General features: G+C 69.4%; 49 protein-coding genes and 1 pseudogene (2 of these 50 running past the window's edge). 28 read left to right on the top strand and 22 right to left on the bottom strand.

Annotated elements, in window-relative coordinates; genetic code table 11:
* From ACFY1J_RS14770 to xseA, 3 genes are all read right to left on the bottom strand, one after another.
* Positions 1-385 carry the 5' portion of a malonic semialdehyde reductase gene (locus tag ACFY1J_RS14770; RefSeq protein WP_390731293.1) on the bottom strand. It extends 206 nt beyond the left edge of the window, so only the first 385 of its 591 coding nucleotides appear in the window; it begins with the start codon at positions 383-385; its stop codon lies beyond the left edge, outside the window.
* Positions 386-534: 149 nt separating this feature from the next.
* The gene (locus ACFY1J_RS14765) at positions 535-771 is read right to left on the bottom strand and encodes an exodeoxyribonuclease VII small subunit (protein ID WP_390708662.1); all 237 of its coding nucleotides are present in this window, start codon (positions 769-771) and stop codon (positions 535-537) included.
* Positions 772-780: 9 nt separating this feature from the next.
* Positions 781-1,989, bottom strand: a complete 1,209-nt coding sequence (xseA, locus tag ACFY1J_RS14760) for an exodeoxyribonuclease VII large subunit (RefSeq protein ID WP_390708663.1) — start codon at positions 1,987-1,989, stop codon at positions 781-783.
* Positions 1,990-2,056: 67 nt separating this feature from the next.
* Between xseA and ACFY1J_RS14755 the strand changes: the two genes are divergently transcribed.
* Positions 2,057-3,073 carry a 4-hydroxy-3-methylbut-2-enyl diphosphate reductase gene (locus ACFY1J_RS14755; protein WP_390708664.1) on the top strand — a complete coding sequence of 339 codons (1,017 nt, stop codon included), beginning with the start codon at positions 2,057-2,059 and terminating at the stop codon, positions 3,071-3,073.
* Between the two features lie 53 nt (positions 3,074-3,126).
* Positions 3,127-3,873 (top strand): polyphosphate--glucose phosphotransferase, encoded by a 747-nt coding sequence (gene ppgK, locus ACFY1J_RS14750; protein WP_390708665.1) that lies wholly within the window; start codon positions 3,127-3,129, stop codon positions 3,871-3,873.
* A gap of 11 nt (positions 3,874-3,884) precedes the next feature.
* Here ppgK and ACFY1J_RS14745 read toward each other — a convergent pair whose 3' ends face one another.
* On the bottom strand, positions 3,885-4,409 hold the full coding sequence (locus ACFY1J_RS14745; protein WP_390731292.1) for a DUF6542 domain-containing protein: 525 nt from the start codon (positions 4,407-4,409) through the stop codon (positions 3,885-3,887).
* Between the two features lie 171 nt (positions 4,410-4,580).
* Between ACFY1J_RS14745 and ychF the strand changes: the two genes are divergently transcribed.
* Positions 4,581-5,669 carry a redox-regulated ATPase YchF gene (ychF, locus tag ACFY1J_RS14740; protein ID WP_390731291.1) on the top strand — a complete coding sequence of 363 codons (1,089 nt, stop codon included), beginning with the start codon at positions 4,581-4,583 and terminating at the stop codon, positions 5,667-5,669.
* 122 nt (positions 5,670-5,791) lie between these two features.
* On the opposite strand, the gene ACFY1J_RS14735 is transcribed toward ychF, so the two are convergent.
* The gene (locus ACFY1J_RS14735) at positions 5,792-6,055 is read right to left on the bottom strand and encodes a type II toxin-antitoxin system RelE/ParE family toxin (RefSeq protein WP_390708668.1); all 264 of its coding nucleotides are present in this window, start codon (positions 6,053-6,055) and stop codon (positions 5,792-5,794) included.
* Positions 6,048-6,317: a type II toxin-antitoxin system Phd/YefM family antitoxin gene (locus ACFY1J_RS14730; protein ID WP_100828042.1), complete on the bottom strand. Its 270-nt coding sequence runs from the start codon at positions 6,315-6,317 to the stop codon at positions 6,048-6,050. The genes ACFY1J_RS14735 and ACFY1J_RS14730 overlap by 8 nt, the downstream gene beginning before the upstream one ends.
* Positions 6,318-6,828: 511 nt before the next feature.
* Here ACFY1J_RS14730 and ACFY1J_RS14725 point away from each other — a divergent pair.
* Positions 6,829-8,388: an arylsulfotransferase family protein gene (locus tag ACFY1J_RS14725; protein WP_390708669.1), complete on the top strand. Its 1,560-nt coding sequence runs from the start codon at positions 6,829-6,831 to the stop codon at positions 8,386-8,388.
* A gap of 97 nt (positions 8,389-8,485) precedes the next feature.
* On the opposite strand, the gene ACFY1J_RS14720 is transcribed toward ACFY1J_RS14725, so the two are convergent.
* A complete protein-coding gene (locus ACFY1J_RS14720; protein WP_390731290.1) occupies positions 8,486-9,463 on the bottom strand; it encodes an SMP-30/gluconolactonase/LRE family protein in 978 nt (325 codons plus the stop codon).
* A 147-nt stretch (positions 9,464-9,610) separates the two neighbouring features.
* On the opposite strand from ACFY1J_RS14720, the gene ACFY1J_RS14715 reads away from it, so the two are divergent.
* Positions 9,611-10,051 (top strand): MarR family winged helix-turn-helix transcriptional regulator, encoded by a 441-nt coding sequence (locus ACFY1J_RS14715; protein WP_390708671.1) that lies wholly within the window; start codon positions 9,611-9,613, stop codon positions 10,049-10,051.
* On the opposite strand, the gene ACFY1J_RS14710 is transcribed toward ACFY1J_RS14715, so the two are convergent.
* On the bottom strand, positions 10,023-11,240 hold the full coding sequence (locus ACFY1J_RS14710; RefSeq protein WP_390708672.1) for a serpin family protein: 1,218 nt from the start codon (positions 11,238-11,240) through the stop codon (positions 10,023-10,025). The two genes, ACFY1J_RS14715 and ACFY1J_RS14710, sit on opposite strands and share 29 nt — an antisense overlap.
* 87 nt (positions 11,241-11,327) lie before the next feature.
* On the opposite strand from ACFY1J_RS14710, the gene ACFY1J_RS14705 reads away from it, so the two are divergent.
* From ACFY1J_RS14705 to ACFY1J_RS14680, 6 genes and pseudogenes are all read left to right on the top strand, one after another.
* Positions 11,328-12,542: a DUF4190 domain-containing protein gene (locus ACFY1J_RS14705; protein ID WP_390708673.1), complete on the top strand. Its 1,215-nt coding sequence runs from the start codon at positions 11,328-11,330 to the stop codon at positions 12,540-12,542.
* Between the two features lie 147 nt (positions 12,543-12,689).
* Complete coding sequence (locus tag ACFY1J_RS14700; protein ID WP_390708674.1) at positions 12,690-13,442, top strand: GntR family transcriptional regulator; 753 nt, start codon at positions 12,690-12,692, stop codon at positions 13,440-13,442.
* 297 nt (positions 13,443-13,739) lie between these two features.
* Positions 13,740-13,934, top strand: coding sequence for an SPOR domain-containing protein (locus tag ACFY1J_RS14695; protein WP_390708675.1), 195 nt, complete (start codon positions 13,740-13,742; stop codon positions 13,932-13,934).
* A 30-nt stretch (positions 13,935-13,964) separates the two neighbouring features.
* Complete coding sequence (locus ACFY1J_RS14690) at positions 13,965-14,375, top strand: (deoxy)nucleoside triphosphate pyrophosphohydrolase (protein WP_390708676.1); 411 nt, start codon at positions 13,965-13,967, stop codon at positions 14,373-14,375.
* Between the two features lie 98 nt (positions 14,376-14,473).
* A pseudogene (locus tag ACFY1J_RS14685) lies at positions 14,474-14,903 on the top strand (ATP-binding protein).
* 271 nt (positions 14,904-15,174) lie between these two features.
* Entirely contained in the window at positions 15,175-17,763 is a 2,589-nt protein-coding gene (locus ACFY1J_RS14680; protein WP_390708677.1) for a SpoIIE family protein phosphatase, read from the top strand.
* A 281-nt stretch (positions 17,764-18,044) separates the two neighbouring features.
* Here ACFY1J_RS14680 and ACFY1J_RS14675 read toward each other — a convergent pair whose 3' ends face one another.
* Entirely contained in the window at positions 18,045-19,589 is a 1,545-nt protein-coding gene (locus ACFY1J_RS14675; RefSeq protein ID WP_390708678.1) for a hypothetical protein, read from the bottom strand.
* Between the two features lie 79 nt (positions 19,590-19,668).
* On the opposite strand from ACFY1J_RS14675, the gene ACFY1J_RS14670 reads away from it, so the two are divergent.
* Genes ACFY1J_RS14670 through ACFY1J_RS14660 form a run of 3 tightly spaced genes read left to right on the top strand, consistent with a single transcriptional unit; the run spans position 19,669 to position 22,081 of the window.
* On the top strand, positions 19,669-20,790 hold the full coding sequence (locus tag ACFY1J_RS14670; protein WP_390708679.1) for a hypothetical protein: 1,122 nt from the start codon (positions 19,669-19,671) through the stop codon (positions 20,788-20,790).
* Positions 20,787-21,761, top strand: a complete 975-nt coding sequence (locus ACFY1J_RS14665) for a phosphotransferase (RefSeq protein WP_390708680.1) — start codon at positions 20,787-20,789, stop codon at positions 21,759-21,761. The genes ACFY1J_RS14670 and ACFY1J_RS14665 overlap by 4 nt, the downstream gene beginning before the upstream one ends.
* A gap of 5 nt (positions 21,762-21,766) precedes the next feature.
* Positions 21,767-22,081 carry a hypothetical protein gene (locus ACFY1J_RS14660; protein ID WP_390708681.1) on the top strand — a complete coding sequence of 105 codons (315 nt, stop codon included), beginning with the start codon at positions 21,767-21,769 and terminating at the stop codon, positions 22,079-22,081.
* Here ACFY1J_RS14660 and ACFY1J_RS14655 read toward each other — a convergent pair.
* From ACFY1J_RS14655 to ACFY1J_RS14640, 4 genes are all read right to left on the bottom strand, one after another.
* The gene (locus ACFY1J_RS14655) at positions 22,062-22,832 is read right to left on the bottom strand and encodes a succinate dehydrogenase/fumarate reductase iron-sulfur subunit (RefSeq protein WP_390708682.1); all 771 of its coding nucleotides are present in this window, start codon (positions 22,830-22,832) and stop codon (positions 22,062-22,064) included. The genes ACFY1J_RS14660 and ACFY1J_RS14655 overlap by 20 nt on opposite strands.
* Positions 22,829-24,766 (bottom strand): fumarate reductase/succinate dehydrogenase flavoprotein subunit, encoded by a 1,938-nt coding sequence (locus ACFY1J_RS14650; RefSeq protein ID WP_390708683.1) that lies wholly within the window; start codon positions 24,764-24,766, stop codon positions 22,829-22,831. The genes ACFY1J_RS14655 and ACFY1J_RS14650 overlap by 4 nt, the downstream gene beginning before the upstream one ends.
* An 18-nt stretch (positions 24,767-24,784) precedes the next feature.
* Positions 24,785-25,606, bottom strand: coding sequence for a hypothetical protein (locus tag ACFY1J_RS14645; protein WP_390708684.1), 822 nt, complete (start codon positions 25,604-25,606; stop codon positions 24,785-24,787).
* Between the two features lie 73 nt (positions 25,607-25,679).
* A complete protein-coding gene (locus tag ACFY1J_RS14640) occupies positions 25,680-25,970 on the bottom strand; it encodes a hypothetical protein (protein WP_363294009.1) in 291 nt (96 codons plus the stop codon).
* A gap of 326 nt (positions 25,971-26,296) precedes the next feature.
* On the opposite strand from ACFY1J_RS14640, the gene ACFY1J_RS14635 reads away from it, so the two are divergent.
* The 7 genes from ACFY1J_RS14635 (at position 26,297) to ACFY1J_RS14605 (ending at position 37,228) form a co-directional block, all read left to right on the top strand.
* Entirely contained in the window at positions 26,297-28,387 is a 2,091-nt protein-coding gene (locus tag ACFY1J_RS14635) for an ABC transporter family substrate-binding protein (RefSeq protein WP_390708685.1), read from the top strand.
* A gap of 139 nt (positions 28,388-28,526) precedes the next feature.
* Entirely contained in the window at positions 28,527-30,443 is a 1,917-nt protein-coding gene (gene typA / locus ACFY1J_RS14630; protein WP_390708686.1) for a translational GTPase TypA, read from the top strand.
* 559 nt (positions 30,444-31,002) lie between these two features.
* A complete protein-coding gene (locus tag ACFY1J_RS14625) occupies positions 31,003-32,037 on the top strand; it encodes an ABC transporter permease (RefSeq protein ID WP_390731289.1) in 1,035 nt (344 codons plus the stop codon).
* Between the two features lie 91 nt (positions 32,038-32,128).
* A complete protein-coding gene (locus tag ACFY1J_RS14620) occupies positions 32,129-33,937 on the top strand; it encodes an ABC transporter substrate-binding protein (protein WP_390708688.1) in 1,809 nt (602 codons plus the stop codon).
* Between the two features lie 90 nt (positions 33,938-34,027).
* Positions 34,028-35,008 carry an ABC transporter permease gene (locus ACFY1J_RS14615; RefSeq protein ID WP_390708689.1) on the top strand — a complete coding sequence of 327 codons (981 nt, stop codon included), beginning with the start codon at positions 34,028-34,030 and terminating at the stop codon, positions 35,006-35,008.
* 19 nt (positions 35,009-35,027) lie between these two features.
* Complete coding sequence (locus tag ACFY1J_RS14610; RefSeq protein WP_390708690.1) at positions 35,028-36,092, top strand: ABC transporter ATP-binding protein; 1,065 nt, start codon at positions 35,028-35,030, stop codon at positions 36,090-36,092.
* Positions 36,093-36,109: 17 nt separating this feature from the next.
* The gene (locus ACFY1J_RS14605; RefSeq protein ID WP_390708691.1) at positions 36,110-37,228 is read left to right on the top strand and encodes an ABC transporter ATP-binding protein; all 1,119 of its coding nucleotides are present in this window, start codon (positions 36,110-36,112) and stop codon (positions 37,226-37,228) included.
* On the opposite strand, the gene ACFY1J_RS14600 is transcribed toward ACFY1J_RS14605, so the two are convergent.
* From ACFY1J_RS14600 to ACFY1J_RS14575, 6 genes are all read right to left on the bottom strand, one after another.
* Entirely contained in the window at positions 37,225-37,965 is a 741-nt protein-coding gene (locus ACFY1J_RS14600) for a class I SAM-dependent methyltransferase (protein WP_390708692.1), read from the bottom strand. The two genes, ACFY1J_RS14605 and ACFY1J_RS14600, sit on opposite strands and share 4 nt — an antisense overlap.
* A 230-nt stretch (positions 37,966-38,195) precedes the next feature.
* Positions 38,196-39,239, bottom strand: coding sequence for an ABC transporter ATP-binding protein (locus ACFY1J_RS14595; protein WP_390731288.1), 1,044 nt, complete (start codon positions 39,237-39,239; stop codon positions 38,196-38,198).
* Between the two features lie 26 nt (positions 39,240-39,265).
* The gene (locus ACFY1J_RS14590; RefSeq protein WP_390708694.1) at positions 39,266-40,303 is read right to left on the bottom strand and encodes an ABC transporter ATP-binding protein; all 1,038 of its coding nucleotides are present in this window, start codon (positions 40,301-40,303) and stop codon (positions 39,266-39,268) included.
* Positions 40,304-40,355: 52 nt separating this feature from the next.
* The gene (locus ACFY1J_RS14585; RefSeq protein WP_390708695.1) at positions 40,356-41,336 is read right to left on the bottom strand and encodes an ABC transporter permease; all 981 of its coding nucleotides are present in this window, start codon (positions 41,334-41,336) and stop codon (positions 40,356-40,358) included.
* A 119-nt stretch (positions 41,337-41,455) separates the two neighbouring features.
* A complete protein-coding gene (locus tag ACFY1J_RS14580) occupies positions 41,456-43,219 on the bottom strand; it encodes an ABC transporter substrate-binding protein (RefSeq protein ID WP_390708696.1) in 1,764 nt (587 codons plus the stop codon).
* 80 nt (positions 43,220-43,299) lie between these two features.
* Positions 43,300-44,289 carry an ABC transporter permease gene (locus ACFY1J_RS14575; protein WP_390708697.1) on the bottom strand — a complete coding sequence of 330 codons (990 nt, stop codon included), beginning with the start codon at positions 44,287-44,289 and terminating at the stop codon, positions 43,300-43,302.
* A gap of 530 nt (positions 44,290-44,819) precedes the next feature.
* Between ACFY1J_RS14575 and ACFY1J_RS14570 the strand changes: the two genes are divergently transcribed.
* The 5 genes from ACFY1J_RS14570 to ACFY1J_RS14550 are packed head-to-tail and all read left to right on the top strand — an operon-like array spanning position 44,820 to position 50,368.
* Positions 44,820-46,442, top strand: a complete 1,623-nt coding sequence (locus ACFY1J_RS14570; protein ID WP_390708698.1) for an ABC transporter substrate-binding protein — start codon at positions 44,820-44,822, stop codon at positions 46,440-46,442.
* A 6-nt stretch (positions 46,443-46,448) separates the two neighbouring features.
* A complete protein-coding gene (locus tag ACFY1J_RS14565; RefSeq protein WP_390731287.1) occupies positions 46,449-47,372 on the top strand; it encodes an ABC transporter permease in 924 nt (307 codons plus the stop codon).
* Positions 47,365-48,345 (top strand): ABC transporter permease, encoded by a 981-nt coding sequence (locus ACFY1J_RS14560; RefSeq protein WP_390708700.1) that lies wholly within the window; start codon positions 47,365-47,367, stop codon positions 48,343-48,345. The genes ACFY1J_RS14565 and ACFY1J_RS14560 overlap by 8 nt, the downstream gene beginning before the upstream one ends.
* A 6-nt stretch (positions 48,346-48,351) precedes the next feature.
* A complete protein-coding gene (locus ACFY1J_RS14555; protein WP_390708701.1) occupies positions 48,352-49,326 on the top strand; it encodes an ABC transporter ATP-binding protein in 975 nt (324 codons plus the stop codon).
* The gene (locus tag ACFY1J_RS14550) at positions 49,319-50,368 is read left to right on the top strand and encodes an ABC transporter ATP-binding protein (RefSeq protein ID WP_390708702.1); all 1,050 of its coding nucleotides are present in this window, start codon (positions 49,319-49,321) and stop codon (positions 50,366-50,368) included. The genes ACFY1J_RS14555 and ACFY1J_RS14550 overlap by 8 nt, the downstream gene beginning before the upstream one ends.
* 110 nt (positions 50,369-50,478) lie before the next feature.
* Here ACFY1J_RS14550 and ACFY1J_RS14545 read toward each other — a convergent pair whose 3' ends face one another.
* The gene (locus tag ACFY1J_RS14545; protein WP_390708703.1) at positions 50,479-52,608 is read right to left on the bottom strand and encodes a prolyl oligopeptidase family serine peptidase; all 2,130 of its coding nucleotides are present in this window, start codon (positions 52,606-52,608) and stop codon (positions 50,479-50,481) included.
* 189 nt (positions 52,609-52,797) lie between these two features.
* Between ACFY1J_RS14545 and ACFY1J_RS14540 the strand changes: the two genes are divergently transcribed.
* Positions 52,798-52,992: a hypothetical protein gene (locus ACFY1J_RS14540; protein WP_030346161.1), complete on the top strand. Its 195-nt coding sequence runs from the start codon at positions 52,798-52,800 to the stop codon at positions 52,990-52,992.
* Between the two features lie 125 nt (positions 52,993-53,117).
* Here the strand turns inward: ACFY1J_RS14540 and ACFY1J_RS14535 are convergent, their stop codons facing one another.
* Together ACFY1J_RS14535 and ACFY1J_RS14530 are read right to left on the bottom strand one after the other, a co-directional pair.
* Positions 53,118-53,327: a DUF397 domain-containing protein gene (locus tag ACFY1J_RS14535; protein WP_390731286.1), complete on the bottom strand. Its 210-nt coding sequence runs from the start codon at positions 53,325-53,327 to the stop codon at positions 53,118-53,120.
* Positions 53,324-54,199 (bottom strand): helix-turn-helix domain-containing protein, encoded by an 876-nt coding sequence (locus ACFY1J_RS14530; RefSeq protein WP_390731285.1) that lies wholly within the window; start codon positions 54,197-54,199, stop codon positions 53,324-53,326. The genes ACFY1J_RS14535 and ACFY1J_RS14530 overlap by 4 nt, the downstream gene beginning before the upstream one ends.
* Positions 54,200-56,407: 2,208 nt before the next feature.
* Between ACFY1J_RS14530 and mshB the strand changes: the two genes are divergently transcribed.
* Positions 56,408-57,231 carry the 5' portion of an N-acetyl-1-D-myo-inositol-2-amino-2-deoxy-alpha-D-glucopyranoside deacetylase gene (mshB, locus tag ACFY1J_RS14525; RefSeq protein ID WP_390731284.1) on the top strand. Its footprint extends 40 nt past the window's final position, so the window shows 824 of its 864 coding nt (coding positions 1-824); it begins with the start codon at positions 56,408-56,410; its stop codon lies off the right edge, out of view.

Genomic DNA, 57,231 nt, shown 5'->3' with positions numbered 1-57,231 from the left:
GCAGGGCGGCGTTCATCGTTGCGGAGCCCTCACGGACCGGGCGCTCGCCGAAGAACACGTCCTTGGCCTGCGGGAAGTGCGGGAAGAGGGCCGGCAGCTCCTCGTGGAACTCATTGTCCGCGGAGAGGATCGCGACCAGCGGGGCGGTGGCCGTCTTGGCCTGGTTGCCCTCGGCCATGTGCTGGACAAGGCGCTCGCGGGCCTCGGGGGAGCGGACCAGGGTGATGCGCAGCGGGGACTGGTTGAAGGCGGTCGGGCCGTACTTGACGAGGTCGTAGATCGCCTGGACCTGCTCCTCGGTCACCGGCTCGTCGGTGAAGGTGTTCGCGGTGCGGGCCTCGCGGAACAGCAGGTCCTGGGCGGCGGAGTCAAGAACGAGAGACATGCGTGAACTTCCTCGAATGCGTGTCCGGTCCGGGAAGGCCGGACCGGCTTACGCACCCGAACGTACGTCAATGAAGTTCAAGCTTCAACCAAAACCGGGGCGTGGTGATCCGCTTCACAGCTGACCAGCGCCAATGACTACGCCAACGGCTACTCGTCTGCCTCTTCCGCCGCCTCGGCCGCCTCCTCCTCGGCCAGCGCCGCGTCCAGCCGGGCCCGCGCCCCCTCCAGCCAGCGCCGGCACACCCTGGCCAGCTCCTCGCCGCGCTCCCACAGGGCCAGGGACTCCTCCAGGGTCGTCCCCCCGGCCTCCAGCCGCCGTACGACCTCGATCAGCTCGTCGCGCGCCTGCTCGTAGCCGAGCGCCTCATCCACCTTGCCGGTCATCCACTCACCCTAAGAATCGACTCGTACGGAGAACTCACCCTCGGCGACCCGCGCCCGCAGCGCCTCGCCCGCGGCCACCTCGTCCGGGTCCCGCACCACATGACCGTCGGACTTCTGCAGCACCGCGTAACCGCGCTTCAGCGTCGCCGCCGGCGAGAGGGCCACCACGCGTGCGTGCGTGTGCGTCAGCTCGGAGTCGGCGCGGTCGAGGAGGTGCCCGAGTGTGCGCCGGGAGCGCTCGACCAGCGATGCGACATGATCCGCCCGCTCGTCGACCATGCGGTGCGGATCCTCCATCGAGGGCCGGGCCAGCGCATGGGCCAGCCCGCGCTCCTCCCGCTCGATGAACGCCCCCACGCACCGCCTCGCCCGGTCCCGCAGCATGCGCACGCGCTCGAACTCCTCGCCCACGTCCGGTACGACCTTCTTGGCGGCGTCCGTCGGGGTCGAGGCGCGCAGGTCGGCGACGTGGTCGAGCAGCGGGTTGTCCGGCTCGTGCCCGATGGCGGACACCACCGGCGTACGGCAGGCGGCCACCGCGCGGACGAGCTGCTCGTCGGAGAAGGGCAGCAGGTCCTCGACGCTGCCGCCGCCGCGCGCGACGATGATCACGTCGACGTCCTCCAGCTCGTCGAGCTCCTTCACCGCCTGCACCACCTGCGGCACCGCGTGCACGCCCTGCACGGGCACGTTGCGCACCTCGAAGCGCACGGCGGGCCAGCGGTGCCGGGCGTTCTCCAGCACGTCACGCTCCGCGGCCGAGGCGCGGCCGCAGACCAGCCCGATGAGCTGGGGAAGGAAGGGCAACGGCTTCTTGCGCTCGGGCGCGAAGAGCCCCTCCGCCGCGAGCGTCTTCTTCAGCTGCTCCAGCCGGGCCAGCAGCTCCCCGACCCCGACCGGCTTTATCTCGGCGGCCCGCAGCGACAGCTGCCCGCGCGGCGCGTACCACTCGGGCTTCGCGTGGACGACGACCCGGGCGCCCTCGCCCACGACGTCGGCGACGGCGTCGAACACCTGCCGGTAGCAGGTGACGCTCACCGAGATGTCGTACGACGGATCGCGCAGCGTCAGGAACACCACCCCGGCACCCGGCCGCCGCGACAACTGCGTGATCTGCCCCTCGACCCACACCGCCCCGAGCCGGTCGATCCAGCTCCCGATGAGCCGCGACACCTCACCGACGGGCAGCGGTGCGTCCGCGGACGTGTTGACAGCCATGCGCCCGAGGTTAACGGCCGCCACCGACATCCCGGCCCGATCTTCGGCCTCCGCATGCGGCCTTACGATGGTTCCCATGACTGCTTCGCCTGGCCGCCGTGTCCTGCTCGCCGCCCCACGAGGCTACTGCGCGGGTGTGGACCGCGCCGTGATCGCCGTCGAAAAGGCCCTGGAGCAGTACGGGGCCCCGATCTATGTCCGGCACGAGATCGTCCACAACAAGTACGTCGTGCAGACCCTGGAGAAGAAGGGCGCGATCTTCGTCGAGCGGACGGAGGAGGTCCCGCCCGGGAACATCGTCATGTTCTCCGCGCACGGGGTCGCCCCCGTGGTGCACGAGGAGGCCGAGCGCGGCCGCCTCGCCACCATCGACGCCACCTGCCCCCTGGTCACCAAGGTCCACAAGGAAGCCGTCCGCTTCGCCAACGAGGACTACGACATCCTCCTGATCGGGCACGAGGGCCACGAGGAGGTCATCGGCACCTCCGGTGAGGCCCCCGACCACATCCAGCTCGTCGACGGCCCCGGGGACGTCGCCAAGGTCGAGGTCCGCGACGAGTCCAAGGTCGTCTGGCTCTCCCAGACCACCCTCTCCGTCGACGAGACCATGGAGACCGTCGACGCCCTGAAGGACAAGTTCCCGCAGCTCATCTCCCCGCCGAGCGACGACATCTGCTACGCCACGCAGAACCGTCAGCTCGCCGTGAAGCAGATGGGCGCCGAGGCGGAGCTGGTGATCGTGGTCGGCTCCCGCAACTCCTCCAACTCCAAGCGGCTCGTCGAGGTCGCCAAGCTCGCCGGCTCCCGCGAGGCATACCTGGTGGACTTCGCCGACGAGATCGACGAGGCCTGGTTGGACGGCGTGACCACGGTCGGCGTCACCTCCGGCGCCTCCGTCCCGGAGGTCCTGGTGGAGCAGGTCCTGGAGTGGCTCGCCGAGCGCGGCTACGGGGACGTCGAGATCGTCAAGGCGGCCGAGGAGTCCATCACCTTCTCGCTGCCCAAGGAACTCCGCCGCGACCTGCGCGACGAGGCGGCGGCCCTGGTCGCCGAGCGCGGTGGATCGGGTACGTCGGACGCGTGACCCGGCGCACCGCCCAGTACGTGACTGTCAGTCGTACCACGTAACGTAGAGCCATGCAGATCTTCGGCGTGGACATCGGCGGATCCGGGATCAAGGGCGCCCCTGTGGACCTGGAGCGGGGCGACCTCGCGGAGGAGCGCTTCAAGGTGCTCACTCCGCACCCGGCGACGCCCGACGGGGTGGCCGACGGAGTGAAGGAGGTCGTCGAGCACTTCGGCTGGACGGGCCCGGTCGGGCTCACCTTCCCGGGCGTGGTCACCGGCGGCGCCATGATCCGTACGGCCGCCAATGTGGACAAGAGCTGGATCGGCACGGACGCGCGCGCCCTGTTCAGCGACCGCCTGGGCGGCCATGACGTCACGGTCGTCAACGACGCGGACGCGGCGGGCGTCGCCGAGATGAACTTCGGCGCCGGCCAGGGCCGCCGGGGCACGGTCATCCTGCTGACCTTCGGCACGGGCATCGGAAGCGCCGTGTTCGTCGACGGCGCCCTCGTCCCGAACACCGAACTGGGCCACCTCGAACTGAACGGCCACGACGCGGAGAAGCGGGCCTCCAGCAAGGTCAAGGAGGACAACCAGATGACGTGGGAGCACTGGGCCCGCCGGGTCCAGAAGTACCTCGCCCACGTCGAGATGCTGTTCTCCCCCGAGCTGTTCATCATCGGCGGCGGGGTCAGCCGCAAGTCCGACAAGTTCCTGCACCTGATCGAGGGCATCAAGGCGGAGATGGTTCCGGCGCAGCTCCAGAACAACGCGGGGATCGTGGGGGCGGCGATGCGGGCGGCCAAGCACGGCTAGCGCGGTTGCGCTCACACCCGTCGCCGGCGCCTGACCAGCCGGATCCTCCGTACGATCACGATCACACCGGCGACGAGCGTCCCCCCGTACAGCCACCCGGCCTGGGTGGCCAGTGCGGTCACCACGCCCATCAGCTCCCCGGCTGTCCCCCCGCTGCCGTCCGCGACGGGCAGCAGCCCCACGGCGAAGGCGATCGGCACGACGACGGGCGCGATCATCAGATCGCTCCCGCGCACCCACAGCGCGGTCAGCACGCACACCGGCAGGAACAGCACGCCGTACACCGTCAGGGACGCCCCGAACAGCAGTTGGTCGAGGTAGCCCAGCAGGAACATCACGGCTCCGCAGAACAGCCCGCCGCCGAGTCCGGTGAGCCGGGGGTTCGGCAGCCGCCGCGAGGGCCGTACCGGGCGGGCCGGACCGGGGGAGGGCCGTCGTACGCCCCCCGGACGGCGTCTCGCCTGGGGCGGCAATGGCGCCGGCGGCGTGCCGCGTCGCGGTCCGTGCTGCGGGGGTCGCGTCCTGTGTTGCTCCACTGGACCAACTTAGGTCTGTTTATGTGCGGAATCGCCCCTCAGACACGCCGATGGGCAGAGCTTGGCCAACCGTTCGACGCGGCCGCCGGGGCTCCGCCGGGTACGCCGTAGACTGGTGGATCGGCCGGACTCCTGGCCCCCTGGCCCTCACCACATACGGGAAGTCGCAACGTGTCGCTCACGATCGGAATCGTCGGTCTGCCGAATGTCGGCAAGTCGACCCTGTTCAACGCCCTGACCAAGAACGACGTGCTCGCGGCCAACTACCCGTTCGCCACGATCGAGCCCAACGTGGGTGTGGTCGGCGTCCCCGACGCGCGCCTCACCAAGTTGGCCGAGATCTTCGGCTCGCAGCGGATCCTCCCGGCCACCGTCGACTTCGTCGACATCGCCGGCATCGTGCGCGGCGCCTCGGAGGGCGAGGGCCTGGGCAACAAGTTCCTCGCGAACATCCGTGAGTCCGACGCGATCTGCCAGGTCATCCGCGCCTTCAAGGACGAGAACGTCGTCCACGTCGACGGCAAGGTCTCGCCCCAGGGCGACATCGAGACGATCAACACCGAGCTGATCCTCGCCGACCTCCAGACGATCGAGAAGGTCCTGCCGCGCCTCCAGAAGGAGTCGCGCATCAAGAAGGACGTCGCGCCCAAGGTCAAGGCCGTCGAGGAGGCCAAGGAGATCCTGGAGAAGGGCGACACGCTCTTCGCCCACGGCATCGTCCAGGGCACCGAGCGCAACGAGCTCCTGCACGACCTGCACCTCCTCACCACCAAGCCGTTCCTCTACGTCTTCAACGTCGACGAGGAGGAGCTGGTCGACGACGACTTCAAGAACGAGCAGCGCGCCCTGGTCGCCCCCGCCGAGGCGATCTTCCTCAACGCCAAGCTGGAGGCGGACCTCGCCGAGCTCGACGAGGAGGACGCGCTGGAGCTCCTGGAGTCGGTCGGCGCCGAGGAGCCCGGCCTCGCCACCCTCGCCCGCGTCGGCTTCGTCACCCTCGGCCTGCAGACCTACCTCACGGCCGGCCCGAAGGAAGCCCGCGCCTGGACCATCAAGAAGGGCGCCACCGCCCCCGAGGCCGCCGGTGTCATCCACACCGACTTCCAGAAGGGCTTCATCAAGGCCGAGGTCATCTCCTTCGCCGACCTGGTGACAACGGGTTCGGTCGCCGAGGCCCGCGCCAAGGGCAAGGCGCGGATGGAGGGCAAGGAGTATGTGATGCAGGACGGGGATGTGGTGGAGTTCCGCTTCAACGTGTGAGCGGATGAAATATCACCACGTCGCTGACGTGGCAAATATGCTGGTCATAAGGGGTTGGGCGCCTGGGGCCCAACCCCTTCGTCGACCCTGTGCTGGATATTCTGACTTGACGTCAGGAGCCTTCAGGTGCCGTAGACGGTGGAGCGATGTCCGACGTGTACCACCCACACCACCAGCTCGCCGTTGTCGATCGTGTAGATCACGCGATAGTCGCCCACCCGTAGGCGGCGGCGGTCGGGCTGGGAGACGAGAGCTGTGGTGTTGAACCCCAGCGGGTCGGTCTCCAGCTCGGTCAGCTTGGCCAGAATGCGGAGGGCCATGTCTCGTGGGACCTTGCGTAGCTCGGCCTGAGCCTCGGGTCGGAAGACGGTGCGGTACTCACTCACTGCGCGCCAGCGTCTCCCTCATGATGTCCTCGATCGGGATGCCGGGCGCTGGGTTGGCCATGCGCTCGTCGATGATCCGGTTGATCTCGCGCTCTTCCCACTCCTGGTACTTGCGCAGCACCTCGATGGAGACGACGGCGGCGACCTGCTTGCCGCGTCGGGTGATCACGGTGGGTACGTCGTCCCGGTCGGCTCGCTCCACGACCTCGGCGAGGTGGGCCCGGACATCGCGAATGGACTCTATGGGCAGTGGCTGCGTCATGCGCCCAAGGGTACCGAGTGTCTCATGTGTACACAAAGGCTCATGGCTGCGCTGGGGTGCCGGGTACACCATCACCGTGCTGGATCTCTGCTGGATGCGACCTCGGGAAGGTATAGCCCCATCAGCAAGATGGTGCTGCCGTACGCACCCCAGTACAACGTCCGGCCGGTGGCCGATGACTGCCACGCAACCCGCCGCCACCGCCGTGGCCAGCACCGAGGGTAAGCGCAGTGTCGTGGTGCAGGGCCCGAAGCACCATCAGTCCCTGTCGCATGACCGGGTGAGCCCCCACCCGCCGATTGGCCCACCCCCGTGGCTTCGCGCAGGCGTAAGGCGTCCTTGGCACTTACCGTCACCCGGGGAGCAACTTCCGATCTTGTTGCCCGGTGCCAAGGAGGCGGCCATGGTGTCGCGAGAGTCGTGGGGTCGCCGGTCGGGGCGGAGAGGCCGGCGTGCCGTCGGGGTCTGTGCGCTTGCTTTGGGGTGCGTCGTGGGGAGCTGTGTGCCCGCCGTGGGTGTGGCGCGTCCGGAGGGGGACGCGGCCCGGCTGTGTGCCACGACTCCCTATCCGCCGTCGGAACCCACTCCGCCGCCGATCCTGTCGGGCAGCGACGTGTGGAGTTTCGTCTCCGAGCCCGGTCTGCACCCGATGCGGGTCAGCGTCACCGCGCACCGGCCGGGGACGGCTCCGGGTGGCATCTTCGTCGGGCCGTTCAGCGCGGACCAGATGATCGGCCAGACCGGGGCGCTCATCAACGACGACTCCGGTGATCCGGTCTGGTTCCGTCCGCTGCCCTCCACGAACCTGCAGAACGCCGACTTCAGGGTGCAGACCTACTACGAGGGCCGCGGGGGCCGGGGACGGCCGGTGCTGACCTGGTGGCAGGGCACCCTCGCGCTTCCTCCGGCGTACACGAACCTGCCGGCCGGCGCGCCGGAACCGGGCGGGTGCTACTACATCTACGACACCCACTACCGCCTGCTCAGGACGGTCTTCGCCCACCACGGCTACTACCCGGACGAGCACGAATTCACCCTGACCCGCAGGGGCACCGCACTGTTCATCGCGTCCCGGCCGGTGCCCATGGATCTCACGCCCTATGGGGGTCCGGAGAACGGAGCCATCGAGAACAGCGAGATCCAGGAGGTCGACCTCGCCACCGGCCGACTCCTCTACTCGTGGAACGCGCTGGACCACCTCGACCCCGCCGATTCCGAGGAGGCGGCCTCGACCGCGTCGTCGTCCGGCGGCGTGTGGGACGCCTTTCACATCAACTCGGTCGACGAGGGTCCCGACGGCCGGTTGCTGATCTCGGCCCGGAACATGTGGGCGATCTACGACGTCACCAAGAAGTCCGGGCGGATCCGCTATCAGATCGGCGGGAAGAAGAGCGACTTCACCTTCGGGCCCAACGCCGACTTCTACTGGCAGCACGATGCGCGGTTCCGGCCGGGAAACCGGATCAGCATGTTCGACGACGGCTGCTGCGACCTGCCCGACGGCTCCCCCGAGCAGCGCTCGCACGGTCTGATCCTCAACCTCGACTTCCGCGGGCGGAAGGCGACCGTGGATCGGGCCTACTACCACCAGCCGCCGCTGGAGTCACCGACCCAGGGCAACACCCAGGCCCTCGCCAACGGCAACGAGTTCATCGGGTGGGGCCAGAGCCCGTACTACTCGGAGTACGCGGGTGCGGGGAACACCGAGGCCGACGCCGCACGGAACCTGCTCTACGACGCGAAGCTGCCCGGCTCCGACATCTCCTACCGGGCGTTCCGGAACGAGTGGACCGGTACGCCGTACTACCCACCGAGCGCGGCGGCACGCACCGACGGCGGGCACAGCGTCGTCTACGCCTCCTGGAACGGCTCGACCGAGACCCGGGCATGGCAGGTGCTGGCCGGGCCTGCCCCCGACCGGTTGTCCATCGTCGCCCGTCATGTTCCTCGGGACGGGTTCGAGACCGACGTCAGCACGAACAGTGCCGGGCCGTACTTCCAGGTGAAGGCGCTCGATGCGCACGGCAAGGTCCTTCGTGCCTCCCGCGTCGTGACTCTCTCGGTCGGGTGAGACGAGTCGGGTGAGACGAGTCGGGTGAGACGAGTCGGGTGAGATGAGCGGGAGTCGGGTGAGATGCACCCGGGCCGCCGGCCTCGACGCCTGACCGTCAGATTCCCCGCACGGACGCCACGGTGAACGGCGACTCGGGCACTCCGGGGCCCATCGGCCCGCCCTTGTCGAACTGCGAGCGTACGACCAGCAGCCGTCCCCGGTCGCGGACCAGCGTGGTCGGGATCTGCAGCGCGGGGTCGGTGAACCGTCGCTCCAGACGGGCCGAGCGGCCGTCCGGCGACAGCCGCCACCTGGTGATCGTGTCGACGGCGTTGTGCGCGGCCCACAGCGTGCCGTGGGCCAGCTCCAGCCCGTCGCCGTGCGTCAAGTCGCCGCCGTACAGGGTGACTTGGCGTACGGCCCCGGTGGCGACGTCCACCCGGTAGAGGCCACCGCCGGTCATGTCGACGGCGAACAGCCGCTGCCCGGCCGGGTCGGCGACGATGCCGTTGAGGGTGAAGGCGTCGGGGGACCCCGGGTCCTTGACGTAGCTCAGGTCGTAGGCCGGGGTCAGCGTCCCGCGTGGGCCGCGGGCCAGGTCGGCGGGGGTGGCGCGGTAGATCACCGCGCGGGTGCTGTCGGTGAGGTAGGCCGTGCCGTCCGGGGCGACGGCCAGGTCGTTGACGAAGCGGGGCGCGTCGCCCGGCACCTCGAAGCGGGCGATCAGGGACCGGTCGCGCAGGTCGTAGACGTCGACGCCGGCGGTCGAGTCGATGACCCACAGCCGTCCGGCCCGGTCGGCCTTGAGTCCGTTGGCGGTGGCGCGGCCGTCGGCGCCCGCGGGCAGGAACACCTCCGCGGTGCGCGTCCCGCGAGCGGCGCGGTAGACGGCGCCGGTCGTGTACGAGCCGACGTATATGTCCCCGGTGCGCGGGTCGAGGGCGATCCCCTCGGGGTAGACGCGGTCGCCGGGGAGCGCGAAGGCGGTTGACACGCGGGGCGTGGTGGCCGCGCGCGCCGTGGGTGCGGTCGCGGTCGCGGTCACGGCCAGTGCGGCGGCGGCGGCGGTGGTGAGGAATGTGCGGCGGTGCATCGAGCGGGACACAGTGGTGCCTCTCGGTTCGGCTTCTCACGGGATGATGGGTATGAACTTAAGTTAGAGCTCTAATCATCGTCAATGTATTAATGCCTTGCAGTCCCGTGGAGGGTGCACCGACGCAGGGGCGATTAGCATGCGCAGATGACGTCCATGCCCGCCGCCGAGCGCCTCGGTTCCCACCTCAAGCGGGCCGAACAGGCCCTCTCCGCGACCAAGTCCGCGGTCCTGAAACCGGCCGGCCTGACCGTCGCGCAGTACTCGGCGCTGCTCCACCTCTCCGGCAACCCCGGCATCAGCGCGGCGGCCCTCGCCCGCCTGTGCGGGGTCACCCCGCCGACGATGAACACGGTCCTGAACAACCTCCAGGACCGTGCCCTGATCGAACGCACGCCGCACGAGTGGCACAAGAACGTGCTGGAGACGAGGCTCACGGACGAGGGCCGCGCCGTCATGGCCGACGCGGACGCGCGGGCCGTACGGGTGGAGCGGGCGCTGGCCGCGGAGTTCACGGACGAGGAGCGGACGGCGCTGACCGCGCTCCTCGCCCGGTGTGTCACCGTCCTGGAGCGGGAGCGCCCATAAGGCCTGGGGTGCTGAACGGCGTCGGGTCCGTGACCCAGCCGGCCGCGAGCACCAGACGCGTCTCCCGGTGCACGGCGAGGAACCCGAAGGGCCGGTCGAACGCCACCTGGACGACGGTGGTCTCGTAGCGGTACCGCGGAGGGCCGCTGCCCGCCACGGGCATCACGGCCGTCACCGCGGCGGCGCGGAACCCGAGGGCGCCGAACTGGGCGACCGCCGACTGCCGGGCCGCCCCGACGGCGAGCGGGGAACCGCTGATCCCCGGAAAGTGCCCCTGCCGGGTGTCCCGCGCCGTCGTGAGCCCGAACAGGCGGTGCAGGGCCAGCAGATCGTGGTCCGCCTTCACCTCGTACGCCACCGTCCTGATGTCCAGCGTCGTCGGCTCCGGGGTGAGGGCGGGCCGCCGCTCCACGCGCAGGCCCGGTCCCGCGTCCCCGTACGGGAGGCGGCCGCCCCCGACGACCAAAAGCGCCCGCTCCAGGATGCCGACGCCCGCCCTCAGCACCTGCCCGGGGGCCATCCGCTCCTCGCCGAGCAGCAGGTGGACGTCGATGCCGTTGTCGCCGGGCACCTTCAGCGAGGTGACCAAGCCCTCGGGTGCGCTCGTCACACCGACCCGGTCCGGCCGCACACTCCTGCGGTACAGCCCGAGCAGCGTACGGCCCTGCCACGGCCCGGCGGTCGGCCGCAACGGCAGTTCCCTGAACGGGCGCGGCCAGTTCGTGCGCAGGGCGAGCGCGCAGGCGAGCACCATCCTGGCGTCCTCCGACAGCTCGACCGGCATCCGCTCGATCAGCCCGCCCGTCCGCTTCGCCGCCCAGGCGTCCAGCGCCTTCTGGGAGGCGGCGAGTTCGTGGGTGAGCACGCCGTGCGCCTCGGCGGGCAGCCCCGCATGCCACTCCTCCCGCAGCTCCAGCGCGCGGTCCGTCCACAGGCCGAGCGCGGAGTCCAGGCCGGGCATGGCCTCCATCGCGGCCAGCAACTCCCGTGCCGCGCCCGCCGCTTGCCCGGCGGGCAGCCCGAGCGCCTCCGCCAGCTCGGCCCGCGCCGGGCCCCCGGCCCCGTCGGCCAGGAAGGCCAGCAGCGGCCACACCCCGGCGGCCGAGAACACCGTGCCCTGCTCCGCGACCCCTGCCCAGCGCGCGGTCAGTCCGTTCACCGCCCGCACGGTCGCATGTGTGACCCGCATTCCACCCCCGTCGGCAGCGCGCTTACCATGCGCCCAGTCGTACGTCAGTTCAGCGTCACCGCCGCCCGACCCAGGAGCACGGTACCCGTGTCCATACCCCCGCCTCCCGGCCCCCACCAGCCCGAAGGACAGCACCCGTCGTATCCGCAGGGCCCTTACGAGCAGGGGCCGTACGGGCAGGGCCCCTACGCCCAGGGCCCGTACGGCGGACTGCCGTACCAGCCCTGGTCTCAGGGCTACAGCCCCTTCAACCGGCCGGCGCCCGTCAACGGGCTCGCCATCGCCGCCCTCGTGCTCGGCATCCTCTGCTTCCTGCCGGGAGTGGGACTGGTCCTCGGGATCGTCGCGCTGGTCCAGATCAGAAAGCGGGGTGAGCGCGGCAGGGGGCTGGCGATCAGTGGCTCCGTGCTGTCCGGGATCGGGCTCGCGTTGTGGGTGCTGGCGCTCGCCACCGGCGGGGCCTTTGACTTCTGGGAGGGCTTCAAGGAGGGCGCGCGTGGCGGCGCGAGCCTGTCGCTGGCCAAGGGAGAGTGCTTCAACGCGCCCGGCGGCTCGCTGTCCGGCGAGACGGACGACGTCGACAAGGTGTCCTGCGACCGCGCGCACGACGGCGAGGTGTTCGCCTCCTTCAGGCTGAAGGGCCGCTCCTACCCGGGCGACGGCCCGGTCACCAAGGCGGCCGACGAGCGTTGCTACGGGCTCCAGGACAGCTACGCGATGGACGGCTGGGCCGTCCCCTCCGACGTCGACGTCTACTACCTCACCCCGACCCGGGACAGCTGGAGCCTGGGCGACCGCGAGGTCACCTGCGTGTTCGGCAACACCGTCGAGGGCAAGAACCTGACCGGCTCGCTGCGCAACGACGAGACCGTCCTCGACGCGGACCAGGTCGCCTATCTGAAGGCGGCTCATGTGCTCAACGCCGCCATGGACAGCGCACCGGACGCGGAGTACGTCGAGGACGACCTGCCCGGGCACAAGGCGTGGGCGGGCCGGGTCGAGGTGGCGCTCGCCGCGCAGGCCGGGATGCTGCGCGGCCACTCGTGGCCGGCGGACGCGAAGAAGCCGGTCGCCACGTTGGTCGTGGAGATCGACAAGTCCCGCGCCGAGTGGGCGAAGGCCGCCGCGGCCGACGACGCCGACACCTTCTACGCGCACTACGACAAGGGCTTCAAGCTGCTCGACCGGAACAAGACGGTCACCGCCCGCAAGGCTCTGGGCCTGGCCACGACCCCGCCGTCCTACGAAGACGACAGCGGCGGCTCCGACAGCGGGGGAGACGGCGGCGGTATGGAGGTGTGATCGCGGCTATAGCGGGGAGAAAGTGCCTGCGTAAAGCCCTCGCGAGCCACAAGTCATCACATCGAGTGATTCTCTGGCCTTTGCTTGCACGGCACAACCCACGGTTGCCACTCTGTTGCTGTCTGTACAATCTGATGGGAGCGGCCAGTGACTTTCGGTGAGCAGCCGGCGTATCTGCGTGTCGCGGGTGATCTCCGCAAGAAGATCGTCGACGGTTCGCTGCCGCCCCACACCCGGCTCCCCTCCCAGGCGAGGATCCGCGAGGAGTACGGGGTCTCGGACACGGTCGCCCTGGAGGCCCGCAAGGTGCTGATGGCCGAGGGCCTGGTCGAGGGCCGTTCCGGCTCGGGGACCTATGTGCGCGAGCGGCCCGTGCCCCGGCGGGTGGCCCGCTCCGGGTTCCGCCCGTCCGGTGGCGCCACTCCGTTCCGCCAGGAGCAGTCCGACGCCGCCGCGCGCGGCACCTGGGAGTCCGGCAGCGAGCAGACCGAGGCGAGCGGCGCCATCGCCGACCGGCTCGGCATCCGGCCCGGCGAGCGCGTGATGTGCACCAAGTACCTCTTCCGGGACGGTGGAGAGCCGATGATGCTCTCCACCTCCTGGGAGCCCCTCGCCGTCACCGGGCGCACGCCCGTGATGCTGCCCGAGGAGGGACCGCTCGGCGGCATGGGCGTCGTGGAGCGGATGCGTGCCATCGACGTCATCGTCGACAACGTCACCGAGGAGGTCGGCGCCCGCCCCGGCCTCGCCGAGGAACTGCACATCCTGGGCGGTGTGCCCGGTCATGTCGTCCTCGTCATCCAGCGCACGTACTACGCCTCCGGCCGCCCGGTGGAGACGGCGGACGTGGTCATCCCCGCCGACCGCTATCGTGCCGCGTACCACCTCCCGGTGAAGTAGCGCACACCCCAAGGGCAGTTGACCCCGTCGCCTCGCCGATCCGCGGGCTGTCCCGGGCCGTTGGAATCCGGCCGTTTTCGCAGGTGACCCCAGCTGTCCCAGGTGGGCCGCCGACCAGACGCACCGGGGCGCCCGGACGGCGCATTCATCATCGTGCGCCCCCGGGGTTCTGGCTGGTTGCGTACCTCTTTGTGAAAAGCCGTGTTCGCTGCGTAAAGGTTAGGCGTACGCTCGGGCATATGCGGATTGCGGTTTCCTCAGAGCGCGGGTCCATGGGGAGCGGAGGGGTGGGGCGCCATGAGTGAAGGGACGGTCTCTCTTCCCTGGCTCGTGATACGGCAGGACGACAACGGCAATCGCTACCGCGTGGGCAGGTACGCGACGCGGTCCGAGGCCCAGAAGATCGCCGACAGTCTCGACGACCGCGGACACAAGCAGCTCTACTGGGTCGAGCGCATCGCCCAGAACGGAGACGGCGGCACACGCAACTGACCCCGTCCGCGCTCCCGTAGGCTCCCGCCCATGACGGAACGGATCGTGGTGGTGGGAGCCGCCCTGTTCGACGGCGATCGCCTGCTCGCCGCGCGCCGCAGCGCGCCCCCCGAGCTGGCCGGCCGCTGGGAGCTGCCCGGCGGCAAGGTCGAACCCGGCGAGAGTCCCGAGGCCGCCCTCGTGCGCGAACTGCGCGAGGAGCTCGGCGTCGAGACCGAGGCCGTCGAGCGCGTCCCGGGGGAGTGGCCGCTGAAACCCCCGTACGTGCTCCACGTGTGGACCGCCCGCCTGCGCCCCGGCTCCGCCGACCCCAAGCCCCTCCAGGACCACGACGAACTGCGCTGGCTCGCCCCCGCTGAGATCTGGTCCGTGGACTGGCTCGACCAGGACGTCGCCGCCGTACGACAGCTGGAGACCCGCCCGGAGGCGGGAGCGGGCTGAGATTCCCTACGCCGTTCGTGCCACACTGCGCCCCTCCGGGCGGTACTGCGCCCCGGATATCGGGTATGTGTCGATTAACACTACGAAACCGGACATGGGTGGGCTCGCTTGCCTGGGAAGTGATCGGGCGTGATCGACACCGAAGGCGACTGTGCCGAATGGACCTTCCCCGCGGATCCCGGTGCTGTGCGCACCGCCCGCACAGCGGTCCGGGCCCAGTTGCTCGGCTGGGGGCTGGATGCCCTCGCGGACATGACGGCGCTGCTGGTCAGCGAGTTGGTGACAAACTCGCTCCGGCATGCCACCGGCCCCATCGGCGTACGCCTCGTACGCCCCAGTGGCCTCGGCGACACCCTCCTGGTCGAGGTGTCGGACCCGCTGCCCGATCCGCCGCACGAACGGGTCCACCATCTCGAGGACGAGAGCGGCCGCGGCATCCAACTGGTCGCCAGTTCCTCGCGCCGCTGGGGCACACGGCCCGGCGACAACGGCAAGACGGTCTGGTTCGAGCTCGCGGTTCCCGGTTGAACCGCGAGCCGCAGGGGGGACCAGGGGTGTTACAGCCCCCTTCCGCCGTCCATGGAACGACACTGGCCGGTGACCATTGCCGGAGTCTGTGGTTCGAGGGCGTGTTCCCTGGTTAGAAGACTGGGAGTGTTGTCGCGGTCCGGTCCGAAAACCGCTTGGGCCGACCTGTGATCGTGAACACCGTGTCGTGCGGCGCCGTAGTGCTGGATACTGCGGGCAGCCGCCTCCGGTGACCGGTGCCGGACGCGGTGAGCTGGAGGGGACGGTTCGCGTGAGCGAGATACCAGCGAAGGCCACGGAGTCCGAGGACCCGTCGGACGGCGCGAGGGCGGGGGGCGTGGATTCTGCCGCGGCTCCCGGAGACGCCATGTGGCAGGTCAGTCCGCCCGGCTCCATGTACGACTACATCAAGGTCGCGTCCTTCTCCATCGGCCCCGGCGGGCTCGTCGACCAGTGGAGCCTGCGCGCCGAGCAGCTCTTCGGCATCCCCGCCGAGCGTGCCGTCGGCATGGACCCCATCGAGGCCTTCATCGACCCCGATCTGCGCGAGCGGGGCCAGCGCAAGATGGCCGAGATCCTCGACGGGCGGGAGTGGACCGGGGTGGTCCCCTTCCGGATGCCGGACACGGCGGACGCGGAGCGCGGGGAGGAAGCCCTCGCCGAGGTCTACGTCATGCCGACCCGGACCGCCGAGGGCGACCGGGCCGCCGTCTGCATCGTGGTCGACGTCCGCACCCTGCGCAGCATCGAAACCGACCTCGCCGCCTCGCAGGCAATTTTCGGTCAATCTCCTTTCGGCTTCCTGCTGATCGACCCCGACCTGCGGGTCCGCCGCGCCAACATGCGGTTCGCCTCGATCTTCGGCGGTACACCGGACGACCACCGGGGCAAGGGAGTCCACGACTACCTGCCGCGGAGCGAGGCCGAGCGGGTCGCCGCCACCCTGCGCCGGGTCCTGGAGACCGGTAACTCCATCACGGACATGCACGTCACGGGCTTCGTGCCCGGGTCCGAGGAGCGTCGGCACTGGTCCATCAACCTCTATCGCGTGCACAGCGGCAGCGGCCGGCCCATCGGCATCGCCTGGCTGGGCACCGACATCACGGCCCGCCGTGCGGCGGCCCGCGAGGCGGCGGCCGCGCGGCGAAATCTCGCCCTTCTCAACGAGGCGGGCGCCCGCATAGGCAACTCCCTGGATCTGGAGACGACGGCCCGCGAACTCCTCGACGTCGTCGTGCCCGGCTTCTGCGACCTCGCCACCGTCGACCTCTATCAGGGCCTCCTGGCCGGCGACGAGACCCCGCCAGGGCTGGCCGACGGCAGCGCGGAACTGCGCCGGGTCGCCTACGCCAGCGCGGTCTCCGACGCGCCGTTCGTCGGCGGCGGCTCACCGGTCGCGGTCGGCGCGGTCCACCACTACTCCTTCAACTCGCCCTGCGCGGGCGCCCTGCGCACCGCCCGCCCGCAGAACGTCCCCGCCGAGGAGGGCGGCCTCGTCCAGTCCACGCTGGCCGTCCCGATGGTTGCCCACGACACGGTCGTAGGGCTTGCCCAGTTCTCCCGGACGAAGGGCAGCGAGCCGTTCGGCGAGCGCGACCGGGACCTCGCCGTGGAACTGGCCGCGCGGGCCGCCGTCTGCATCGACAACGCCCGCCTCTACCGTCGCGAGCACGAGCGCGCGCTGATACTGCAGCGGTCCCTGCTGCCACCGGGCGATCCCGAGGCGTCCGGCCTGGACATCGCGTGCCGCTATCTGCCCGGCAACGCGGCGACCGAGGTCGGCGGCGACTGGTTCGACGTGATCGAACTCCCCGGTCACCGCACCGCGTTGGTGGTGGGCGACGTCATGGGCCGGGGTCTGCGCGCGGCGGTGGCGATGGGCGAACTCCGTACGGCGGTCCGCACGCTGGCGCTGCTCGACCTGGAACCGGCCGAGGTCCTCTCGGCGTTGGACGAGATCGCCCGTGGCCTCGGCACCCCCGGCGGAGTCCAGCAGGCGACCCGCGCCGCCCGCCAGCCCCGCGACGCGGACCTCTCCGAGGTCTATCTGGCGACCTGTGTGTACGCGGTGTACGACTCGGTGACCAGACGCTGCACGTTCGCCAACGCCGGCCATCTGCCGCCGGTGCTGGTGGAGCCGGGCGAGGCGGCGCTGATGCTGGACGTGCCGCCGGGCATGCCGCTCGGCGTGGGCGGCGAGCCGTTCGAGGAAGTGGAGGTCGAACTCCCCGAGGGCGCCCTGCTCGCCCTGTACACGGACGGACTGGTCGAATCCCGGCACCACCCCCTCGACGAGGGCCTCCAGGCCTTCGTGGGCGCGCTCACGGACCCGGCCAGCCCGCTGGAGGACGTCTGCGACCACGTCCTCAACACCCTCGACACCCATCACGGCGAGGACGACATCGCCCTGCTGATGGCCCGCGTCCAGGGGCTGCCGGCCGACTCGGTCGGCGACTGGGCGCTGCCGCGCGAGCCGCGCAGCGTGGGCCGCGCCCGTGAGTACGCCCGCGGCCAGTTGGTCAGCTGGGATCTGGAGCCCCTGGTCGACACCACGGAGCTGCTGGTCAGCGAGCTGGTGACCAACGCGCTGCGGTACGGCGAGGGCGAGATCAGACTCCGGCTCCTGCTGGACCGCACCCTGGTCTGCGAGGTCTGGGACTCCGGCCTGGTCCAGCCCCGCCGCCGACGCGCCCGCGACACCGACGAGGGCGGCCGCGGCCTCCAGCTCGTCGGCCTGCTGAGCGCAGCCTGGGGGTCCCGGCGCACACCTCGCGGCAAGACGGTCTGGTTCGAACTCCCGCTCCCCGACGGCGAGAACACCTTGACGGACCCGGCGGAGGCATTGCTGAGCCTGTTCTGAGAACGGGCGGCGCCCGGGGCTAGTTGCGCAAGTCCCAGCAGGCCGGTCCCACTCCCGGGGGAGTCTGCGCCAGTTGCGCGTGTCGGGCCCGCCGAGGACCTCCCCGGCCAGGCCGCTCGCGCGATCGGTGGCGCCGTCGTACGGGTTGTCGTGTGCTCGTACGTCCCGCTCCGCCGGCTCCCGGGCCTCCCGGGCGAGGCCGTCGGCGAGGGTGTACTCACCGGCCTCCGTGGCAAGCAGCGGCTCCGCTTCCGTCAGGCGCGCGCAAGTTCCGGTCGGTGCTATTCCCGGGGGAGTCTGCGGCGGTCGCGGGTGTCGGGGCCGCCGAAGCTGGCCGGGGGGCCTCCGTCGGGTTCCTCGGCGAGCAGGATGCCGCCGAGGACGGCTCCGGCCAGGCCGCTTGCGTGGTCGGTGGGGCCGTCGTACGGGTTGCCGTGCGCCCGTACGTCCCGCTCCGCCAACTCCCGGGCCTCCCGGGCGAGGCCGTCGGACCGGCCCGCCTGCGCGGCGAGCAGCCGCTCCGCCTCCGCCAGGCGCGTGCGGGCCTCGGCGCCCACCGCCGCCCGGTGTGTGGCGATGAAGTCCCCCGCGGCGGACGTGGCGCTGCGGGCGGCCAGCAGGGCGGCCACCGGGACGACACCGGCGCGTCCCACCGCGAGCAGTCCGACGGCCCGCGTGATCCGCCGCAGGGCGTCCAACGGGTCGTACGGCCCACCGGTCAGCTCCTCCCGTACGGCGGCCAGGGCCGCGTCGGCGTGGGCCAGGCGGGCCCGGAGCTCACCCTCGGGAAGGAGCGGGGGCCGTCTGCGCGCCTCGGCGACCTCCGCCTCCCCGCCGGTCAGCACGGCCGGCACCAGCCCCGCCGCCTCCTGAAGCTCCGCGGCCAGCCGCTCCACCCCGGCCACGAGGACCTCGGCCTGGGCCACGGCCCCCTCGGCCGCGCGCAGTTCACGGGCCGCCGGCCAGCTGTCCCCGGAATCGGCCGTCTGGCGGGCCCGGTTGAGGTGGGTCGTGGCGAACACGAGCCGGTCCTTGGCCTGTTCGAGGTAGCCGGTGACGGGTGCTGTGGCCGAGGGCGAGTATCGCTCGCGCAGCTCGGCCTGCACGGCGTCGGCACCCTTCGTCCGTCCGGCCAGCGCCCGGAACCGCCCCTCCGCGACCTCCAGCGCCTCACTCATCCCCCCTTCCAGCGACCGCAGTTGATCGAACCCGGCCGCCTCCGCGTCCAGCCGCCGCCCGGCCTCCGCGCACCGCCCCACGATCCCGATCAGCGCCTGCCGCCGGGCCGACTCGTCCTCCGGAACCCCCTGCTCGTACCGCCGCCGTATCGCGAACGCGGCCGCCAGCTCGGTCTCCGCCGCCCGCAGGGCCCCCGCGAAGGGCTCCAATTCCTCCGGTCCGAACCGCGCCTCGGCGAAGCCGAGTTCCTCGCGGCTCGTGCGCACGCTGTCGTCCGCGGCGACCAGCGAGGCCCGCGCCTGCCGTTCGAAGTCGCGGGCCGACGGTTCGGGCGGGTGCGCGGACACCAGGCCGGGCGTCGTACGGCTCCGGGCCCGCCGGGTGCGGCGCAGATACCCGTACCCGGCAAGCACCACCACCGCGGCCACGACCACGAGCGGCAGGACCAGGTCGGCGGGAGAGGTACCGCCCTGCTCCGCCGCGGCGGTCACGCCCGCCACGGGAACCGGATCTTGGGCCCTGATCGTCATCCCCGGCAACACCAGCCACACGACTGCGACCACACAGCCCAGCAGGGCATGCGCCACCCGCACGGCTATGTGCGACTTGGCATGCCGGGGCCGGCCACGGATCGAGGATGACGTCACATTTCGGAGCGTATGGGCAGGTAAGCGGCTCCGCGACCGCTGTGGATGCGCGTGGGGGACGACGGACAGGGGGTACGGGATGGACACGGCACCGATACGGCCCACCGAAGGCGAGGTGCCGGCGGCGGAAGGTGATGCGCCGGGGACGGCGGGCCAGGATGCCGGTGCGGGCGCCGGTCCCCGCGTGCGGCGTCGGCGGTGGGTCACGTGGGCGCGGCGAGCGGTGCTCGCGGTGGTCCTTGCCGTCGTCCTGCCCCTTCTCGCCGCCGAGACCGCCCTGCGCGTGAACTACACCGGTGACCCGGCCGACGGCACGTACACCAGGAACAAGGACGCCATCTGGCTGGGGCACGCCTGGGTCGACGGGCGCAAGAAGGACGCCGATGTCGAGGCCCTCGCCCGTCGGCTGCGCGACACCGGCATCCGGGATCTGTACGTCCACTCGGGTCCCCTGGAGCACGACGGAACCCTCCCCGAGTCGGACTGTCCGAAGGCCCGTTGGCTGATCGCCGCCGTGCACCGGGAGCTTCCCGGCATACGCGTCCAGGCCTGGCTCGGCGACAAGCTGGCCAGTGAGTCCCCCGACGGTCTGCGCCTGGAGCGCGCCGGCACCCGCGCGGCCGTCGTCCGCTCCACCCGGCAGATCCTCGCCGCCGGCTTCGAGGGCGCCCACTTCGACCTGGAGCCCCTCCATTCCGGAGACCGCTACTACCTGTCCCTCCTGGACGACCTGCGCCGCGTCACCCGCGACAACAACGCCCAGCTCTCGGTCGCCGCCCACCAGATCGACCCGCTGCCCGCCTTCCACTCCTTCTGGGGCACGACCACGGGCCACCCCAAGTGGTGGTCGCAGGCGTACTTCGGCGAGGTGGCCCGCCGCGTGGACCAGATCGCCGTCATGTCGTACGACACCATGCAGCCGCTGCAGAGCCTGTACGGCGGCTATGTCGCCCAGCAGACCAGCCTCGCCCTGGAGGTCACCCCGGCCTCCACCGACCTCCTCATGGGCCTGCCCTTCTACCACGAGAACCGCTTCGGCCACTGGGCGCACGCCGAGACCGTCCCGGCCGCCGTACGCGGCGTACGCCTGGGCCTGTCCCGTACGGACGCGGACCGCTCGCGCTTCGGCGTCGCCCTGTACGTGGACTTCGCGGCCACGGAGGCCGACTGGAGGGCCTACAAGGAAGACTGGGTGCGGTGACCCGCACACGACAGCAACCGACCGTCGCCGCACTGGCCCCGCTCGCCCGGGCCGCCGTCGGCCCGGCCCGCACCCTCGTGGCCGTCACCCGGCTGCGCGGCGGTTCCAAGAAGGGCGCCTACCGCCTCGCCCTCGACGACGACACGACGGCGGTCGCCTACGTCTGGTCCCCCGACGAGGACTACTGGGACCAGCCCGACAGCGACCCCCGCGACCCGTTCTCGCACGCCTCCGGCCTCGACCTGTTCACCGCGTCGCACGCCCGCCTGTCCGCCCTCGGCGTCCGCACGCCCCGCCTGCTGCACGCCGACCCGGAGGCGAACGCGGCCGTCGTCGAGGACATCCGGGGCGGCAGCCTGGAGGAGGCGCTCCGGCACGACCCGGACGCGGCCCGCCCGGTCCTGGAGCGGCTGGCCGGGATGCTGGCGGCCATGGGCGACTGCACGGCGGACGCCTACGGCAAGGTGCGTCTCGTCGACAACAAAGGCTCCTCGCACGGCGGTTCCTGCGAGCAGCTCGTCACCGACCGCGCGCTGGCCGACATCGCCCAGGCCGCCGTACGCGACCCGCGGATCGCCGCCGCCCGCCAGGCGCTGGAGGACACCGTGCGCTCCCTGGCCGCCGAGGTCCGCCCGCGCGCCCGGTACACCCTGATCCACGGCGAACTCGGCCCGGACCACGTCCTCGTGGACGCCGACGGGAACCCGGTGCTCATCGACATCGAGGGGCTGATGTACTTCGACGCCGAGTGGGAGCACGTGTTCCTGCGGCTCCGCTTCGGCCCCGCGTACGACGCCCTCCGCGCTCCCGGCCTCGACGAGGCCCGCCTGCGCCTGTACCGGCTGGCCATGCACCTGAACCTCGTCGCGGGCCCGCTGCGCCTGCTCGACGGGGACTTCCCCCATACGGAATTCATACGCGGTATCGCGGAGTACAACCTGGCCCAGGCGCTGGCCCTGGTGGGACAATGACGGTCATGCACATGTTCTTGGTCGTCGCGGCAGTGCTGGCCGTGACGCTGATGGCGGTGTTCGGCATCGCCGGCATCACGACCGGCTGGGTGGTGCCGTTCGGCCGGCACCGCGTCCTGCGGCCGAAGCTGTGGGGGTACGGCCAGCTGCTCGGCGCGGTCGGGATGTCCCTGTGGATGTTCCTCGGCGTGTTCCCCAAGAAGTTCGATGTGATCCCGCTCATCGGCTGGTTCGTGTTCATGGGGAGCCTGGGCCTTCAGATACTGGCCCAGCGCCCCGGCCGTACCCCTCGGCCGACCCCTACGAAGTCCGCCTCCTGATCTTCGAGCCCAGCCACACCAGCGGGTCGTACTTGCGGTCGACGGCCCGTTCCTTCATGGGGATCAGCGCATTGTCAGTGATCTTGATCCCCTCGGGGCACACCTCCGTGCAGCACTTGGTGATGTTGCAGTAGCCGAGGCCGTGTTCGTCCTGGGCCGTGCTCTTGCGGTCCAGGCCGGTCTCGGCCGCCGCGTCCAGCGGGTGCATGTCCAGCTCCGCCACCCGCATCAGGAAGCGCGGCCCCGCGAACGCCTTCTTGTTCTCCTCGTGGTCGCGCACGACATGGCAGGTGTTCTGGCACAGGTAGCACTCGATGCACTTACGGAACTCCTGCGACCGGTCCACGTCCTCCTGCATCATCCGGTACTCGCCCGGAGCGACACCGGCGGGCGGCACGAACGACGGAACCTCCCTGGCCTTCTCGTAGTTGAAGCCGACGTCCGTCACCAGGTCGCGGATCACCGGGAAGGTGCGCAGGGGAGTAACCGTGATCGTCTCGTCACGGGTGAAGACCGACATGCGCGTCATGCACATCAGCCGTGGCCGGCCGTTGATCTCCGCGGAGCACGAACCGCACTTGCCCGCCTTGCAGTTCCAGCGCACGGCGAGGTCGGGCGTCTGGGTGGCCTGGAGGCGGTGGATGATGTCGAGCACCACCTCGCCGTCGTTGACCGTGACCTTGAAGTCCTCCAGGCCGCCGCCCCCGACGTCGCCCCGCCACACCTTGAAGCGGGCCTCGTAGCTGCTCACTCGTAGAGCTCCTCTTCGGCGAGGTACTTGACCAGCTCCTCCTTCTCGAAGAGGGCGAGCAGGTCCGGGCGGATGGGTTCGGTGGTCTCGCGGGTGAGTTCGATCTGGCCCTGGACCGGGTCGGTCGCGGCCAGGCCGCCGGTCGGGTCGGCCAGCCCGCACAGCAGGTTGACCGGGCGCCACCTGCGGTCCATCGTCGGGTGGTCCTCGCGGGTGTGCCCGCCGCGCGACTCCGTGCGCTTCAGGGCGGCCCGCGCCACGCACTCGCTGACCAGCAGCATGTTGCGCAGGTCCAGGGCGAGGTGCCAGCCCGGGTTGAACTGGCGGTGGCCCTCGACGCCGGCCCGGCGGGCCCGTACCCGCAGATCCGCGAGCTTCTCCAGGGCCTGGGCCATCTCGCCCTCGCGGCGGATGATGCCGACGAGGTCGTTCATGGTCTGCTGGAGTTCCTGGTGCAGGGTGTACGGGTTCTCCGGGGGGCGTCCGTCGTCCGCCTCGGGGCCCTCCGCGGAGAAGGGGCGCAGCGCCTCGGCCGCCGCCATGTCCACCTGGGTCTCGTCCACGGGCGGGCGGGCGCCCGCCAGGCCCGCCGCGTACTCGGCCGCGTGCCAGCCCGCCCGGCGCCCGAACACCAGCAGGTCCGAGAGGGAGTTGCCGCCGAGCCGGTTGGAGCCGTGCATGCCGCCCGCGACCTCACCGGCCGCGAACAGGCCCGGCACCCCGCGCGCGGCCTCCGTGTCGGAGTCGACCGCGATGCCGCCCATCACGTAGTGACAGGTCGGTCCGACCTCCATCGGCTCCGCCGTGATGTCGACGTCGGCCAGCTCCTTGAACTGGTGGTACATGGACGGCAGCCGGCGCTTGATGACCTCGGGCGGCATCCGCGTCGAGACGTCCAGGAAGACCCCGCCGTGCGGGGAGCCGCGGCCCGCCTTCACCTCGGAGTTGATCGCGCGGGCCACCTCGTCGCGAGGGAGCAGCTCGGGCGGGCGCCGGTTGTTCTCCTGGTCGTCGTACCAGCGGTCGCCCTCCTCCTCGGACTGGGCGTACTTCTCCTTGAAGACGTCGGGGACGTAGTCGAACATGAACCGCTTGCCCTCGGAGTTCCTGAGCACCCCGCCGTCGCCGCGCACCGACTCCGTCACCAGCAGGCCCTTGACGGACGGCGGCCAGATCATGCCCGTCGGGTGGAACTGCACGAACTCCATGTTCAGCAGCGAGCCGCCCGCGAGCAGCGCCAGCGCGTGCCCGTCGCCCGTGTACTCCCACGAGTTCGACGTCACCTTGAAGGACTTGCCGATACCGCCGGTCGCGATGACGACGGCGGGTGCTTCGAGGACGAAGAAACGGCCGAACTCGCGGTCGTACGCGAAGACACCGCTGACCCGTGAGCCGTCCTTGAGGATCCGGGTGACCGTGCACTCCTGGAAGACCTTGAGCCGGGACTCGTAGTCGCCCGTCTCGCGATGGTCCTCCTGCTGCAGCGAGACGACCTTCTGCTGCAAGGTCCGGATCAGCTCAAGACCCGTGCGGTCGCCGACGTGCGCGAGGCGTGGGTACTCGTGGCCGCCGAAGTTGCGCTGGGAGATCTTTCCGTCCTTCGTACGGTCGAACAGCGCGCCCCAGGTCTCCAGCTCCCACACCCGGTCCGGGGCCTCCCGCGCATGCAGCTCGGCCATCCGCCACTGGTTGAGGAACTTGCCGCCGCGCATGGTGTCGCGGAAGTGGACCTGCCAGTTGTCGTGCGCGTTGACGTTGGCCATCGCGGCCGCGATGCCGCCCTCGGCCATCACGGTGTGCGCCTTGCCGAACAGCGACTTGCAGATCACCGCCGTACGGGCGCCGCGCTCCCGGGCCTCGATCGCGGCGCGCAGCCCGGCGCCACCGGCACCGACCACGACGACGTCCCACTCCTGCCGGTCGACCACGGACATCAGAAGGCCCCACCCAATCTAGAAGAAGCGCGGATCGTCGAAGACACCGGACGCGATCAGATAGACGTAGAAGTCGGCGAGCGCCACGCTCACCAGCGACGCCCAGGCCAGCTCCATGTGGCGGGCGTTCAGCTTCCCGACGAACTGCCACGCCTTGTAGCGCACGGGATGCTTCGAGAAGTGCTTGAGCTTCCCGCCGACGATGTGCCGGCAGGAGTGGCAGGAGATGGTGTACGCCCAGATCAGCACGATGTTGGCCAGGAAGACCAGGGTGCCCAGACCCATGTGGCCCCACCGGTAGTGCTCGTCGCGGAAGGACAGCACCGTGTCGTAGGTGAGCACCCCGGCGACCAGGAGGGCGGCGTAGAAGAAGTACCGGTGGATGTTCTGCAGGATCAGCGGCAAGCGGGTCTCACCGGTGTACTTCCGGTGCGGCTCGGCCACCGCGCAGGCCGGCGGGGACAGCCAGAAGCTGCGGTAATAGGCCTTGCGGTAGTAGTAGCAGGTCAGGCGGAAGCCCAGCGGGAAGATCAGGATGATGATCGCCGGGGAGATCGCCCACCAGCTGCCGAACAGATCGGCGTTCGGGCCCGCGTGCATGGTCCGGCAGTTGTCCGCCAGGCACGGGGAGTAGAACGGTGAGACGTACGGCGCCGCGTAGTAGTGCGCATTGGCGAAGGCCCGCCAGGTCGAGTAGACGACGAAGGCGAACAGACCGGCCGCTGTGACGGCGGGGGCCAGCCACCAGCGGTCGGTCCGCAGATGCGGGGCGGCGATCGCGGCGCGCGTATCGGTGGGTACGCCGCCGCTGTTCATATGGGGTTCCGTACCAGTGGCCAACTCATGACTCCGGTCGGGTTCGGGTGAGTGGGGGTGCCTGTCGGCACTCCCTCGGGGCCTGCGGGCCGCGCTCCTACGGGGCGTGCCGGTCGCGGGCGCCGAGACCCTCGTCGTCCGAGTCCGTCCACAGGCTGATGTCGTACGGCGTGTCGGAGATGGTCACGAGATCGGGGCGACGCGGCTGGCCGAGGCCGGGGGCGACCTCGCGCAGCAGTGCCACGCTCTCGCGCAGGTGATCGGCGTCGGCGCGGACGCGGCGCATCTCCAGTCCGCCGCTCCCGAGCTGTTGCTCCAGGCGTCCGACGGACCGGAACAGGTCGTCGAGACAACGCTGGACTGACGTCAGGTCGTCGTGCACGGACATGACGTGACCTCACTTCCCGCGGACCTCGTGGTCCTAGGCGGCAACGTTCATGCGCCTGCGAGTGTTGCGCGTCACACCTGCTGATGTGAAGGCATGTGCAGCGATTGGCGGATTGCACGCCTCCACCGCACGCCCGCACGCGCGCTGTGTGTGCGCCGGGAGCGCATGTTGCGCCGCACGGGTGGCCTTGAGAGCCCCCGCCGCCGTGTCGCTCCCGACGGGCGAACCCTTTCCTCTTCAGTGGGTCCGTACATCTGATCAGCACCAAAATACCGCCAAATGTGAACAGACCACACCCGTGTCACCGGGCTCCCCGGAGGTAGCAGATGTCCCACGACGGCGTCGCACTGCGCGCGGTCATGCGCTCGGTCGCCTTCCTCACCGCCGGCGCGCTCGCGGTACCCGTCCTCGCCGGCTGCAGCTCCGGAGACGACGAGGCGGGCCGTCCGCTGGCCGGACAGGACATCGCCCCCGCCGCCCGGAACCTGGTCGCCGACGGCGGCACCCTGCGCTGGGCGGTGGACGCCGTCCCGGAGACCCTGAACACCTTCCAGGCCGACGCCGACGCCGGCACCACCCGGGTCGCCCAGGCCGTCCTGCCCTCCATGTTCCGAACCGACCAGAACGGGCGCCCGGTCCGCAACCCGGACTATCTGGAGTCCGCCAAGGTCATCGAGACCGAGCCGCGCCAGGTCGTCCTGTACAAGCTCAACCAGCAGGCCGTCTGGAGCGACGGCCGGGAGATCGGCGCCGCCGACTTCGCCGCCCAGTGGCGCGCCCTGTCCGGCAAGGACGCCGCCTACTGGAGCGCCCACAACGCCGGCTACGACCGCATCGACAAGATCGAACGCGGCGCCAACGACCTGGAGGTCCGGGTCACCTTCAGCCGCCCCTACGCCGACTGGAAGTCGCTGTTCTCCCCGCTGTACCCGAAGGACGTCATGGGCACCCCGGACGCCTTCAACGACGGGGCGCGCCGCAAGCTCCAGATCAGCGCCGGGCCCTTCAAGGTCGACAAGGTGGACACCGCCAAGAAGGACGTCGTCCTCACCCGCAACCCGCGCTGGTGGGGGCACCCCACCAAACTGTCCGAGATCGTGCTGCACGCCGTGCCCCGCGACAAGCGGGCCACCGCGCTGGCCGACGGCACCGTGGACCTCGCCGAGATCGCCCCCGCCGAGGTCGAGCGCATCAGCATCGCCGGCCGCGACGGCGGCACCGGCACGCCCCTGCAGGGCGCCGGGCGCATCTCCGCCAAGAAGCGGGACCAGCTGAGCGGTGTCGAGGTCCGCAGATCCCTGGATCCGGCCTACACCCAGCTCGCCCTCAACGGCTCCGGGGGACCCCTCGCCGACGAGCGGGTCCGCCGTGCCGTCGCCCGTTCCCTGGACCGTACGGCGCTGGCCAAGGTCGCCCTGACCCCGCTCGGCCTGCCCCCCGTCCCCGTCGGCAGTCATCTCGCCCTCTCCGGCCAGACCGACTACGCCGACAGCAGCGGCGCCCTGGGCGGCCAGGACACCAAGGAGGCGCAGGCGCTGCTCGCGGAGGCCGGCTGGGTGCTCGGCGGACCGGTCAAGGAGCAGAAGAAGCCCGAGAAGGCGGCCGGACCGCAGGGCAGCGCCGCCGACCAGTCCAACGGCGGCGACGACGGAGTGTTCATCGTCGGCGAGGACAACAAGGACCCCAGGGACCACAAGAACAAGCACCGCGAGCCGACCGGTGACGAGGGCGGCAGACACCTCGCGCAGGACGGCAAGCAGTACACGGAACGGCATCTGCAGCAGGGCGGCGCGCCCGGCGCCTATGCCCCCAAGGGCACCGCCGCCCCGGCCGGAGCCGCCGCCAGGACGCTGGCCAAGGACGGCAAGGCGCTCACCCTGCGCTTCGTGCTCCCCTCGGGTCCCGGCTCGGACACCCTGCGCTCGGTGGCCGACCGGATCACGCAGATGCTGGAGAAGGTCGGCATCCGCACGGAGATCACCAGGGTTCCGGACGAGAGCTACTTCAGGGACCACATCGCCGCGGGCCAGTACGACCTGGCCCTGTACTCCTGGCCGTCCTCCGCCTTCCCCGCCACCGACGCCCGCCCGGTCTACGCCAAGCCGGTCCCGGCCGCCGACGGCTCCCTGAGCGTCGAGCAGAACTACACCCGCGTCGGCACCGACCAGATCGACCAGCTCTTCGACGAGGCCGCCGCCACCCTCGACGAGGACGAGGCCAAGGATCTGATCCGCAAGGCCGACTCCCGTATCTGGGCGGCGGCCGGCTCGTTGCCCCTCTATCAGCGTCCCCAGCTCATCGGGGTGAGGAAGAGCCTGGTCAACGCGGGTGCCTTCGGTTTCCAGACCCCGGTCTACGAAGACATGGGCTTCCTGAAGAAGGGCGCGAAGATGCCCGCGAGCCCGATGGTGAAGTGAGCCCTGCGTGGCCCTGCGGAAGCCGCCTCCCGCCGGGCCACGTAACATGGGGTGAGGCCGTGGCATGTCAAGCCCGGCAGGGCCCGCGTCACACGGACGTACGGAGGGCCTTCCTCACACTCCGGGAGTACGTCGCAATATGGCTGTGTCCATGACACGTCACGACATCCGCAATGTCGCCATCGTCGCCCACGTCGACCACGGCAAGACGACCATCGTCGACGGCATGCTGAAGCAGGCCGGTGCCTTCGCCGCCCACCAGCTCGACTCGGTCGACGACCGCATGATGGACTCGAACGACCTGGAGCGTGAGAAGGGCATCACGATCCTCGCCAAGAACACGGCGGTGAAGTACCACCCCAAGGACGGTGGCGACCCGATCACCATCAACATCATCGACACCCCCGGCCACGCCGACTTCGGCGGCGAGGTCGAGCGCGGTCTGTCGATGGTCGACGGTGTCGTGCTGCTGGTCGACGCCTCCGAGGGCCCGCTGCCGCAGACCCGCTTCGTGCTGCGCAAGGCCCTCCAGCAGCGCCTGCCCGTCATCCTGTGCATCAACAAGACGGACCGCCCGGACTCCCGCATCGACGAGGTCGTCAACGAGACCTACGACCTCTTCCTCGACCTGGACGCGGACGAGGAGCAGATCGAGTTCCCGATCGTGTACGCGTGCGGCCGTGACGGCATCGCCTCGCTGACCAAGCCGGAGAACGGCACGGTCCCGGCGGACTCCACCAGCCTGGAGCCGTTCTTCTCCACGATCCTGGAGCACATCCCGGCCCCGACCTTCGACGAGGAAGCGCCGCTCCAGGCCCACGTCACCAACCTGGACGCCGACAACTTCCTCGGCCGCATCGCGCTGCTCCGCGTCGAGCAGGGCGAGCTGCGCAAGGGCCAGACCGTGGCCTGGATCAAGCGCGACGGCTCGATCAGCAACGTTCGCATCAGCGAGCTGATGATGACCGAGGCGCTCACCCGCAAGCCCGCCGAGAAGGCCGGCCCGGGTGACATCTGCGCCGTCGCCGGTATCCCGGACATCATGATCGGCGAGACCCTCGCCGACACCGAGAACCCGGTGCCGCTCCCGCTGATCACGGTCGACGAGCCGGCGATCTCGATGACCATCGGCACCAACACCTCCCCGCTGGTCGGCCGCGGCGGCACCGGCAAGGGCGCCGACGCGAAGGCGGCCGTCAAGGACCGCAAGGTCACCGCCCGCCAGGTCAAGGACCGCCTCGACCGCGAGCTGATCGGTAACGTCTCGCTGCGCGTCCTGGACACCGAGCGGCCGGACGCCTGGGAGGTCCAGGGCCGTGGTGAGCTGGCGCTCGCCATCCTGGTCGAGACCATGCGCCGGGAGGGCTACGAGCTCACCGTCGGCAAGCCCCAGGTGGTCACCAAGGACGTCGACGGCAAGGTCTACGAGCCGGTCGAGCGCATGACGATCGACGTGCCCGAGGAGCACATGGGCGCGGTCACGCAGCTCATGGGTGTCCGCAAGGGCCGCATGGACAACATGTCCAACCACGGCTCCGGCTGGGTCCGCATGGAGTTCGTCGTGCCGTCCCGCGGTCTGATCGGCTTCCGTACCGAGTTCCTGACCCAGACCCGCGGCACCGGCATCGGCCACTCCATCCACGAGGGCTTCGAGCCCTGGTTCGGCACGCTCCAGACCCGTAACAACGGCTCCCTGGTCGCCGACCGCTCCGGTGCCGTCACCGCCTTCGCGATGACGAACCTCCAGGAGCGCGGTGTGCTCTTCGTCGAGCCGGGCACCGAGGTGTACGAGGGCATGATCGTCGGTGAGAACTCCCGCTCCGACGACATGGACGTCAACATCACCAAGGAGAAGAAGCTCACCAACATGCGGTCCTCGACGGCCGACGTGGCCGAGTCGATCGTGCCGCCGCGGAAGCTGTCCCTGGAGCAGTCGCTGGAGTTCTGCCGCGACGACGAGTGCGTCGAGGTGACCCCGGAGGCGGTCCGCATCCGCAAGGTGAACCTGGACGCCCGTGAGCGCGCCCGCGCCGCGAGCCGCGCCAAGCACGGCTGACGCACGGCGAACAGCAGTCCGGAGCCCGGGTGTCCCCATGGTGGGGATGCCCGGGCTTTTTGCAACCCGTTTTCCGATGGCCGATGTCCGTAATGCGGAGATCCCTGCCCGATACCCATGTAACACGTCCGTTTCGCGCCCTTCTTCGGTCGAACAGTTTGTCCAGATTTTGGAAGGTCTACGCGTGAGCTGTGACTGAATTGAGATTTAAGAACGGTGGTCGGTGGTCGACCCATGGCAGATAGTTAGCCGCGTAGCGCTCGGGTCAATGGGTCACGCGCTGTGGGGACAGCGCCGACTCACGAGCACCAGGGGGTGTCTGACCCTCCGTCAGGGGTGTCGGAGGACGAGGACGGTTACCCCCTCCCGTTGGTGAACACGTGACGTCATGAGGAGGAACCCCCATGCGTGGTCATTCCGGCCGTTCGTCCGGCGACCAGGTCTGAGAATCCCGCGACCGCTCAGCGCGGCCGCTCAACTACGCGCGTCCCACTGCGGATTCGCGTGGCTCGGAGTACCTGGACGCCTCTCACACCCACACTTGTGAAACGGACGAACAGTGACAAGTCCTATCGACATTGAGGGCGGCGGGACCACGGTGGCCGTCGGTGGCGACCTGGGGCCGCAGACGCAGCCCGAAGCCGTCAAACTCGAAGGCCGGTCCCCCGGCCAGCTGATGTGGATCCGCTTCAAACGCGACCGTACAGGCGTGATCTCGGCCTACGTCGTGGGCTTCTTCTTCCTGGTCGGGCTGCTCGCGCCGCTGATATCCAAGCTGTACGGGAAGAACCCGTACACGGTGTACGCGGACGAACGCCCCGAACTCTTCGACAGCGCGGGCGTGCCCGTGCAGCCCAACGGCGGCATCAGCAGCGAGTTCTGGTTCGGCCTCGAACCCGGCAACGGCTACGACGTCTTCACCAAGCTCATCTACGGGATCCGTACCTCGCTGATGATCTCGGTCGCGGTCACGGTCGCGGTCGTGCTGACCGGCATCGTGCTCGGCGTCGCGGCCGGCTACCTCGGCGGCCGGACCGACTTCTTCATCGGCCGGGTCATCGACTTCCTGCTCGCCTTCCCGGCGCAGCTGTTCTTCATCGCCAGCATGCCCGTCGTGGTCTCACTGTTCGTCAGCCCGCGCGACGAGACACCGACGTACGTACGCGTGGTCGCGCTCATCCTCGTCCAGTGGTTCCTCGGCTGGATGAGCCTGGCCCGCATCCTGCGCGGCACCTCACTGGCCCTGCGTGAACGGGAGTTCATCGAGGCGGCCAAGGTGAGCGGGGCCTCGCCCTGGCGGATCATCCGCAAGGAGATCCTGCCGAACGTCGTCACACCGCTCCTGGTGCAGTCGACGTATCTGCTGCCCAGCTTTGTGACCGCCGAGGCCGGTCTGTCCTTCCTGGGCGTGGGCATCGTCGAACCGACGCCCGACTGGGGGCAGATGTTCTCCAAGGCGTCCACCGAACTGGTGATGCAGAACGACATCACCTACATGTTCTTCCCCGGCATCTCGATGATCATCTTCATCGTCGCGTTCAACCTGCTCGGGGATTCGGTCAGGGACGCCTTCGACCCCAAGACCGCTCGCTGACCGGGCACTTGCACATCTTCCGCACGGCAGTTCTTCCGCACTGGTGACAGACGGGGCACCGGTGACACACAAGATGGGTGGAAACTGAGTGATGAGTAGGGGCGGACGCCACGTCTACGGCGCACTCTCCGTGCTCGCAGCCGGAGCTCTTGTGCTCACCGGTTGCAGCAAGGGCGGCAGCGACAGCGGTGGCAACGACAAGAAGGACCAGGAGAACGCCAAGCGCCAGCAGGCGTCGATCAAGTTCGGCGGCACGGCGGACTCCACCGGCCCGGCGGCCGATGTACCCGGCGCCAAGCCCGGCGGCACCATGGAAGTACTGCAGCGCGACAGCTACGCACACCTCGACCCGGCCCAGATCTATGTGTCCGACGAGGGCTCCCTGGCCACGCTGCTCCACAGAGGCCTCACCGGCTACAAGGCGACCAGCAACGACGGCTCGAAGCACGAGGTCGTCGGTGACCTCGCCACCGACTCCGGTACCACCACGGACGGCGGCAAGACCTGGAAGTACACGCTGAAGGACGGCATCAAGTTCCAGGACGGGTCCCCGATCACGTCCAAGGACTTCCGGCACAGCGTCGAGCGGCTCTTCGCGCCGTTCGTCAACCAGGGCCCGACCTACCTCCAGCAGTGGCTGGCCGACTCCCCGGGCACCGCGTACCGCAAGCTGCTCAAGGACGGCCCGTACAAGGGCAAGCACCTGCCCAGCAGCATCCTCGAAACGCCGGACGACAAGACGATCATCTTCCACTTCAAGACCGCCCACCCCGACCTGCCGTACGCGCTGGCGATGGCCGGCTACGCGGTGGTCTCCGAGAAGGGCGACACCAAGGAGAAGTACGACAAGGCCCCGGTGGTCACCGGCCCGTACAAGATCCAGTCGTTCAAGTCCGGCAAGTCCATGGTCCTGGTGAAGAACACCAACTGGGACCCGAAGACGGACCCGATCCGCCACCAGTACGTGGACCAGTTCAACATCACTTTCAACCAGCAGTTCGAGACCTCCACCAAGGCGCTGCTCGCCGACAGCGGTGCCGACCAGACCGGCCTCAGCTTCAACAACCAGGTGGACGCGGGCAACCTGTCCAACGTCCTCAAGGACCCGAAGATGAAGGCCCGCACGGTCTCCGGCTACCAGCCGTACGTGGGCCAGATGAACATCAACATGAGCCACCCGGCGCTCAAGGACAAGACGATCCGCGAGGCGATCGCCTACGCCCTGCCGGTCACGCCCTTCGTCCGTGCCTACGGCGGCACCGACGCCATGGAGGTCGCCGGCGGTCTGATCTCCCCGACCGTCAGCGGCTACGACGCGGCCTTCGACCCGTGGGGCAAGAAGAAGAAGCCCGCCGGTGACCCGGACAAGGCCAGGGAGCTGCTGAAGAAGGCCGGCAAGCTCAACATGAAGCTGACCTTCGGCTACATCAACACCCCCGAGGGCCAGCAGTACTCCACCGCCATGGCCGCGGGCCTGAAGAAGGCCGGCTTCAACGTCCAGCGCCAGGAGATCCCGGCCGAGACGTACTACGACCAGGTCAGCAAGCTCGACAACAACTACGACATCTTCCACACCGCGTGGGGTGCCGACTGGCCGTCCGCCTCGACCGTCCTGCCGCCGCTGTACGACGGCCGCGTGATCGCCGACGGCGCGCAGAACTACTCGCAGATCAACGACCCCAAGGTCAACAGCGAGATCGACCGCATCAACCAGATCACCGACCCGGTGAAGTCCGCGGCCGAGTGGGAGAAGCTCGACCAGTACATCGTCAAGGACGTCGTCAACGTCGTCCCGACGGCGTACTACAAGCAGACCCAGATCGCCGGTTCGAAGGTCGGCGGCCTCGTCTACGACGACGTCATCGGCGGCGTCGACCCGCGTCGCCTCTACATCAAGTAACCGTCCCCGCCCGGTACCCGGTGCTTCACCTCAGTGAGGGGGAGCACCGGGTACCGTCCGGCCCGCCGACGTCAGAGAGCTGCCCCTGTCATGCTGCGCTTCCTCGTCCGCCGGATCCTCGGTGCCATCGTCATTCTCTTCCTGCTGAGCATCGTCACGTTCTTGCTGTTCTTCGGGATGCCGCGCGACCCGGCGCTGCTGATGTGCGGCAAGACCTGCAATCCGGGCAGCCTCGCCAACATCCATCATGTGCTCGGCCTCGACAAGTCGATACCCGAGCAGTACTGGATCTTCCTGCACAACCTGGTGATGGGCAGCAACCAGTTCGCCCAGGGCCCCTGCCCGGCGCCCTGCTTCGGGTACTCGTACCACACCAACGAACCGGTGTGGGCCACGCTGATGGACCGGCTGCCCACCACCGTCTCGCTCACCCTCGGCGCGGCGTTCTTCTTCCTGCTCGTCGGCCTCGGCAGCGGCCTGCTCGCCGCCTGGCGGCGCGGCACGCTCATCGACAAGGCGGCCACGGCCGGGGCGATGGTGCTCAGTTCGATGCAGATCTACTTCCTCGGCCCGCTCGCCCTGGCGATCCTCGTCTACCAGACCCACTGGTTCGACAAACCCGCCTACAACAACTTCACCGCCGACCCGATCACCTGGTTCACGGGCCTGATCATCCCCTGGGTGGTCCTCTCCACGATCTTCGCCGCGCAGTACACCCGTATGGCGCGCTCGTCGATGATCGAACAGCTCCAGGAGGAACACGTACGCACCGCCCGCGCCAAGGGCATGTCCCGGCGCTACGTCTTCTTCCGCTACGCCTGGCGCGGCTCGCTGATCCCCATCGTCACCATCTTCGGCATCGACCTGGGTTCCCTGCTCGGCGGCGCCATCATCACCGAGTACACCTTCGGCCTGCCGGGCCTCGGCCAACTGGCGGTGCTGTCCGTCTTCTTCAGCGACCTGCCGCTGCTGCTCGGCGTGATGCTGTTCTCCGCGACCATGATCCTTCTCTTCAACATCATCGTCGACGCCTGCTACGCCTACATCGACCCGCGCGTGCGGCTGGCCTAGGCCGTTTAGGAGCACTTTCGTGACCACTCTGACCAAGGAGGCCGGCGCTCCCGTCCCGGCCGGTGCGGGTCCCCTGTTGTCCGTGCGGGACCTGCACGTCAGCTTCAAGACCGAGGACGGCATCGTACGGGCCGTGGACGGGCTCTCCTTCGACCTGGAACGCGGCAAGACCCTGGGGATCGTGGGGGAGTCGGGCTCGGGCAAGTCGGTGACGAACCTGACCATCCTGGGCCTGCACAACCCCATGTTCACCACCGTCGAGGGCGAGATCCTGCTGGACGGGCAGGAGTTGACCACCGCGCGGGAGTCGGAGCTGGAGAAGCTGCGCGGCAACAAGGTCGCCATGATCTTCCAGGACCCGCTGACCGCGCTGTCCCCCTACTACACGGTGGGCCGCCAGATCGCCGAGCCGTTCATGAAGCACAACGGCGCCTCCAAGCGGGCCGCCTGGGACCGCGCGGTCGAGATGCTCGGCAAGGTGGGCATCCCGAACCCGAAGGAGCGGGCCAAGGACTACCCGCACCAGTTCTCCGGCGGTATGCGCCAGCGCGCGATGATCGCCATGGCGCTGGTCTGCGACCCGGACCTGCTGATCGCCGACGAGCCGACCACGGCCCTGGACGTGACGGTCCAGGCCCAGATCCTCGACCTCCTCAAGGACCTCCAGCAGGAGTTCGGCTCCGGGATCGTCTTCATCACCCACGACCTCGGCGTGATCGCCGACATGGCCGACGACATCATGGTGATGTATGCGGGCAGCGCGGTGGAGCGCGGCACGGTCGACGAGGTGCTGCGCTCGCCCCAGCACCCCTACACCTGGGGTCTGCTGAACTCGATGCCGCGACTGGACTCCGACCTGGCGGCCCCGCTGTCGCCCATCCCGGGCACCCCGCCCTCGCTGCTCACCCCGCCGTCCGGCTGCCGCTTCCACCCACGCTGCACCTTCCAGGACCGGGTGCAGGGCGCCGGACGCTGTGTCAACGAACGCCCGCTGCTGGCCCCCGACCGGGCCTCCGCCTGTCATCTGACGGGCGAGCAGAAGCGGACCATCTTCATCGACGAGATCAAGCCCCGGCTGGGCTAGGGCCAGGAGGACACGGCATGAAAGAGGACCTCGTCCTCCCCGCCCCGCGCGAGTCGGCCGGCGGCGTGGAGTCAGAAGCGCTCCTTGAGGTCTCCGGGCTGACCAAGCACTTCCCGGTCAAGGGCGGCTTTCCGATCCGGCGTACGGTCGGCCATGTGCAGGCCGTCGACGGCATCGACCTGACCGTGCGCGTCGGCGAGAGCTTCGGCCTGGTGGGCGAGTCGGGTTGCGGCAAGTCGACGACGGGCCGGCTGATCACCCGCCTCCTGGAGCCGACGAGCGGGAAGATCACATACCGGGGCAAGGACATCGGCCACGCCTCCCGCAAGCAGCTGGCGTCCATCCGCTCCGAAATCCAGATGATCTTCCAGGACCCCTACTCCTCGCTGAACCCGCGCCAGACGGTCGGCAGGATCATCTCCAACCCGATGGAGATCAACGGGATCGCACCGGACGGCGGCCGGGAAAAGCGCGTCCGCGAGCTCCTGGAGATCGTCGGCCTCAACCCCGAGCACTACAACCGCTTCCCGCACGAGTTCTCCGGCGGTCAGCGCCAGCGCATCGGTGTGGCAAGGGCGTTGGCCCTCGAACCGAAGCTGATCGTGGCGGACGAGCCGGTCTCGGCCCTGGACGTCTCCATCCAGGCGCAGGTGGTGAACCTCCTCCAGGAGGTGCAGAAGGAACTGGGCATCGCGTTCTTGTTCATCGCCCACGACCTGGCGGTGGTCCGCCACTTCTCGCAACGCGTGGCGGTGATGTACCTCGGCAAGATCATCGAGGTGGGCGACCGCGACTCCATCTACACCCGCCCCCGTCACCCCTACACCCACGCCCTGCTGTCCGCGGTGCCCGAGGTCAACCTCACCGACACCGAATCGTCCGGGCGCGAGCGCATCCGGCTGGCCGGCGACGTCCCGTCCCCCATCTCCCCGCCCTCCGGCTGCCGCTTCCGCACCCGCTGCTGGAAGGCCCAGGACAAGTGCGCGGCCGAGGAACCCCCGCTGATCCAGATCTCCGGCAACCGGACCGGCCACTTGACGGCGTGCCACTTCCCGGAGGAGCCCACGATCGAGGCACGCGACGAGGACATCGTCCTGGACCCGGCACTGGCGGCGCTGGAGGAGGGCGAGAACTAACGGGACCGCTCAGCCACGGTGATGATCTCCGGGCTCGCGGGGGTCACCGGCCCCCGCTCCCAGTCGCCGTACTGCTCGACGACCTCCAGTCCGGCCTCCGCGAGGAAGCCGGAAAGGGTCTCGGGGTCCAGGAAGCGGAGTGTGGCCCGGCTGACCCGGGGCCGGGCCCAGCCGTCGCCCTGGTAGGTCTCGGTGAACGTCACCCGGCCCCCGACGGGACCGCCCTGGACCTCGTGCCACACGCGTACGGCCGTGCCGTCGGCGCCCATGACCTCACGCACCCGGTCCGGCGTCCAGCCCTCCCAGGCGCGGACGGCCGGGTTGCGGGTCTCGAAGACGAACCGCCCGCCGTTGGCGAGCGCCGACCGTACGGCGCGCAGGCAGAGACGCAACTCCTCGTCGCCCAGCAGCACTTGGAAGGCGTGCCCGGTCATCACGACCAGTTGGAACTCGCCGCCCCACAGCCGCGTCCGCAGATCCCCGAGCACCCACTCCACGGCAGGGGCGCCGCGTCGCGCCTGTACGAGCATGGCGGCGGCCGGATCGAGCCCCGTCAGCCGGCCGGGGTGGCCGTCCTCGTGCGCCCGCCTGAGCAACTGCCCTGTGCCGCAGCCGACATCGAGCACGGACTCCGCGGACTTCACCAGGCCGAGGTAGAAGTCGTCACCCGGCCCCCACGGGTTGAGGCCGTCGTACAGGGCGGCAAGCGAAAGATCGGCGAACGAATGATCGACCACCGCGGCAGTTTGTCATACGTGGGTGAACCGTACGGCGGGATCCGCCGTCTTCTTGTCAGGTTCCGAACTCGGGGCAACACCCGTTCGCCCGAGGGGACTTGGCGGTACAGCGAAGGCCCGCACCTGGGGAGGCACGGGCCTTCGTCCCCTGGAACAGGACGATCATGGGCTCGGGTCAATGGGCCGGTGAAAGTCCGTTCCGTAGGCGACGGCTGACGGAAAGGGGTGTGTCAGGCCGCCGTCTCGGGGTCCTTGGAGAGGCGTGGCGCGGGAATCGTCTCCGCCGTCTCCGGGTAGTGGCAGGCGGTCAGGTGGCCGGGCTTGTTGCCCTCGGCCTGGACCAGCGGCGGGGCCTCCGTCGCGCACTTCTCCGTCGCCTTCCAGCAGCGGGTGCGGAAGCGGCAGCCGGAGGGCGGGTTGATCGGGGAGGGCACGTCACCGGTGAGCCGGATGCGCTCGCGCGGGGTCTCGTCCACCGTGGCCTCGGGCACGGCGGAGAGCAGGGCCCGCGTGTAGGGGTGACGCGGGTTGTTGTAGAGGTCGTCGCGGTCGGCGATCTCGACGATCTTACCCAGGTACATGACCGCGACGCGGTGCGAGAAGTGCCGCACGATCGCCAGGTCGTGGGCGATGAAGACGAACGCGATGCCGAGTTCCTTCTGGACCTTCTGAAGGAGGTTCACGACCTGCGCCTGGATGGAGACGTCCAGGGCCGAGACCGGCTCGTCCGCGACGATCAGCTTCGGCTCCAGGGCGAGCGCGCGGGCGACACCGATGCGCTGGCGCTGACCGCCGGAGAACTCGTGCGGGAAGCGGTTGTAGTGCTCGGGGTTGAGACCGACGATCTCCAGCAGCTCACGGACGCGCTTCTCGCGGCCGCCGGCCGGGTTGATGTCGTTGATCTCCATCGGACCCGAGATGATCTTGCCGACCGTGTGCCGCGGGTTCAGCGAGGCGTACGGGTCCTGGAAGATCATCTGGATCTCGGACCGGATCGGCGCGAGGTCCCTGCGGCCGGCGTGCGTGATGTCCTGGCCGCGGTAGGAGACCTTGCCGTCGGTCGGCTCCAGCAGGCGGGTGATCAGCCGGCCCGTGGTCGACTTGCCGCAGCCGGACTCGCCGACCAGGCCCAGGCTCTCGCCCTCGGCGACCTGGAAGTCGAGACCATCGACAGCCTGGACGTGGCCGACCGTACGCCGGATCGGGAAGCCGCCCTTGATCGGGAAGTGCTTGGTCAGCCCGGAGACGTCCAGGAGGGGGGTGGCGCTGCTCATGGTGGTGAAATCCCGTCTCGTGTACGTCAGTGGGCCTTGCTGGCGGCAAGGTCGGCGAAGAACTCACGGCGCTGGTCGTCGGTGAGGTGGCACGCGCTGCCGCGGCCGTCCGCCATCTCCAGCGGCGGGCGCTCCTTCGAGCACCGGTCGCCCTCGACCTTCTCGGCGAAGGCGCAGCGAGGGTGGAAGCGGCAGCCGGACGGCGGGTTCAGCAGCGACGGCGGGGAGCCCGGGATCGGGTTCAGCGGCACGTCGACCGGGCCGTCCAGGCTCGGCATGGAGCCCAGCAGACCCCAGGTGTAGGGGTGCTGCGGGGAGCGCAGCACCTCCTCCTTCGTCCCGCGCTCCACGCACCGGCCGCCGTACATGACGAGGACGTCGTCCGCGATGTCGGCGATCACCCCGAGGTCATGGGTGATGAAGATGATCGCGGTGCCGAATTCCTTCTGGAGGTCCTTGAGCAGGTCCATGATCTGGGCCTGGACCGTCACGTCGAGGGCCGTGGTCGGCTCGTCGGCGATCAGCAGCTCGGGGTCGCAGACCAGCGCCATGGCGATCATCGCGCGCTGGCGCATACCGCCGGAGAACTGGTGCGGGTAGTCGTCCACCCGGATCTCCGGCTGCGGGATGCCGACCCGCTTCAGCATCTCGATCGCGCGCGCACGGGCCTCCTTCTTGGAGGCGCCGGTGTGCTTGCGGTACGTCTCGCCGATCTGTGTGCCGATGGTGTGGTACGGCGACAGCGAGGCCAGGGCGTCCTGGAAGATCATCGCCATCTTGTTGCCGCGGAGCTTCTCCAGCGTCCTCTCCGAGGCGCCGTTCAGCTCCTCGCCGTCGAGCTCGATCGAGCCCTCGACCTTGGTGCTGTCCGCGTTGTGCAGGCCCAGGATGGTCAGGTTGGTGACCGACTTGCCGGACCCCGACTCACCCACGATGCCCAGCGTCTTGCCGCGCACGAGGTCGAAGGAGAGGCCGTCGACGGCCTTGACGGTGCCGTCCTCGGTCGAGAAGTGCACCTTCAGGTCCTTGATGGACAGGAAGGGCTGCTGGTCGGTGCTCGTCACGGGGACGCTCCAGAGGGGGGTGATGCGGGGTAGCTGGTGGGGGCGAGCGGGGTCAGGCGAGCCGGATCCGCGGGTCGATCAGGGCGTAGAGGGCGTCGACGACGATGTTGGCGACCACCACGAAGGAGGCCGTGATGATCATGACACCGAGCAGCATGGGCAGGTCGTTGGTGAAGACGGACTTCACCGCGAGCATGCCCAGGCCCTGGAGGCTGAAGGTCTTCTCGGTGATCATCGCGCCACCGAGCAGGACGCCGAGGTCGATACCGAAGATGGTGACGATGGGACCCATCGCGCCACGCCAGGCGAAGCGGAAGAAGACGTTGCGCTTGGACAGACCCTTGGCCCGCGCGGTGCGGACATAGTCCTCGCTGAGCGTCTCGACGATCTGCGAGCGCGTCATACGGGTGTAGTTCGCGGTGAAGATCAGAGCCAGCACCAGCCAGGGCAGCAGCAGGCCGTTGAACCACGAGGCGGGGTTGTCGGTGAACTTCGTGTACGACGGCTGGTCCAGGATGTGCCACTGGTACACGAAGAAGTACAGGGCCAGCGTGCCCACGAAGTAGATCTGCATCGACGAGGCGATCAGCGAGGCGGAGCTGGCGATCTTGTCGGTGGCCTTGCCCTGGCGCACCGCGGCGAGCATGCCGGTACCGACACCGAAGATGATGAAGACGACCGAGGAGCCGACGGCCAGGGAGAAGGTCGTCGGGAAGCGGTCCATGACGGTCGACAGGACCGGCTCACGGTTCACGAAGGAGTAGCCCAGGCAGGGCGCGTCGCAGTGGCCGAAGCCGGTGAAGTCCCGACCCGCGAAGATGGCCGACAGCCAGTGCCAGTACTGGACCGGCAGCGGATCCGAGATCCCCATGTTGTGCCGGATGATCTGGAGCGTCTCCGGCGTGCAGAGCTTGCCACAGGCCATCCGAGCCGGGTCACGCGGCACCGCGTAGAAGAGCATGAACGTGACCGCGCTGATGACGAACAGCGTGACCACGGCGCCGAGGATTCGGCGGACTAGGAAGCGAAGCATGGGGGTTGGCTTTCCTGGGAGGGCCGTCGTGCGGATCGGGCCGGGCCGGGGTGACCGGGTGCCCGGTGGACGAGCCGAGGGTGGGGCGGTCGGTGACCGCCCCACCTCTCAGGGATGGATCAGGCCTTGACGTACATCTTGTAGAGCATGCAACCGTCGAAGTTCGGGTCCATCTTCACGTTTCCGAGCTTGGAGCCGTGGAGGTAGATGCGCTTCATGTAGACGTCCGGGATGAACGCGCCCGTCTCGGTGACCTGCTTGTCCAGGGCGGCCCACATGGCGTTCGCCTTGTCGTTGTCGGTCTCCGCGGTGGCGGCCTTGATGGCGGCGTCGACCGCGGGGTCCTTCAGGTGCGAGTAGTTCGAACCGCCGTCGGCGATCGCCTTGCTGTCGAACAGCGGCTGGAAGACCGAGAAACCGGTCGGCCAGTCGGAGCCCCAGCCGCCCCAGTAGACGTCGTACGGGTTGGCGACCTTGCCGGTCTGGTCGTACCAGGTGGTGGAGTCGATGCCCTTGGTGACGACCTCGAAGCCCGCCGCCTTCAGGGCGTTCTCGACGACGACCTTGACCTTGGCGTTGGTGTCGTCCTGCTGGTAGGCGTAGACGATCTTGGTGCCGAGCTTGCCGGCCTTCTTCAGGATCGCCTTGGCGGCCGCCGGGTCACCCGCCGGGTTCTTCAGCTTGCCCCAGACGTCCTGCGACTTGTAGCCGGCGACGAGCGGGCTCATGATGCCCGTCGCGTAGTCACCGCGGTGGGTGCCGCCCTGGACCTGACGGATACCGGCGGTCGGCCAGGCCTTGATGAGCGCCTCGCGGACGGACTTGTCGGTGACCCGGGTGGTGTTGATCCAGTAGACGCTGACGCCGCTGCCCAGACCCTCGAAGACGCGGTCCTTGGCCTCGGTGGTGGCCTTCTGGACACGCTCCTGCGGGATCGTGCGCCAGGAGACGGCGTACTGGTCGTTGCCGGAGTCGGCGAGCAGACGGTCGATCGCGGTCAGCTGCTCGATGCCGAAGGTGAAGTCGAACTCGTCCGGGTAGGCGTTGCGGATCGGGTCCGTGTTCGGGTCCCAGTGCTCGTTGCGGACCAGGACCATCGACTTGTCGGTGACGTGCGACTTGACCTTGTAAGGACCGTTGGAGACGGGCTTCTTGTCGTAGTCCTGCTTCGTGTCCTTCTTCACCGGGGTCGGCGCGTAGGAGTGCATCGCGAGGACGTAGTTGAAGTCCGGACGGGCCTCGGAGAGGTGGAAGGTGATGGTCTTCCCGCTCGTCACGATCGACTTCAGGTGCTTGCCCTTGAAGGGGCCGGAGTAGGACTTGCGGTACTCCTGCGAACCGGTCAGCCACGTCTGGACGTACATGGCGCCCTCGGTGATGAAGCTGGCGAAGGCACGCTCGAAGCCGTGACGGACGTCGTCGACGGTGATGTCCGAGCCGTCCTCCCACTTGACGCCGTCCTTCAGGGTGAAGGACCAGGTCTTGCCGGCGTCCTTCATGGTGCCCGTGTCGGTGGCGAGGTCGCCGACCAGGGTCATGGAGCCGTCGTCACCGACCTTGTAGCCGGTGAGGGTGCGGGAGAGGACGATCGCGGCCAGCGAGTTCCACGCGTAGTAGATGCGCTGCGGGTCGAGGTGCGAGAAGTCGTCGTCGTTCAGCAGGTAGACCTTGCCGCCCTTCTTGGCGCCGGAGACCTCCGGAGCCGGGCCCTTGGAGTCCTCCGCCGTGCCGATCTTGACCGTGGTGGTCTTGGCCTTGGCCGCGTCCTGCTTGCCGCCACCGCCGTTGCTGCTGGAGTCACCGCTGCTGCACGCGGTCAGCACGGAGCCAGCCGCCGCGGCGACACCGGTGGCTATCAGGAAGTTTCTGCGCGAGAAGGACATCGCAATCCTGCCTTGGGAGTGAGTTGAGTGAGAGAACCGGCACCCCGGCGTCATCGCCGAGGTCCTGAAAGGAGCCGGAGTCAGCGCTTGGTCTTCGGGTCGAGCGCGTCGCGCAACGAGTCACCGAGGAGGTTGAACGCCAGGACGAAGACCACCATCGTGAGGCCCGGGAAGAGCAGGAAGGTGATGTCGTCCTGGTAGTACTTGGCGGCGTTCCCGATCATGACGCCCCAGTCGGGGGTCGGGTCCTGAAGACCGACGCCGAGGAAGGCGAGACCTGCCTCCGTGGTGACCATCGCGGGAAGCGTCAGCGTCGCCTGGATCAGGATCGGCGTCCACAGGTTGGGGAGCAGCTCCTTGAAGATGATGCGCGCCGGAGACGCACCCGTGACCTTGGCGGCCTCGACGAACTCCCGCTCGCGCAGGGCCAGTACCTGGCCGCGCAGGAGTCGGGCGATCGAGGCCCAGCCGAAGGCGGTGAGCAGCAGGACCATCGAGACGACGATGAGCGACGTGGGCGTGTTCTCGCTGTCGGACACGAACAGGGCGATCACGACCGGGGTGAAGGCCACGAAGAACAGCTGCTGCGGGAAGGCGAGCAGGATGTCGATGACTCGGCCGAGGAACCAGTCCGTCTTGCCGCCGATGTAGCCGGCGGTGACACCGATGACCACACCGAGGATCACGACGAAGATCGTGATGGCCGTGGCGATCAGCAGCGAGTTCCGGATCGCGTAGAGCAGGAAGGTGAAGACGTCGCGGCCGAGCTGCGGGTCGATACCGAACCAGTAGTCGGGGCTGACGCCGCCGTTCGGCTTCACGGGGAAGCCGTTGTCGCCCAGCAGCCCGGGCGTGTTCAGGCCGTACGTCGTGTACGGATCCTTCCCGTACAGATTGGCGATCAGCGGCGCCGCGAGCGCGATCACGAAGAAGAAGATCACGATGTACGCCGATATGACGCCCGTACGGTCCCGCTTGAACCGGCGCCAGGCCAGCTGTCCCGGGGACCTGCTCTCGTTGCCCTTCGAAGAGGGAGAAGTGGTCGACTTCTCGACGCTCTCGTCGGTCACCTCAAGCGGGGCAGCCGCAGATGGAGTTGGGGGGGTCATGGTGCTCCTGGCCCAAGGGAGGGTCTGATGACTCCGCAGGGCGCTCCCCTACGGGCTACGCCGGACTTTTTCAACGCAATTCATTCAAGGTCAATAAATTCTCGGTCGCCTTGGTTGCCTATTTACCTTCTTTACTCTCACTTGACCGTTCCGTAGCTACGCGGGTAGCACGCTGTAATCGTTCCGTGCTTTAGTTCGGACTAACTGGACTATTCGGGCAACGAGTTCGATATGCGGACGCCTGTGTGTCGAAATGCGTACATCGGCGGGGCGCAATCCAACGTTTCGGCATCGTTACGCGGAGATCCATTGCATTCGTCGCCCAAGATCGCCGCGCCCACCCGGCGGGGGCTGCGTGCATCCGGATGACCTGTCCCCTGAAAGGCCCCCTCCCGAGTGGCGCACACATGCGATATGCGGCATTTGCGCTGATATTGACCGGTAGCTGAAATCGACCGGTAATCGATCACCGCTCTCGGAGGAGGCACGCCATGCGTGGAGCCAGGCACGCCGGATGGGCCGTCGGTGCGACGGTGGTGGCGCTCGTCGCGACGGCGTGCGGGGGCGGAGCCGCGAGCGGCACGCAGGGCGGGGTCCTCAGTTCCTCCTGGGGCGACCCGCAGAACCCCCTCGAACCGGCCAACACCAACGAGGTGCAGGGCGGCAAGGTCCTCGACATGATCTTCCGCGGTCTGAAGCGGTACGACCCCAGGACCGCGCAGGCCCAGAACATGCTCGCCGAGCGGATCGACACCCCGGACTCGCAGAACTTCACCGTCACGATCAAGGACGGCTGGACCTTCAGCAACGGCGAGAAGATCACCGCCAAGTCCTTCGTGGACGCCTGGAACTACGGCGCGAGCCTGAAGAACAACCAGAAGAACGCCTACTTCTTCGGCTACATCCAGGGCTACGACAAGATCCACCCGGCCACCGGCTCACAGAGCGCCGACACGCTCTCCGGTCTGAAGGTCGTGAACGACAGGACCTTCACGGTCAAGCTGAACCAGAAGTTCTCCGGCTTCCCCGACACCCTGGGCTACGTGGCCTTCGCGCCGCTGCCCCGGTCGTTCTTCTCCGACCACGCCGCCTGGCTGGAGAAGCCGGTCGGCAACGGGCCGTACATGATCGACTCGTACACCAGGGGCTTCCAGATGGCCCTGACGAAGTGGGACGGCTACCCCGGCGCCGACAAGGCGCAGAACGACGGCGTGACCCTCAAGGTCTACACGGACAGCGACACCGCCTACACCGATCTGCTGGCCGGAAACCTCGACCTCGTCGACGACGTCCCCGCCGCGCAGCTGAGGAACGTCAAGAAGGACCTCGGCAACCGCTACATCAACACCCCGGCCGGCATCATCCAGACCCTCGCCTTCCCGTACTACGACAAGGACTGGGACAGGGCCGGCGCCGAGAAGGTCCGCACCGGCCTGTCCATGGCGATCAACCGGAAGCAGATCACCGACACGATCTTCCAGAAGACCCGCACCCCGGCGAGCGACTGGACCTCGCCGGTCCTCGGCACGGAAGGCGGTTTCAAGGAAGGGCTGTGCGGGAGCGCCTGCGAGTACGACCCGGCCGGGGCCAAGAAGCTGATCCAGGAGGGCGGCGGGCTCCCGGGCGGACAGCTCAAGATCACCTACAACGCCGACACCGGCTCGCACAGGATGTGGGTGGACGCCGTGTGCAACTCCATCAACAACGCGCTCGGCAACGACAAGGCCTGCGTCGGCAACCCGATCGGCACCTTCGCGGACTTCAGGAACCAGATCGGTCAGCACAAGATGGCCGGCCCCTTCCGCGCGGGCTGGCAGATGGACTACCCGCTGATCCAGAACTTCCTGCAGCCGCTCTACTACACCAACGCCTCCTCCAACGACGGCAAGTGGTCCAACGCGCAGTTCGACCAGCTCGTGGACCGGGCCAACGCCGAGACCGACACCGCAAAGGCGGTCTCCACCTTCCAGCAGGCCGAAGAGGTTGTCCGGGACAACATGGCCGCCATCCCGCTCTGGTACCAGAACGGCAGCGCGGGCTACTCGGAGCGGCTTTCCAACGTCGCCCTGAACCCGTTCAGCGTCCCCGTCTACAACGAGATCAAGGTCGGCTGAGCCGCCATGGGGCGCTATGTCGTCCGGCGTCTGCTCCAGATGGTCCCGGTGTTCGTCGGGGCGACGCTGCTCATCTTCCTGATGGTGAACGTGATGGGCGACCCCATCGCGGGACTGTGCGGCGAGCGCGCCTGCGACCCGGCGACGGCCGCCCAGCTGAAGCGGGAGTTCGGCCTCGACAAGCCGCTGTGGCAGCAATACCTGACCTACATGGGGAACATCTTCACCGGCGACTTCGGCACCGCGTTCAACGGCCAGCCCGTCACCGAGCTGATGGCGACCGCGTTCCCCGTCACCATCCGGCTGACGATCGTGGCGATCCTCTTCGAGATCGTCATCGGCATCTCGCTGGGCGTCGTCACCGGAGTGCACCGCGGCCGCCCCGTCGACACGGGTGTGCTCCTCGCCACCCTGGTCGTGATCTCCGTACCGACCTTCGTCACCGGCCTGCTGCTCCAACTGCTGCTCGGCGTGCAGTGGCACTGGATCCAGCCGTCGGTCTCCCAGCAGGCCGCCTTCGGCGAACTGATCGTGCCGGGCCTCGTCCTGGCCGCCGTCTCGCTCGCCTACGTCACCCGGCTGACCCGCACCTCCATCGCGGAGAACAAACGGTCCGACTACGTCCGTACGGCCGTCGCCAAGGGCCTGCCCCGGCGCCGGGTCGTCACCCGGCATCTGCTGCGCAACTCGCTCATCCCCGTCGTCACCTTCATCGGCGCCGACATCGGGGCGCTGATGGGCGGCGCGATCGTCACCGAGCGGATCTTCAACATCCACGGCGTCGGCTACCAGCTCTACCAGGGCATCCTGCGGCAGAACACCCAGACGGTCGTCGGCTTCGTGACCGTCCTCGTCCTCGTCTTCCTGCTGGTCAACCTGCTCGTGGACCTGCTGTACGCCGTACTCGACCCGAGGATCCGCTATGCCTGAGCAGTTGCACGAGCCCGAACGCGCCATCGCGGGGACCGGCGCCGGCAGCGGGATGGACCTGGCGGCGAGCGAGGCCGAGACACTGGAGAAGACTCCGGCGGGACCGCTGGGCACGGGCCCGCGCGCCAAGCCGCGCAGCCTGTGGTCCGACGCCTGGCGGGACCTGCGCCGCAACCCCGTCTTCATCGTCTCCGCGCTCGTCATCCTCTTCCTCGTCGTCATCTCCCTGTGGCCCTCGCTGATCGCCTCCGGCAGCCCCCTGCAGTGCAACCTCGCCAAGTCCCAGGAGGGCTCCCAGCCGGGCGCCCCCTTCGGGTACGACGGCCAGGGCTGCAACGTCTACACACGGACCGTCTACGGGGCCCGTACGTCCGTCACGGTCGGCGTCTGCGCCTCGCTCGGGGTCGCGCTCCTCGGGTCCGCGCTGGGCGGCCTCGCGGGATTCTTCGGCGGGGCCTGGGACTCGCTCCTGTCCCGGGTGACCGACATCTTCTTCGCGATCCCCGTCGTCCTCGGCGGTCTGGTCCTCCTCTCCGTGGTGACCAGCAATACGGTCTGGCCGGTCATCGGGTTCATGGTGCTGCTCGGCTGGCCGCAGATCTCCCGCATCGCCCGCGGCTCCGTCATCACCGTCAAGCAGAACGACTATGTGCAGGCGGCCCGCGCCCTGGGCGCCTCCAACGCCCGCATCCTGCTGCGCCACATCGCGCCCAACGCGGTCGCCCCGGTGATCGTCGTGGCGACCATCGCGCTCGGCACCTACATCTCGCTGGAGGCGACCCTGTCGTATCTCGGCGTCGGCCTGAAGCCGCCCAGCGTCTCCTGGGGCATCGACATCTCCGCCGCCTCCCCCTTCATCCGCAACGCCCCGCACGCGCTGCTGTGGCCCTCCGGCGCCCTGGCGATCACGGTCCTGGCCTTCATCATGCTCGGCGACGCGGTCCGCGACGCCCTCGACCCGAAGCTGAGGTGAGCCGCCGTGCTGCTCGAAGTGCGTGACCTGCACGTGGAGTTCCGGACCCGGGACGGGGTCGCCAAGGCCGTGAACGGCGTCGGTTACGCCGTGGACGCGGGGGAGACCCTCGCGGTGCTCGGTGAGTCGGGGTCGGGCAAATCGGTCTCCGCGCAGGCCGTCATGGGCATTCTCGACATGCCGCCCGGCAGGATCACGGGCGGCGAGATCCTCTTCCGGGGCAAGGACCTGCTGAAGATGAAAGAAGAGGAGAGGAGAAGGATCCGCGGCGCCGGAATGGCGATGATCTTCCAGGACGCCCTGTCGGCGCTGAACCCCGTGCTCTCCGTGGGCGAGCAGCTCGGCGAGATGTTCGTCGTGCACCGGGGAATGTCACGCAAGGACGCGCGGGCCAGGGCGGTCGAGCTGATGGACCGGGTGCGCATTCCGGGCGCCGCCCAGCGGGTGCGCGACTATCCCCACCAGTTCTCGGGCGGAATGCGCCAGCGCATCATGATCGCCATGGCGCTGGCCCTGGAACCGGCGCTGATCATCGCCGACGAGCCCACCACCGCCCTCGACGTCACCGTCCAGGCCCAGGTCATGGATCTGCTCGCCGAGCTGCGGCGCGAGTACGACATGGGGCTGATCCTGATCACCCACGACCTCGGCGTGGTCGCCGACGTCGCCGACCGCATCGCCGTCATGTACGCGGGACGGATCGTCGAGTCGGCCCCGGTCCACGACATCTACAAGGCGCCCGCCCACCCGTACACACGCGGCCTGCTCGACTCCATCCCGCGCCTCGACCAGAAGGGCCGGGAGCTCTACGCCATCAAGGGCCTGCCGCCGAACCTGATGGACATCCCGCCGGGCTGCGCCTTCCACCCGCGCTGCCCGATGGCCCGGGACGTGTGCCGCACGGACGAACCCCCGCTGTACGAGGTCTCCGAGGAGCGCGGCAGCGCCTGCCACTTCTGGCGGGAGTGCCTCCATGACTGAGCCGATCCTGGAGGTCAGCGGCCTCGTCAAGCACTACCCGCTCACCCGGGGCATCCTCTTCAAGAAACAGATCGGCTCGGTGAAGGCCGTGGACGGCGTCGACTTCACGCTCGCCCGGGGCGAAACCCTGGGCCTGGTGGGCGAGTCGGGCTGCGGCAAGTCGACGGTCGCCCGGATGCTGTGCAACCTGGAACAGCCGACGGCGGGCTCGATCCGATTCAGGGGCGAGGACATCACCAGGCTCTCGGGCAAGGCCCTGAAGGCCGTACGGCGCCATATCCAGATGGTCTTCCAGGACCCGTACACCTCGCTCAACCCCCGTATGACGGTGGGCGACATCATCGGGGAGCCGTACGAGATCCACCCCGAGGCGGCCCCGAAGGGCGACCGCCGCCGCAGGGTCCAGGAGCTGCTGGACGTGGTCGGCCTCAACCCCGAGTACGTCAACCGCTATCCGCACCAGTTCTCGGGCGGCCAGCGCCAGCGCATCGGCATCGCACGCGGGCTGGCGCTGCGCCCGGACGTGATCGTCGCCGACGAGCCGGTGTCGGCGCTGGACGTCTCGATCCAGGCGCAGGTGGTCAACCTCCTGGACCGGCTCCAGACGGAGTTCGAGCTCTCCTACGTCTTCATCGCCCACGACCTGTCGATCGTGCGGCACATCTCGGACCGGGTGGGGGTGATGTACCTGGGCCGCATCGTGGAGATCGGCAGGGACGCCGAGATCTACGACCACCCCACGCACCCCTACACCCAGGCCCTCCTGTCCGCGGTCCCGGTGCCGGACCCCGAGGCCCGTGAGCGCCGCGAGCGCATCATCCTCACGGGCGATGTCCCGTCCCCCACGAACATCCCGTCCGGCTGCCGCTTCCGCACCCGTTGCTGGAAGGCCCAGGAGCGCTGCGCGCTGGAGGTGCCGGCGCTCGCCGTACCCGCCGAGTTCCGCCGCACGACGGGTCCCGCGGCGCACGACTCGGCGTGTCACTTCGCGGAGGAGAAGCAGGTGGTCCCGCTGGAGGAGCACGGCAACGGGCCGGGGTGACATGGTGCACCCCGGCCCGTTTACGGCACCCGCACGGCCGTACGCTGTTCAGCCTCGCGCGTCCGTATATCGGTACCGCTTCCGCTAAGTTGCCTGCGTGTTAACGCAGTTCACGCGTGTTTGCGCGGTTGTGTCAGCGAACGCTTGAGGAAGTCCACCTGAAGGAGGAGCAGATTCTCCGCGACCTGCTCCTGCGGGGTCATGTGCGTGACGCCGGACAGCGGCAGCACCTCGTGCGGGCGGCCGGCGGCCAGCAGGGCGGAGGACAGGCGCAGCGCATGGGCCACCACCACGTTGTCGTCGGCCAGACCGTGCACGATCATCAGCGGGCGGTGCGGCTCGGCGGGGGAGGCCAGGCCGTCGTCCGTGACCAGGGAGCTCTTCGCGTACGACGCCGGGTCCGCGGCCGGGTCGCCCAGGTACCGCTCGGTGTAGTGGGTGTCGTACAGGCGCCAGTCGGTGACCGGAGCCCCCGCGATGCCCGCGTGGAAGACGTCCGGGCGGCGCAGCACGGCCAGGCCCGCCAGCCAGCCGCCGTAGGACCAGCCGCGGATCGCCACCCGGGTCAGGTCGAGGGGGTACCGCTTCGCGAGGTCCTGGAGCGCCTCGACCTGGTCGTCCAGGGACACCGTGAAGTCACGGTGCACCGCCTTCTCCCAGGCGGGGGAGCGCCCCGGGGTGCCCCGGCCGTCGGCGACGACCACCGCGAAGCCCTGGTCGGCGAACCACTGCGAGGTCAGGTGGGCATTGTGCGCGGCGACCACGCGCGGGCCGTGCGGCCCCCCATAGGGGTCCAGCAGCACCGGCAGGGGAGTGTCGGAGGGGTAGTCCTGTGGCATAAGCACGGCGCACGGGATTCGCCGTGCGCCCCCCTCGGTGAGTGTCACGCGCGGGGACATACCGGGATCTTCGGCGTACGACTGGACAGTCGCCGTCGGTTTTCCGTCACGCAGTACCTGGACGCGGGCACCCGGGCGGTCCAGTGCGGCGGAGATCAGTACGGTCACGCCCCCGGTGCGCACCGCCGAGTGCACGCCGGGGTCCTGTGAGACGCGCTCCACACCGAGTTCGTTCACCCGGTAGACGTGCACCTCGCCGATGCCGGGAGCCTCGGCCTCCTCGCCGGCCGAGGCCGAGACCAGTACGTCGTCGTCCGAGACGTCGAGCACCGCACGGATGTGCAACTGGGCCCCGGTCAGCGGGCGTTCGCCCACCGCGAGCACCCGCGCACCGCCCTCGTCGGCGATCCGCACGAGCTGTCCGGAGGGGCTCCAGCAGGGCACGCCAGGGAAAAGTTCCAGCCATGTTGGATCTTCTTCCGCATGCACCATCCGGGTCGCCCCCGAGTCCGGGTCCACGGCCAGGAACAGCTGGCTGCGCTGGTCCCGCGCCTGCACCAGGACCAGCGGGGCACCCGCCTCTGACCAGTGCACATGCGCCAGATACGGATAGCGCGCCCGGTCCCAGGCGACCTCCGTGCGGGACCCGTCGAGGCCGATCACGAACAGTCGTACGTCCGCGTTGGCGGTGCCCGCCGCCGGATACGCGACGTGTTGTGGCTCACGCTCCGGGTGGGCCGGATCCGCGATCCACCACCGCCGCACCGGCGTGTCGTCCGCGCGCGCCACGAGCAGCCGGTCCGACTCCGGGGCCCACCAGAAGCCCCGCGCACGCCCCATCTCCTCGGCCGCGATGAACTCGGCCAATCCATAGGTGACCCCGTCCGCGTCGGGCTCCGCCAGCGCCCGGTCCCCCTCGCCCTCCGCGCCCACCACCCGCAGGGCGCCCCCGGCGACATACGCCACATGTCGTCCGTCGGGGGCGGGACGCGGGTCGATCACCGGCCCGGGAACCCGGAGTTCACGTGCCGTGCCGGCCCGTAGCTCCGCCGTGAAAAGCCGTCCTGACAAGGCGAAAGACGCCAGTTCCAGGGCCGTGTCGGTGGCGTAGCCGACGATGCCGGCACCGCCCTCGCGACTGCGTTCGCGGCGCGCCCGCTCCTCGGGCGAGAGATGCTCCGTGGCGCCGCCCAGCAGCGCCCGCGGGTCGGCCGCGAGGCGCTCCCGGCCGTCCGTCACGTCAATGATCCACAGGGAGTTGGCCCGGTCCGTACCGGAGTGCGAGCGCAGGAACGCCACGCGGGAACCGTCGGGAGCCACGGTGAACGCACGCGGCGCGCCGAGCGTGAACCGCTGGGTGCGGGCGTGCCGTCGGGGGAAGGAGTCAGGCTCGGTCGTCATTCCCCGACCATATTGGCCATGCGCCCCCTTGTGCGGCCGTGCGCCGACCGATGCGCGAGTACGGATAGTTATGATCACTACCGCTGAGTGGGTATGAACCTGCTGGCTCGTGTATGGATTTGCTGTACCGATCTACAACCCCCATAGTCCGAACCCCCGCGTACCTGGGATCTTTGGAGGTGAGCCGCCGTGGCACTCTCGATTTCGGCGGTGGTGCTGCTGGCGATCATCGTCTTTCTGCTGATCAAGAAGTCAGGGCTGAAGGGCGGCCATGCGGTCGTCTGCATGCTGCTCGGCTTCTACCTGGCCTCCTCGACCGTCGCTCCAACGATCAGTGAGCTGACGACGAACGTGGCGAGCATGATCGGCAGCATCAAGTTCTGACGCGCGCCGAGCCCGGCCCTTGGGCGGCCTCGCCGGGGCCGGGTGGTTCGTGCGGTTCGTGCGGACGGGTTTCGACGCGGCGACGGCACTCGATGGGCTGAAGCTGTGTCGGCGGCGGCGAGTCGTCAGTCTTGGGACGCGTACGGCACGAAGGCGGACCAGCTGGCGGGGGAGAAGGCCAGGCGGGGGCCCGTGGTGTGCTTGGAGTCGCGGACGTGGACGGTGCCGGGGGTGGTGGCGAGTTCGACGCAGGAGTCGCCCTCACTGCCGCTGCTGTAGCTGCTCTTGAACCACGCCAGATCCGAGGCGTCCCCGGCCGAGGTGTTGCGGATCATGTGTCCCCCAGCAGTTGCTCGATGAAGGCCGCCGACTCACGTGGAGTGAGAGCCTGCGCCCGGATGATGCCGTACCGCAGCTCAAGGATACGGAGCTGCCTCGGTTCGGACACCGGTCGGCCGCCGGCCACCACTGGCGAGCGCCCCACCGCCGAGCCGTCAGCGAATTTCAGCACCTCGATCCCGCCATCCACTCCAGCGTGCTCCTCGCGATCCATCGGCATCACCTGAAGCTCGACGTTCCGCAACTGACTTGCCTCAAGGAGATGATCAAGCTGCTGGCGTAGCAGCGCCCTCCCGCCGAGTGGGCGTCGCAGGGTCCACTCCTCCAGGACGAAGCTGAGTTCGGGCGCCGGATCCCGCTCGAACACAGCCTTGCGGGCCACCCGCGCGGCGATGAACCGCTCCACCTCGTCTTCGGTGTACGCCGGGCGCCGCATCAGGAGCAGCCCGCGTGCGTACTCCGGCGTTTGCAACAACCCATGGATGTTCAGCGGATCGTAGAGCTGAAGCTCGACCGCCCTGGCCTCCATCTGCGCAAGATCCCGCACCTTCTTCGGATACCGGACCTTGGCCACGTCCTCCTTCATCGCCGAGAGCAGTCCGCCCGCCCCCAACACCTCGTCGGCCCTGTCCAGATACTCGGGCCTCGGGATCCGCTTCCCGCCCTCGATCTTGTAGACCATGTCCTCGCCGTATCCGACGGCCTTCCCGAACACGGCGGCCCGCATCCCCACCGCCTCGCGCCGCAGCTTGAGCTGGCGTCCGACGGTTGCGATGACGGCGATGCCCCAGTCGTCGTCCGGGTCCACTTCCCAACCCGGTTCGTCGGCCTCGCTCTTGAGCCGTACCGCCTCGCCGTCCACGCTCATCCCGCACCCCTCTGTCGAACTCCGGACAGTAACCGTACGCATCGGCTGCGTCACTGTTCACGGTACGCAGGGGCGGCCACGCTGAGTGACGTGAACCAGGAAAACTCCACCCAACTCGACTGCGCCATCCGGAACTTCAGCGTGCTCTGTACGTAGTCGGGGACACCCTCCGTATCGAGGTGAGGGACACCCGGGGGGCGTTGTCCCGACGCCGACTGTCAAGCACAGGTGGGCCGCCCGCTTCTTTGTCAGTGTCGTGCTTCCACACCCCGAGTAAAGGGCGCTCCGCTCCACTGCGTTCCGCTCCGCGTCGCCTTCGGCGATGCCCCTGCGGGGCACCCTTGACTAGGGGCGTTCCAGCACGGGTTGGAAGCGAGCGGGCAGCCCGGGGAAAGTGGCCGACTTGGGGTGACGGCCCCTCGGGTGGGCTGCGTTCGCGTCCGGGGTGACGGGGGCGCGGTCTCGCCTCGCCAGCACGCCGGGCTGGTTTAGCGGCTTGCGGCCGGTGGGCGGTGGAGCGCGGGGAGGTGGGTGGCGGGACGCCGGGCGGGCTTGGCGGCGAGCGGCCGGTGGGCGGGGCACGGGAGGCGAGTGGTGGCACGCCGGGTGGGCTTGGCGGCGAGCGGCCGGTGGGTGGGGCGCGGGAGGCGAGTGGCGGGACGTCGGGTGGGCTTGGCGGCTTGCGGCCGGTGGGCGGTGGAGCGCGGGGAGGTGGGTGGCGGGACGCCGGGTGGGCTTGGCGGCGAGCGGCCGGTGGGCGGTGGGGCGCGGGAGGCGAATGGCGGGACGCCGGGTGGGCTCAGCGGCTGGTGGCCGGTGGGGGCGGGGTGCGCCTGGGCCGGGTGGTGGCAGGCCGGGCCGGGTTCGGCGGCTTGGGGTCGGTCGTGGGGGGAGGGCCTTGAGGTGGGGGCGCGGAGGGGGCTCGGGGCGGTGGTTGGTCGTTTTGGGTCAGTGACTGGGTGAGGACGGGCTGGTGGTGAGGGTCTGCATTGGCGCAGATCTTCCAATCACCCGCTGGATGACGGGAGGCAATGCCTCGCTGGTCACATGGGCCACACCAGTCACGCAGGGTGGGTGATTGGGAGGGTTGGGTCAGCGGGAGCCCCGGCATGGGCCATAGACGTGCCCCACCCTGCGCTCGCGCTCCCTCCCCCCGACCCCAGTCCGCCAGGCCTCATCTGTATCCCGCCCCGGCCCCACCGCGCACGGGCCGTGCGTCGCTGAGCCGACCCGGCGTGCCGCCACTCGCCTCCCGCGCACTGCCGCCCACCGGCCGCAAGCCGCTAAGCCCGCCCGGCGTGCCGTCACCCAGCCCCCGCGCTCCACCGCCCATCATCCGCAGGCCGCTATGCCGACCCGGCGTGCCATCACCCGGCCCCCGCGCTCCACCCCACCGCCCACCGCCCACCGCCCACCGGCCGCAGGCCGCTATGCCGACCCGGCGTGCCATCACCCGGCCCCCGCGCTCCACCCCACCCCCACCGGCCGCAAGTCGCTAAGCCTTCCCGGCGTGCCACCACCCGGCTGATGCGCCCCCCCGCTCCCCACCGGCCGCTCGTCGCTAAGCCCGCCCGGCGTGCTGGCGAGGTGCGACCGCGCCCCCGTCACCCCGGACGCGAACGCAGCCCACCCGAGGGGCCGTCACCCCAAGTCGGCCACTTTCCCCGGGCTGCCCGCTCGCTTCTCACCCGTGCTGGAACGCCCCTAGTCAAGGGTGCCCCGCAGGGAGCGCCCTTTACTCGGGGTGTGGAAGCACGACACTGACAAAGAAGCGGGCGGCCCCACGGCCACTCGTCAGCGCCGGGGAACTGCACCCGCCCCGCCCCGCCCCGCCTGCTCCGCACCCTCTCCTGCAACCAACCCGGCCAGCAGCGTCGTACAGCCAAGGGCCACGCCCCCGTAGCCCCCGAGAGGCTCAAGGCCCAAGGCGCCCAGGGAGTGCACACCCCCGCGAACCGCTCGCCTCCGCCGCCACGGCCCCCGTCTCCTCCTCTCCGCCCGTGAGACGGCTCACCTGCCCCCGGTGTCGCCGCCTGGCTGGAACGGGAGGTCGGCCTCAGCGTCGTACGGCACGCCGTGACCGCGGATCTCCTGGCCGAGGGGCCGTGTCGTCCCGCCGCTCTCCGTGGGGGCACCCGGGAGTCCGCCACCTGGGCGTCTCGTCGGGCACGTGCCGCGGTGAGGGTGGGCGCCTCGTAGGGTGGGGCCATGACGGAACTGCCCGCCCGGCGTCTGCTGCTGGTGCACGCGCACCCGGACGACGAGTCGATCAACAACGGCGCGACCATGGCCAAGTACGCGGCCGAGGGAGCGCGGGTCACCCTGGTCACCTGCACCCTCGGGGAGCGGGGTGAGGTCATTCCGCCCGAACTGGGGCATCTGGGAGGCGCCGCCCTTGGTGAGTACCGGCTGCGTGAGCTCCGGGGTGCCATGGGTGAGCTGGGTGTCGACGACTTCCGGCTGCTCGGGGGCGCCGGGCGCTACGCGGACTCCGGGATGATGGGGCTGCCCGACAACGACGACCCCGCCTGCTTCTGGCAGGCCGACCTCGACGAGGCCGCCGGATACCTTGTTGAGGTGATCCTGGAGGTCCGGCCCCAGGTTGTGGTCACCTATGACGACAATGGGGGGTATGGCCACCCGGACCACATCCAGGCCCACCGCGTCGCCATGAGGGCTGTGGAGTTGGCCGCCGACGCGGGCTGGCGTATCCCCAAGGTCTACTGGAATCGCGTTCCGCGCCGGGTCGCCGAGGATGCCTTCGCCCGCCTTCGGGACGATCTGCCCGCTCTGCCCTTCGCCAAGCCGGCCTCCGTCGAGGACGTCCCGGGCGTGGTCGACGAGGAGCGCGTCACCGCCGAAGTCGACGGCACCGCGTACGCCGCCGCCAAGGCCGCCGCGATGCGCGCGCACGCCACCCAGATCGAGGTGGCCGAACCGTACTTCGCGCTCTCCAACGAACTGGCCCAGCCCGTCTTCACCACGGAGTACTACGAGTTGGTGGGCGCAGAGCGCCCGCGGACCCGGGAGAC

The organism is Streptomyces sp. NPDC001406 (assembly GCF_042895285.1).
Taxonomy (GTDB): Bacteria; Actinomycetota; Actinomycetes; order Streptomycetales; family Streptomycetaceae; genus Streptomyces.
The sequence above is the reverse complement of the archived record's forward strand: the minus strand, read 5'-3'. Positions and strand labels throughout refer to the sequence as shown.

What these genes read in the sequence shown, in the direction of transcription:
- ACFY1J_RS14765 (WP_390708662.1), bottom strand. Translation starts at nt 771, where the DNA reads ATGACCGGCAAGGTGGATGAGGCGCTCGGCTACGAGCAGGCGCGCGAC.
- xseA (WP_390708663.1), bottom strand. Translation starts at nt 1,989, where the DNA reads ATGGCTGTCAACACGTCCGCGGACGCACCGCTGCCCGTCGGTGAGGTG.
- ACFY1J_RS14755 (WP_390708664.1), top strand. Translation starts at nt 2,057, where the DNA reads ATGGTTCCCATGACTGCTTCGCCTGGCCGCCGTGTCCTGCTCGCCGCC.
- ppgK (WP_390708665.1), top strand. Translation starts at nt 3,127, where the DNA reads ATGCAGATCTTCGGCGTGGACATCGGCGGATCCGGGATCAAGGGCGCC.
- ACFY1J_RS14730 (WP_100828042.1), bottom strand. Translation starts at nt 6,317, where the DNA reads ATGACGCAGCCACTGCCCATAGAGTCCATTCGCGATGTCCGGGCCCAC.
- ACFY1J_RS14720 (WP_390731290.1), bottom strand. Translation starts at nt 9,463, where the DNA reads ATGCACCGCCGCACATTCCTCACCACCGCCGCCGCCGCCGCACTGGCC.
- ACFY1J_RS14715 (WP_390708671.1), top strand. Translation starts at nt 9,611, where the DNA reads ATGACGTCCATGCCCGCCGCCGAGCGCCTCGGTTCCCACCTCAAGCGG.
- ACFY1J_RS14710 (WP_390708672.1), bottom strand. Translation starts at nt 11,240, where the DNA reads ATGCGGGTCACACATGCGACCGTGCGGGCGGTGAACGGACTGACCGCG.
- ACFY1J_RS14695 (WP_390708675.1), top strand. Translation starts at nt 13,740, where the DNA reads ATGAGTGAAGGGACGGTCTCTCTTCCCTGGCTCGTGATACGGCAGGAC.
- ACFY1J_RS14690 (WP_390708676.1), top strand. Translation starts at nt 13,965, where the DNA reads ATGACGGAACGGATCGTGGTGGTGGGAGCCGCCCTGTTCGACGGCGAT.
- ACFY1J_RS14670 (WP_390708679.1), top strand. Translation starts at nt 19,669, where the DNA reads ATGGACACGGCACCGATACGGCCCACCGAAGGCGAGGTGCCGGCGGCG.
- ACFY1J_RS14660 (WP_390708681.1), top strand. Translation starts at nt 21,767, where the DNA reads ATGCACATGTTCTTGGTCGTCGCGGCAGTGCTGGCCGTGACGCTGATG.
- ACFY1J_RS14650 (WP_390708683.1), bottom strand. Translation starts at nt 24,766, where the DNA reads ATGTCCGTGGTCGACCGGCAGGAGTGGGACGTCGTCGTGGTCGGTGCC.
- ACFY1J_RS14640 (WP_363294009.1), bottom strand. Translation starts at nt 25,970, where the DNA reads ATGTCCGTGCACGACGACCTGACGTCAGTCCAGCGTTGTCTCGACGAC.
- ACFY1J_RS14635 (WP_390708685.1), top strand. Translation starts at nt 26,297, where the DNA reads ATGTCCCACGACGGCGTCGCACTGCGCGCGGTCATGCGCTCGGTCGCC.
- typA (WP_390708686.1), top strand. Translation starts at nt 28,527, where the DNA reads ATGGCTGTGTCCATGACACGTCACGACATCCGCAATGTCGCCATCGTC.
- ACFY1J_RS14620 (WP_390708688.1), top strand. Translation starts at nt 32,129, where the DNA reads ATGAGTAGGGGCGGACGCCACGTCTACGGCGCACTCTCCGTGCTCGCA.
- ACFY1J_RS14615 (WP_390708689.1), top strand. Translation starts at nt 34,028, where the DNA reads ATGCTGCGCTTCCTCGTCCGCCGGATCCTCGGTGCCATCGTCATTCTC.
- ACFY1J_RS14605 (WP_390708691.1), top strand. Translation starts at nt 36,110, where the DNA reads ATGAAAGAGGACCTCGTCCTCCCCGCCCCGCGCGAGTCGGCCGGCGGC.
- ACFY1J_RS14595 (WP_390731288.1), bottom strand. Translation starts at nt 39,239, where the DNA reads ATGAGCAGCGCCACCCCCCTCCTGGACGTCTCCGGGCTGACCAAGCAC.
- ACFY1J_RS14585 (WP_390708695.1), bottom strand. Translation starts at nt 41,336, where the DNA reads ATGCTTCGCTTCCTAGTCCGCCGAATCCTCGGCGCCGTGGTCACGCTG.
- ACFY1J_RS14580 (WP_390708696.1), bottom strand. Translation starts at nt 43,219, where the DNA reads ATGTCCTTCTCGCGCAGAAACTTCCTGATAGCCACCGGTGTCGCCGCG.
- ACFY1J_RS14570 (WP_390708698.1), top strand. Translation starts at nt 44,820, where the DNA reads ATGCGTGGAGCCAGGCACGCCGGATGGGCCGTCGGTGCGACGGTGGTG.
- ACFY1J_RS14565 (WP_390731287.1), top strand. Translation starts at nt 46,449, where the DNA reads ATGGGGCGCTATGTCGTCCGGCGTCTGCTCCAGATGGTCCCGGTGTTC.
- ACFY1J_RS14560 (WP_390708700.1), top strand. Translation starts at nt 47,365, where the DNA reads ATGCCTGAGCAGTTGCACGAGCCCGAACGCGCCATCGCGGGGACCGGC.
- ACFY1J_RS14550 (WP_390708702.1), top strand. Translation starts at nt 49,319, where the DNA reads ATGACTGAGCCGATCCTGGAGGTCAGCGGCCTCGTCAAGCACTACCCG.
- ACFY1J_RS14545 (WP_390708703.1), bottom strand. Translation starts at nt 52,608, where the DNA reads ATGACGACCGAGCCTGACTCCTTCCCCCGACGGCACGCCCGCACCCAG.
- ACFY1J_RS14535 (WP_390731286.1), bottom strand. Translation starts at nt 53,327, where the DNA reads ATGATCCGCAACACCTCGGCCGGGGACGCCTCGGATCTGGCGTGGTTC.
- ACFY1J_RS14530 (WP_390731285.1), bottom strand. Translation starts at nt 54,199, where the DNA reads ATGAGCGTGGACGGCGAGGCGGTACGGCTCAAGAGCGAGGCCGACGAA.